We start from the raw sequence: 57,671 nt of genomic DNA, 5'->3' as shown, positions 1-57,671 counted from the left end.
TTCCGACCGAATTTGTTATCCATGATTATGAGAGGCAGGAAAATCACTGGCTCTTTTTGGCAAGAGTCGTAAACAGTTCAAAATATGGATTTAATGAGGATTATCTAGACCGGCACTACAATATGCCATGGCTTATTGGCGTAGACATATTTCTAAAAGACTATCTGTATAAAGATCCTGAAGATGAGAAAAAGCGCTGCGATGAAATACTTCACATTTTAGCCGCCGCTGAAAAGGACATAGACGCAGGCAACGTGTCTTCAGCCAGAGCACTTTATAAAAAGGCAGAAGAGGCAATGTCTCGTGTCCCTGAAAATGAGTCCGATAAAATTTGCCAAATCTTCCCCTGGGGCTTAAAAGGAAATGCCGGTGAGCCAAAAGAATACTACGACGAACCTATCCGTCTTCCATTTGAAGATACAACAATTCCTGTTCCGGCACACTATAATCAGCTTCTTTCCATGCGCTATGGCAACTACCTGGAAATCCATAAAGTCTGGGATGCTCATTCATACCCTGCTTTCGACCACCAGAGACAGACCTTTGAAGAAGAGACTTCTGAAAAGCTCCCTGCCTTTACATATTCAGATGATCTGCTAAAAAGAGCTCAATGTCATACAAAAAATCAAAGTGGTAAAAGAACAGCTCTTTTCCTTCCTATCGGCCCTAGAGAATGGGAAGGCTTCCAAAAGACATATAAAAAAGAATCTGCATCTCCCAATACAGATGTATTTGTTGTGCCTATTCCTCTTTTATTCAAAGACTACTTTGGAAGAGTGAAAATGTCTGATGAAGAAATAATCGCAGCAACAAGACTTTCTGCGTATCCTTCTGACCTTCCACTTTACAACTGGCTGGACATAGATTTAGATAAACTGTGCCCTGATGTCATATACATTCAAAATCCTTACGATGATCAGAACCCATGCCTTACAGTGCCTGATTATTTCTATTCACAGAATTTGCAGCAATATACTCCAAAAATCGTATATATCCCGATTTCAAAAACCTGTGAATTTACTGAGACTGACCGAAATGACCAGATCAATATGAAATTCTATGTGAATATGCCAGCCCTTTTCTATGCTGATGAAATCTGGCTTCAGTCTGAAAACATAAAAAATCAGTACCTCACTAACTTGACTAATTTTTCTGGCGGACAAAACAGCGATTATTTGAATAAAAAACTAATCGCAAAGACCGATCTTTACGGGTATGACACCGCAGACAAGTCTTCATCTCGCAAGAATATCTTATTCTGCATCTGCCCATTTGAAATAAAAGAGCACCAGGATATTATCGCTGATGCTCTAAGAAATCGTATCAATATTTTCAAGGATAGTTCTGACAAAATCGCTATCACAATATGCTCATATCCTTCAGGTGACAACTGCGCACAACTGCTGCTGGATATCGCAGCTAATGAAGGTCTTGCCTGCGACTACATAACCTATGATCTCACAGATCTTGATGAAATTGCCATGAGCTTTGATGCTTACTATGGAAGCGCATCGCCCTTAGTTCCGGTATTTGCGGAGCATAAAAAGCCTGTGATGATCTCGAACTATGAGATATGAAGCTTTTATTCCTTAACGAACTGCTCAATCATACAACTATGTTTCTTACTAGTCTCATCATAGTTGATGCCAACAAATAAGAGCTTTCCTTTATAAAGTTCCAAGCTTTCAAAATATCTCTTATCTTTTATCTGGTCAAGCGCACTTTCTGCTGTTTTATTCCTCTTTAGCTCTATTATCAAAGCCGGATCCTCATCATCTCTTGGAATAAATACCACATCCGCAAAGCCTTTTCCTGCTGTCATTTCCCTTATAACGGTGTATTTATTAAGTGCATAAATGTAGGCAAGATATATCGCACTTTGTAAAGCATCTTCGTTATTATAGCTTCTATTAGAGGTCACGTGAATATGGCTTACATCAAGAGCAGCCTCAACTGCTTTTGCATCTTCTTCAAGTGTTTTTTGCAAAAGCTGCTTCGAATTATTGATTATCTGATTGGTAATGGTATAATCATCAAGACTTGCAAGTGCATTCAGCCATTCCTGCCTGACTTCTCTATTAGGTATACGGCACATTTTTTCATCGACGTCATATGCCAGATATCCTAAATGTATCAGGTATGTGAACACATCATCTTTAGTAACAAATGCATCCAGAGTATTCAGGAATCCGGTTACATTAACATCAACCTTTTCCCCGGCTAACATTTTTATGACATCATCCTTAGTACCTTGGAAGTTTTGGCTTAACCTGTCTGAAATAACCTGATAAGAAGATGTCTTGCTCCAATAACCTTCAAACTGCTTATCTTCAAGGCATTTTACAACTGATTCCGGATTATATATTTCTATTTCACGCTGCTTATAACCATCATACCAAGCCTTGCATTCTTCATAATCAACCTGGTATATTTCGCATAACTTTTTTACTTCATTAGATGTAAAGCCTATAAACTCCGTCAAATTCGATGAATTTATAAATGTATATTCTCTGAAATTATTGAGCTTAGACTGAATTTTATCCCTTACAACAGGAAGAATTCCGGTAATGTAAGCAAGAGATATAGCCGGGCGCAATGTATTACTTTTAAAGAGTCCGTTTAGAAAACTTAAATAATCATCGAACAGTTTTTTAGATACGTTTTCACGCACCAAAACGTCATATTCATCTATAAGCAGGATAAAAGTATCCTGTGTAGCCGCATATATGGCAAGGATAGCCTCTCCAAGAGTATATTCATCTTTGATCTTTACACTCTTGTATTCCTGCTTTAGCTCATCAATAATCTTTTCAGAAAGAATTCTTACCAGATTATCCTTATCATTAGTATTCTGATATTCACTGTTAACATCTATTTGAATAACATTATACTTGTTAAGTTTATTATCAAAATCCTCTGTTCTGGCAATTTTATAATTTGAAAAAAGAGCTCTCGAATCACAGCCCTTTGAATAATATGCAGCAAGCATGTTACCGGTAATCGTCTTACCAAAACGTCTTGGTCTGGACACGCATACGTAATTATTAGCTTTATCTATAAAACGATTCATCTCAGCGATGAGCATAGTCTTATCAACGTATATATCGGCAACTGTTGCTCTTCTAAAATTTTCATTACCCGGATTTAGATATATTCCCATAGTTTTCCCCTAGTAGTCTATTAAAGATAATTTTATACTCTTTCCCATCTTTCTTTCAAGCGCAATCCCACTAAACATTTTATTTTGAAATATCATTTCCCAAATAGTCAAAATCCAGCTTCCTTATAGCCTCAATAGTTTCTTTGTAAGTTCTTTTTTGTTCAAAAAGAACTGTTGTCCCCAACACAAACCCATCCACTCCATGTGGAGCATATTTTTTTATCTTATCTGCTCCGCAGGCTCCATCCCAAAAGAGTTTGAAGCCCATTTTATCTCTGAGTTTGATCAGTTGTTCTATCTTTTCACCTACAAAGGGCAAAAACATCTGGCTGGCATTTCCCGGATTTACGGCCATGACAAGCACGCTGTCTACAATTCTCAAAAGTTCTTTTATAGTCTCAACACTTGTCCCCGGATTTATAGCAATCCCGGGATGCATTCCAGCATCTATTATCTTCTGGATTGTAGCAGATGGATGATACTCCGCTTCCGGATGAATATACACTGTATCCCCTGGTCTAAGTTCATTTAAAAAGATATCAATGCTGTTCCTGGGATGTTCTATCATAAGGTGCACATCCAGAGGTTTTTTGGTCAGCCTCGCAATACACTCCATATCATACAGAGACATGGCGAAATTGTTCACATAGCGACCATCCATTATATCAATATGAAAAGAATCAATTCCTGCTGCCTCAAGATCACGAACTTCCCTTTCAAGGTTTCCGAAATCCGCACACATCATTGAAGCAGTAAGCAAAAAAATATTCTTCATTATCACACCCTCATTCGTAATAGTTCGCGCAAATGATCACAAGTCGACATTCTGTATCATTATTGGCATCCTGGCATTCTGAGCCTCATAGATCAGATCACAGGAGTCACCATAATAAGCATCACATTTTAGCATTGCCTCTTTTGCATCAGACATACTTTCTGATCTGTCCAGTTCCCCCCAGCCTTCACTTATGTATTTATCTACAATTTCTTTGTAATCCTTTATCACATTTGATTTATTCAGTTCTAGGTACTCTTCTGTCTTCGACCAGGGATGCCACACCAATCCTATTTTGTCCCGGGAATCTTTGAATACTTCCAGATTCCGTTTTAGCTTTCCTACAGCATCCTCGCCTCTGGACAAAAAAGGCAGTACATCCGTATAATAAAACACCTTCTTCATGGTTTTTAACTCCATTTTTCATTATAAAGATGATGGGTCTAGTATCAGCTTCCCATCCTCGTCATATTCCAGAAATTCCTCCGGGATCTCCCAGTTTCTGTCCAGATACGCCTTGTACAAAGCCTCTCTCTGATACTTGTACGCGGGATATTCATGCTGACTTCCATACTTGACGGGAGTCAGATAGTCTCCAAAATTACTGCGAAGTATCTCATCATATTTTCTGGGGATGGGCACACTCATCACATTTTCATAGGGAACCCAGATTCTATCGTTAAAATACTCAACTTTAAACTTTCTCTCACCGTAATAAATTACCTGTTCTCTATTCTCCACTATCTCCGAATCACAGTCGTCACACAGACCACATGCCATATCAAGCATCCTCAGTATCTGACTGGACATTGGTTCTTCATCAGTAAAAGAAAAATCAAGTTCCTGCTCAAGTGTCATCCTGATTTTTTCATACTGCCTTAGATCATCTTCGCTTATCTTCTTATCATTCACATCCCATTGAAGCATGAGCATGCGATCAAGCAGCCTTATAAGCCTGTCCTGATATGCAAAGTCATCAGGATCTGTTGGAACTTTATCCAGCACAAAAACGTCAATTCCGGTTGCATAAGGGCATCCATGAAACCTTTCCAAAAACTCAGGACTTGTATCCAATCGGTTTCCATTACACACACCAAACGTCATCTCTTTTGGAGGAATAGCCCCGGGTAAAAGAGATTGCGTTGTAAGGTAAGGTGGAAGTTCAGAAGGCACAACTTCAACAAATCTGTTGAAATCGCTTCGTAGCATGGCAATATCTATATCGTCATCCCATGGGATAAAACCTTTATGCCTTACAGTTCCCAAAAGAGAACCATAGAACATTACATACTTTATATCGTATTTTTTGCACACACTATCAACCCAGGCAAGAGATTCCATCTCTGATGCCCAGAACCTTTTCATCATGGAAGAAATATGGAAGTTACAGCGAACTTCATTTTGAAAATAAGTATCAGCAAATTTGAGCATATATAAGCTTCTTTATAATTCTAGTTTTCCTCGCACAAACATTATCCCCTACAATAATTCTAACACATTTTATCTGCATACCATCAAATATAAATCGCAAATATGATAATATATAAATATACACATTTTTTCAGGAGGCCCCATATGTCCAAAGTTCTGATAGTAATAGTTTCATACAATGCCTGCAGATACATGCAGGATTGCATAAACAGCATCCGTAGTAAAGTTGCTCCGGGAAGCTATCAGATCCTTGTTGTGGACAATGCCTCCACAGATGGAATAGCTGAGTGGCTTGCAGTTCAAAGTGACATCATACTTATCAGAAACAAAGAAAATGTCGGCTTTGGTCCTGCCTGCAACCAGGCAGTTGCTTCCACCGTTGGAACTGAGTTTTCAAACTATGACATATTCCTTCTAAACAATGATACAGTCATGACATCTACAGCTCTCCCAAGAATGATAAGCGCTTTAAACAGCGCGCCCGATGTAGGCGCAGTTGGTGCCATGTCGAACTATGCCGGTAACAGGCAACAAATCGACGTTTCTTTTGATTCCACCGAAGATTACATCAGATTTGGCGAGAGCTTAAACATCCCTCCTGCTGATTCTGTTCTTGAAAAAGTCAGGCTTAATGGCTTTGCTCTGCTTGTAAAAAGAAATGTCTGGGACAAGATAGGTGGTTTTGATGAAGATTTCGCCCCTGGTTATTACGAGGATGATGCACTTTCTGTAGAAATCCAAAAGCTTGGATACAGACTCCTTCTGGTCCGTGACGCCTTTATTTATCATGCAGGAAGTGTAAGCTTTGTAAAGACAGGCACTAACAAACTTTCATATGAGCACCATGATCTCTTTATCAAGAAATATGGCTTCGATATTCTAAACTATGTTTACCCCTCTGGCGCTGTACTATCCCAGATACCTTTTGGAAGAAATGATAGTTTCAAAGCCCTATACATCGGTTGTGGCCTTGGTGCTGAGATCAAGGCAATCACCAGCCTGTTTAAAAATGCCTTGGTTTATGGAGTTGAGACAGAAGGCGTTCTTTTTGATATCTCATCCAAGACTGAAAAGGTCTTTTCAAGTGTTGAAAGTCTGGCAAAAGAAATCTCATATGCCTTCTTTGACCTTCTAATAACAGACAGCAATTACCTTGATAAGCTTACAGATAGTGAAAAAGAAACCATAAAGATGTTATGCAATGAAAATGCTGCAGAGATCACCTGTATGCACGAATATGATTCTTTTTCATTTGAAAATATCAGGCTGATTCTATGGGATTCAAAAATATATGATCCTAACACAGCAGATTTTCTGGCAAATTTTTGTGTAATGAGCAGCACATACTCCGGAAGTCTTGATAATAGCAGGATAAAATCCTATGGCATTAGTCCTGAAAACATTCTGGTAATAAGCCCTGAGTCCGTTTTTAGAGCTAATCTTTTATTTACTATGCCATCACTTCTTACTGCTGCACCGACTATTGTTCCATACATAACCGCATACTATGGCAGATTAAAAGCCACAGATATGGAGCATTCTTGCGCTAACAGGCTTGCTGTATTTGAGCAAAAACTCGAGCTTCAAAAAAAATACAATCGTAAGGAAGATTTTTTAACAGACAGCAATATCATAATAACCATTAATAAAAACTGCTATGAAAAAGCTGCGGATATTGTAGCCTTCCTTCAAAAATACAATTTTGATCCGTCAGGTAAAACCTATGACATTCCACGCATTTCAAAACTTGCCACAAACGACTGGAATAACTGCTGTTATATTACTGCACGGGATAAATACTATGACTATGGGATAGTTGGATTCTATTGTTTCAACGAAAGAGAGCAGCAAAAAATCTGCTCCTATTTTGCATGGGATGTTGCAGGCATGGAAATTGAAAAATACTTAGTTGATAAAAAGAGTATTCCATGGATTTCAGAAGATATTGAACATTCCATCACTTTCGATAAAGCTAAAAAGAGCAGGATAAATATCCTCCTTAAAGGCCCTGATAGCCTATCTCCTATAGCCGACTACCTTGTAGGCGGAAACATAACTACTGAATATGACAGTGCAAAAGAGCTTCCATCAAAACTCTTTTCATCTGAATATCATATAATCATCTACAGCCTCCTGCAGGAGGACTATGCTTCGTGGGCTACAGACGGAGACGCTATGCTTTCACGCATTTTCTCCACACTCGATGATATAGATGAAAAAGCTCCCGGTAGCCCTATGCTCATATTACTGCTTGGTAGCACTGTCCCTTATATGTCAGGAACTGATAACGACCAAAAACTTGCAGAGCTCTACGGTGAACTAAATCCGATACTTCAGTCATATGCTGAAGATCATGAAAAAATAAGAATCATTGATGTCTCTGGCTTTATCAAAGACCAGTCTGACTTCAATGATTCTCAAAATCGTTTTTCTGTAAGAGTTTATTCAGATATTGTTGAGGCTATTTGCATTTATATAAACGAGAAGGTTGATGAAATATTAAGTCAAAGATATTGATCCTAAATGCATTTAGCAATATCACCCTTTAGCATATCTGTAAATTTCATAGCTCCAAAAAAGTTAAAATGAGAGTCATCAAAATAGGACTCTCTGTGTTTTCCTATATCATTTCGTGTATAGTCAAACATCTCATATTTATATTTTGCTTTATAGCCATCAATGATCTCATAAAACTTTTCTTTCCACTTACTAAAAAGAATCTCTTCTTTTTGCCATACTCCCTCATACCTTGGAAGCAGTGTCAGATAAATCTGTATATCAGGATTTATTCTGTAAAGCAATTCCATAATCTTTACGAAGCACTCTTTATTCTCAGCTATAGTCTTCTCAAATAACTGCTGAGTATAACGACCCAAAGTAAACTTTTCAATCTGTTCATCAGAAACTATGCTCACTCTCTGAGAAATATTATTTACATTCATATATCTGTTCTCAAATAGTTTCGACATATCCGTATCAAAAAGCATGCTCCAGATTTCAAGTGCTTCATCATCATAGCCAAGCTTCCAATAATCCTCTACAGCACTTACAAGGCGCTCAAATTCCGTCCCTTTGTACTCCTTGTTTTCATCAAAGTTGTGCTTATCCTTATTGTACCCGCCGCATCCAATAAAGTTCATTATTTTAGCACTCTTTGAGGAGTCAAAATTAAAATAGCTGTAGTCGTACATATCAATTACTGCGCTCTTGATATTTTTAATTTTCTCATAATACTTTGTGTAGCAGTATTCCAGAGTCACATAATTGTAGTACAGATCCTGACTTGAGACAGCAAGATTAGCTACATTTCCAAGTCCCAGCCTATCCGGCAATATTCCCATCTCGGCATGGGATAATCCCATAATAATTCCTTCATAACAGTCATAATACGGATTGGTCATAGCAGTATCCGCAGCAATCATCGGTCTGCTGACCTGCCTAAGCTTAAAGAAATCAAGTATTACTGCAGATCCCGCGCGATACTGCTTTATAATATTTTCAATACTGATTCCAAGATTGATATTAGAAAAAGCCGTCACTATAATGTCCCATCCATCAAGGAAGTCACTGCCTACATTCCTTATCATTTCATCATTATAGATATATGACGCACCGATAAGTTGTGGATACTTCATAGCTCTGTTTGCTATGTCAATTCCCTCTCGGTCTCCTATAACCGCAACTCTTATATCAGCCATAACGTTCCTTTTCTTTTCTAATCTACATATTTATCATTATTAGCCCCCGGGATTTTGACCACAACATTTGTACTGTCTGTAACTGCCGTAAAGTCTGTAGATTCACCGGGTTCCATGACAATTATGTCTCCAGCCTTGTATCTTACGCCATTCATCTCAACTTCACCGTCAATGATAACGGTGTATTCTGTGGCAATTTTGTGATAGTGTTTATCCTCATGATCTCCTGCCTTGTAGCTCTTTACTGCCACTTCCACATCATTAGTCTTAAAAAGCGACGGTTCAAAATTACCTATAAACCATCCTTTTGTCATATTGGAAAGATTATCTACGATCATTTAGTGTCCTCCAAATGTTTTAGGTAGTTCTCAACTCCTACAGGATTGGCAAGTGAATAGTAGTTTTCTCTGTTTATCTTATAGATTCCAAGTTTTTTCTGCATAAGGATAAGTTCATTAAATGCAGGACAGATATAGAAAATGCCGTTAACAGACGCATCTTTCCTTATCATGTTCTTGACCGCCTCTACAAAATCATGGCCCTTTTTATAATAATAAATTCCAACTGTGGCATTCTTGCTTATTGGCCTCTTTTCTGCTGCCTCTATCATGTACCCATTCTCATCGCACTTAACAAATGACCATCTGGGATGGACACTTTCAATAGTAATTGCCCCGCCATCAAGATTTCTTTTTCTGAAATCATCAATAGCAGGCATAAGATCCTGTTCGATGATAATATCGCCGTTCATTACCACAAGTTCTTCTTCATTGTCTATATCAGCAGCTGCCAGGAGCACCGCACAAGCTGCCCCTTGAGCTATATTGGGGATACTTACGATTTTTACATCAGGATAAAGAAGCCTCGCTACCTGAGCTGTGTGGTACTTATCAATCTCAGTCTGACGCATGGTCAAAAGAAGCTGATCCGAGGCGTTTATAATATCACTAAATCCCTTTAATACATTTTCTATCATGGGAGTTCCATCAATTTCAGTCAGGTTTTTGGGATAGATATATCCCCCCTCTTTAAAAGCCTTGTCATCTCCGGAAAAAAGTATGATTGCTTTCATATGCCTTATCTCCCTTCGTAGTCCCTGATAGAGCGCATTATGTTGTCATAAGTAACATCATTAACAGTTTCAACCTGCATAACACAGGCGCCTGCTGCCTGACCTGCCTTTATTCCATTTATATTATCTTCCACAACAAGGCATTCATCAGGTTTCATGCCAAGTCCTTCGATTGCCTTAGTATATATCTCAGGATTTGGTTTTCCCTCTTTTACATCCTGATTGGAAACGATAATATCGATGTATTTGGATAAGTCGCTCATATCCATCATTGTTACAATGGAATTTCTCACAGAATTGGAGGCCACTCCTATCTTATAGCCATCCCCTTTTAGCATTGACATGGCATATTCCTTGTTAAAAACAGGCTTACATTTGGAATGGACAATTTCCATGGTATAGCGCTGTTTCATCTCATTTATAAAGCTATGAAGTTCAACTGGAAGATTCTGCTCCCTTGACAGCATCTCCAGCTTTTTTCTGGTAGGAAGGCCATCATAAGTCACAAGATGGTCGTACCTGGTTATGGTATATCCAAAGAGACCAAGTGCTCTGTTCAAAGCCTCATAATGCCACTCTTTGGCATCTATCAGAACTCCGTCCATATCAAAAATCACAGCTTTAATCTTACCCATAGAAATACTCCTTTGCTTTGTCAGGATAATCAGTGCATAATATTACGCCAGCATCTTCCAGTATCTCTTTGTCATTAAGTTCCCTCCACAAAATGGAGTGATCCCTGGAATGCAGATCAGAGGAAACTATACATACTTTCTTGCCTTTACTTCTGTGATCCAATATCAGGTCTTTTGTAATCCATTTATCATCAACAAAGCCGTCTACCCAAACTCCGTCTGCCTTTTCATACAAACTGTTTATGGTCTCATACTCACTCTGTCTGACAAAGAATTTTAATCCGCTGTTTATATAGCCAAGAGTATCAGGTATAGACATGTCAAAACAAAAGTAATTTTGGATATCATATTTCTTTACCATATCAATCAGCATCTGCTGTATCCCGTCAGCCTTCACATTAAGGGCAAGTGTACAGCCTGTCCCCTTATAAAGTGAAAAAAACTCCTCCGCTAATGGACTATTTGCATCAGCCACATTGTGAGATACCACCAGTTTTTCCATATAATCCCTAAAGTCAGTTTCAGTGCCGATTCCACTATCTGCAGCTCTCTTAAGTGCAGTCATGGTGTTTCTTTCGTTCATTTCTTTCCAGAAGCCTCTGTGAGCAATAATCTCCATATATAAAATATCCTTTCTATATAAGGCGTTATTGAGCTGTTCCATCCCAGGAACTGTATATATCAAGCCATGTATTAAAATTCAAAGCATTTTCAGATGTTAAGCTGTTAAAGTACAGATACCTGTCAGCATACTTATCCCAATAGATCATAAGTTGGTTATAATCTACGATAATTGCACTGCTCTTCAAAAAAGCCCAATAGTGTTGAAGTGTTCTGTCATCATCGCTAAGTTTTCTCCCCAATATATAATCCTCGTAATAAGTTCTTATGATATATGACTCAGGGACAAGACAGTTATTATCAATTACCTTGTATTCATCTTGAATAGCTTCATTAAAACAATTCATGGCATTTGCATTTTCATAGAGATATCTTTCCAGCTTCAATTCACAATTTCTTTTACTATCCGCCTCGCTATCTTCATAAAACAGGGAATGTTCACCTGAACAAGCATATAGTTTTTCAATTTCTTCAATTCTTCCAAAAGATAAAAAATCAGATATTACAAAAGGCGAAGTTATGCTTGAATTCCTTCCGCCAAGAAATATAAGTCTCTCATCGACACTGCTTTCTTTTGGCTTAAATACTTTCACCAGATTCTTTAGGTATTGCAAAAAGTCAGGAAGAAAAATCCTTTGATCAGTTCGCGTTTTGAGAACATACTTGATATTTGTATGGTCTTTTGCAAAACATATCCCATTTCTGGTATTAGTCAGTTGGAGCTTGATATTCATAACCCCCCTGTCAGTGGGCATCACACTTTGTAAAACCACGATACCAATACCCTCTGCTATCCACAAAAAGCGACCATCTGCCTCGCCTTCCCAAGTAGAGAGAATAATAAGGGTGTTGGGATAAATCTTCCTGTAATACATAAGTGACTCAATTGTAAAATCATCTTTTTTTTCGATGGGTCCCTGCATTACAATCGCAGTATCGCGGCAATCTATCTCAGGAAGATACTTCTTCATCGATATCTTCCACAAAGGATTCAGAGTATAATAATCACCCAGCTCTGCTCCTATTGAACGAACCTTGTGCATTAGCTGCTCAAGACTCTCTCCACACGCTTCATCCTGAAATGAATATTCCCACATCAGGTCAAATCTGAGAAGAAGAGCTATTTCTCCTTGTTTACAACATAATAACCTTAGTTTTTCCTCTGCCACCGCATTTTTAGATGGGGCATATGAACTGATATCACTCAGAAGTTCCATGGATTCAAGGAGCAACCTAATGATATTGTTCTTTAATTCATCAGTTTTCTGTCTAATAGCATCCGACGTTAGTACCGGGTCAATAGCCATCCCATTCTTTTCAGTCAGCTTATCCAAATACCCAGGTATTGTTGTTGCTATCATTTGAGCAAAAGCTCTAATCTCCTCCATTACATATGCATATGATTTTTCTGTTCCACAACTACTCACAGCCATGCGGAGGTCTTCATTTATAGCCATATGATATGCTATAAGCTCTTTTTTGATGTTTTTCTTCATAAGTTCAGATACTTCTCTTAATCAATTTCTGCCGGCAATAAATGCATTCAGATCCTCAGGTGTTCCAAGTCCATGCATTTTTTCGCCTACATTGTTGAATACAATCTTTTTATCGGCTGCTATCATCTCGTTATAAACAGGTGCCACATAGAACTCATTATTTACTCTGATATTTTTCTCTATCATCTGATTGGCAAACTTCACAAAGTCACTGCCGTGCTTGTAATTGTAGATACCTACAGTTGCCTCGTTGGAGATAACTTCCTTTTCTCTAACTTCTGTCACAAATTTATTTTCATCAAATCTGATATAGCTCCACTTGGGATGGTCAGCTGGCATTGTCATGATAAGCCCATCATTACCACCCAAATGCCGCAGATATTCATTAATATCTGTATCCACAAACTGGTCGCTGTTGGCGATCATCATCTCGTCATCGTTATCAATAAACTTACTCGCCAAAAGAACTGTACATGCCGCACCCTCAGTCACATGATCGATTGTTATGATCTCACACCCTGGTGCCATGCCCTTTAGCACCTTTTCAAGGTCGTATTTTCTTAAATGCTCTTCCTGACATATGTAGATAAACCTGTGATCACATTTGGGCCTGATATTCTCTGTAACCACCTGAATCATCGGTTTTCCGCAAACATCGATCAGGGGCTTGGGAAGCTCATATCCTGCATCTGCAAACCTGCTGCCTCTTCCCGCCATCGGTATAACAATATTAAGCATCGACACTTCCTCCTGTAAGAAACTAACTCATTATGGTCTTCACCATCGTCATTACTCTCATTAGCACTGCGTGCTTGTTCATTACCTCATCAAATCCGTTTTGCGCTATCCGTTCTCTTTCATCGTCATGGTCAAGATAGTATCTGATTTTTTCTTTTAACTCTTCCCTGCTCGAATACGTTTCAAGGTGGACTCCAGGAGTAAAATAATCACATATCTCATCCTGAGCATTTGTCAAAAGAAATCCTCTGCAAGCCAGAACATCCCAAATTCTCTGTGGCAATCCCGTTTGGATGGACCTAAGCGAAATATTTAAGTTTATTCTGCTGTTTCTAAACACAAAAGGCATTTCTTCAAGTGACCTGACGCCTCCGTGAAGCACCACATCCTTTGATATCTTCGAGGTGTCACTCCTGGTAAAAAGATGTACCTTTGCATCTTCAAAGCTTTTCCCCAGATCATTTAAGAGGTATACCCTCTCTAAATAGGCCATGTGCGGCGCCATATAGTCATTTAACACCACAAAGCGGTCCATGTTCATAACACTTCCTTCGGATGGATAAAAATCCTTTGCTGCCCTTTTTATCATCTTTTCATCATCCAAAGATAAGTTTTTCTCCAAATAGTCAAATCCGCTTGCAGAAGTTTTTATGGTTTCCTCCATCATATCTACAAAACGGTCCTTATCTTTTTTATCAAGTTTCAGATCGGCAAAAAGATCTTTCTCCAAATATAAAGATCCAATAAAAGAAACGTCATATTCTGGATCATACTCATCACCCAAAAGGGAGCTTGTTCTCTCACAGGCAGCTCCAAGCGGCAGATGAAAAATGCAGTTTGGATTCTCATCTCTCACCGACAAATACTGCTTTCTGTCAAAAAGGAAAACTCTGTTTACAGCATTTTTTATTGATGAGTGATATATCTCAAATACAGGACAGTCCACAGACACAGCAACATAGATGATTCCAAGACGCTGACAGAGAATAGATAAAAACGGGAAAAAATTAATAGAAAAAATAAAAAGCGGCCGTTTCTCTGCGATCATGTTGCCAAGCTTCGTGATCTTTACGCCGACATCAAGGCTAATATCAGTGCCATCCATATCCTCAATGACATCCACCCCAAGCCTCTTAAAAGCGTCTATGTAGTCCGGTTCACATATGCTGTTATATCGATAAAAAATTATATTCATATACGTTTATTTTATCACACCAAATATGATTCCAAAATTTGTCCAACCTCATTTAAAATGCCCTTTTCTTCGGCATTTTTTAGAAGTCTTTCCACAGCTGTTCTGAACAAGTCTCTTTCCATAAGAATTTTTTTATTCTTAGCTATCAGCCTGCATCTTGCGTCATAATAATTGCCTGCACTAGATGACACGCCTTCCCCTACAAGATCAACTTCCATTAAAACTTTTGGCACAAAAATTATCCTGTGCTCATAGGCAAATCTCAGTGCAAAGTCCCAGTCTTCAAGAGCTCTCATATCTTCGTCAAAACCGTCAATGCTCAGAAATGCATCTCTTTTGACAACTACAGTGGGCGCTCCTACAAGGTTTCTTTTGGCTAGTTCTTCAAAATAATCATCCATGGCTGGTGCATCCACCAGGACCCTCCTGTCTCCTGCAAGCTCAGCTTCATAGAAATGGCTATATAGATCAGCTCCGGGATTCTCAACCATAAATAAAGACATTTCTTTTAGCTTCTGTGGAAACCACAGGTCATCGCTATCCTGAAAGGCAATAAACTTACTCTTAGCCATCTCTGCCCCAACATTCCTTGCCTTTCCGGGGCCTGAATTTCTGTCAAGCCGATAATAGATAAGCTTTGTTCCTGACTTCTGCAACTGACCAGCTTCTTTCTCTCTGAAAGTCTCAATAACCTTTTCGGTATTGTCAGTTGAACAGTCATCTATGACGATGATCTCCTTTAGCTTAAAGTATTCGCCTGCACCATCCTGCTTAAGTACGCTTTCTATAGCCGCTTCTATTCTGTTTTCTCTGTTATAAGTTGGTATAACTACGCTAAACTCTGTCATTGGCTATTCTCTGAATACTCTCTGTACAAAAGAGCCGGTTTCTCCGAAAGGCGTTTTACAATAGTGTCTTTTTCTTCATCACTCATTGACTCTAGTTTTTCTTTTGAAATAATAAGAACATCTATTTTGGGATCGACATATTGATCTGCAAAGTCCTGTAAGTTATTATAAACAGTCTCCGTAGCAGATGCTATCGCGCGGATATTTTCATCCTCCTCTATTCCTGCTACGTTGCTATTTGGAAAAAGGCTCCGAATAGCCTTAAGATCAGCTCCCAGGCCGCACCCATAATGAAGCACCTTAAAACTGTCAGCCGGGCCATATGGAATATGTGCTATCACGTCCCCTTTGGCATCTGCGTACGGGATGATGTTGTACCCGTATTTTTTCATGAACAGCAGATAGTTTTTATAAACGTAACTATCTATATCAACATTTTTAAAGCTCTCAGTTCCTATGTGATATATAAAGCTGTTTCTCACAACCTTGAGCCTGTATCCTCGCCTTAATATCTCCATTGAAAGTGCATCATCTTCAAAATACCCCGGCACAAAGTCCTCATCAAATCCGCCTACTTCATCCCATACATTCCTTCGTATGAGCATAGCAAAGCCGGAGAGCCTCACTCTTTCAAGATATGGATCATCCATTGGCACATTGTTTTTTTCTCCAAAAGCCAAATAGTCATCCACATTTTCAAACTCAACATCTATCTGCTGCTTATTGCCTGCTCTGTTGGCAACACAACCTACTGCTCCGGTATCACTTGATGAATAAAGAGCTTTCTTAAGGTTTTCAATAGCCCCTTTCGCCAGCCTTGTGTCATTGTTAAGAATAAAGACATCACAATCTTCATATTCTGTACCGATAGTTGCGCTGGCTCCCTGATTGCAGGCAGGACCATATCCTGCATTGTGATGATTCCCAATAAAAAGAATATCTTCCTGCTCAGAAAGCCACTTATCTATCCCATCATTCGAGGCATTATCCACTACTACAATCTTATAACCGCCCTTTGGCGCATTATCCCGGATGCTTTTAATATTGTCACGCATAACCTGCGACGAATTATATGACACGACCACAATAACCACAGGCCTATCAAGCCTTGCTTTTTTGTACTCTTCGTTTTCGATATAGTTCTTTACAAAAATCTGTCTGGTTTCTTCATAGTCATCCCACCGTATCTTTCCAAAATCATGCATACACCAGGCATTCTTTTGATCTGGGATTATTACTTCATATCCCTTTTTAATAAACTCCATGGACTGAGAGGCGTCATAAAAATGCCATCCATCAAAAATATCTTCCCTCCATGGAATGTCTTTCTGTGTTATCATGATGAATCCATCTGTCAGAGAAGCGGCGTAGTCTTTTCCGCAGGAAACATGCTCATGGTAAGTACTGATATTTCCTTCATCGTCTTCTTCAACATGGACAACTGCTCCATACCTTTGAGCCTTCCACATTACTCCCAGGTCAGGAACGCACCCTGCTCCCATCATTCCAATAAGACCTGCCTTTGGATGGCGCCTGAATACATCAATAAAGTCAAAGATAAAATAGGGATTTAGTATTCTTACATCCTGATGAAGATATACCTTATATCTGGCATCAGAACTTCTCATAGCTTCGTTGTAAGCTTTAAAAATAGACTCTGCCTCTGTGATCTTTATAAACTCCAGCTCAATTCCTTCCGGAACCCATAGTCTGTCTATCCATGCTTTCATCTCATCGTATTCATTTTCATTATTGCAGCATGTTATAAAGCAGACTTTTTCCTGAGATGACAAATAATCTCTCTTATAGTTGTCCCAATCCTCACACATATCAGTGACAACATCCTGATTGCGGAAAAACTTATCTATCGGCTCGTCACCGCCAAAAATACGCCCATTTACATACTCCGGGTCCATGGCATACTGACCTGCAAACGTTCCTAACTCATCACTTGAAATACGCATGCTTTGGGCAAGTTTCATAACCTCATCAGGATCTTCTTCAGGCCACCACTCAAGCCTTTGAATTTTCTTTTTTAGCTTATCCGAAAACGCTTTTTCCACCATAACCCCTATCTGTTTTTCATTGTTGAATCTTTCAGAAACTGCCTTATATCCGTTCAAAGCAATCCTCTGCCTTGCATCTTCATGAGATAGGTAAAACCTAACTTTATCTTCCATTTCATCAAGATCTTTATATACAACTATTTCCTGATTGATCTTAAACTCTTCTTCTATCGCCGGCTGATAGTTAGATAGTACAAAGCCTCCAACTCCCATTATGTCGAAAACTCTAAGAGGTATCCCTTCTGTAATGCTGTGAAGAGTTATGTTCATATTGATCTTGCTAAGGGCATATACTTTGGGTAGTTCCTCCATATAGTTTATTGGGGGATAAGGAGTGACGCCCTTTATATCTACATTTTTTTCACCTGTATAAAATCTGATATTGTAAGGCGATAATCTCTGAAGCATCTCTGTGCGCTCTCTTTTAGCCAGCTCATAAGAAAAAAGTCTTGCTCCAAAATAGTCGTCCAGATCCATTCGAAAGTCATTTGCAAGCTCGTCTCTGCCTATATCAAGCAGGTTATCAATAGCTTCCCGGCTCAGTCTGTTATGAATCCTGTCAATCCCATCCCACTTACCATAAGTATCTTCAAAAACTTTCCCATATTCTCTCTTGGTAGCATCTGTTGCTACTGCTTCGCACAGATCATAAATACCATTCGAAAACAGATTTCCAACAAAAGATATATCGCAGGAATATTTTTCTTCATCTTCTTTAGTGATGACAATTCCCGAGTTTCTAAGGATATTTGTTCCTAGCGGCTGATAGTAAGCATGTTTTCCGCCATGCTTTTTTATTACCTCAACCTGTTTTTTATCAAAAGAAAAAATGTAGTTACAGTCATTTGCTACTGCCTCTTCGTACAGAGCTTTTTGCGGGCAATCGTAGATCCATGAAATATAAGGAATGCCAGCCAATTTACATCCATCAGAAAGTGCCGCACTAAAGTCATAGGTAAGAACAGCTTCGATATTGTTCTTTTTTATTTGATCCGCATATTTTTCTGCATCTGGCTTATCTACACTATAAATAGATATGGGCAGGTCAATTATCTGGGCATCATGACCTTGCTGCAAAAGAGCCCATACCAGATCTTCTTTTTTAAGTTCATTAAAATAGGCAACAGCTATCCTCATTTAATAAACCTCTTGTCGCACTCCTCCATGATCAATATGTCCAGTTCACTGATTCTTCTTATCACTTCAGGATTGTCTCTGTAGCTTCCTATTCCAATTTCATTTTTCATCTTACATAGATCAGATAGCATTTTTTTCTCATTGTATCCAACATTGTTGAAATACTTTTTTATGTTCTGTTTCGCTGCGCCGAATCTGATTATCTGATCATACAGACAGCGATTTATGCCATATGAATACAGATTAGCGATAGCATATTCAATTATTTCCCTGCACTCCGCATAAGTATCAATTTCATGGCAAACGTCGTAAATTGCTCCTATAGCACCATAGATGGAGTCATAATACGTTTTTAGATCCATGGTCTTGGTGGCAGACTGCGCAACATCGCAATATCTGTACATAACTTCTTTGACATTGCTTACCTTTTTTGCCTTAAGATACATATAGATAAGTATTTCTGTATCTTCAAGACACCTTACGTGCTCTCTCATTCTTATTGGCGGGTTATTCCATAACTCGTTTTTAAATATTTTGGTAACAAGATATCCTCCCGTTACTATCAGCCTTTTTCTCTTATCAGCATCAAGTTCTCCGGTCAGATCATCGCTTGTATAAACGATTGCCTTATCCATGGCTTCACTGTAAAAGCCCGTATCCACTATGTCCGCATCAGTTTCTTTGGCCTTTTTATATAAAAGATCGTACATTCCCGGTGCTATATAGTCATCGCTATCAACAAGGCCTATATACTCACCGGAGGCCATATCAAATCCCTGATTTCTGGCGCCACCGCTTCCTCTGTTAACTCCGCCATCAATAACGATCAGCTTCTCCGGATACCTGCTTTCATAGTCAAGCATTATGTCCCAGGTGTCATCTGAAGAAGCGTCATTGATCACAATGATCTCTATATCCTCAAGAGTCTGATTCACAAGACTGTCAAGACATCTTGGAAGCGTATTATGTGAATTAAAAGCCGGGACAATTACACTTACTTTTTTCATGAAACCTCACTTATTTTGTTCTGACAACCATTCCAGAAAGCCAACATAATTAGACACCAACAATCCTTTAAAAAGCGGTGTCTTTTTTCATCCAAATATCAACGTGGTCTCCATATCGGTTAGCATCTTCCTTTTTGCATATCTCATTAACTTTAGGAATAGTCTCATCAGAAAAATACTTCTTTCTTACTTCTTCAGTCTGGTCCCTATAGGTAATACCATGCTGATAGAGAAAGCTTCTCACCATACATCCGTTAGTTGTTTTATATTCTATTCTCAGTATTTCAAATCCATTATTATCAGCCAACAGTTTCAAAGTTTTGACTGATGGTATAAAAATATGCCTTGGTGCATCTAACTGATACCAGTATGTTCCAAACATATCAAATAAAAAATTCGGGAAAATAGGTATTTTGATCCACAATTGGCCCCCATCCTTAAGTAGTCTGTTAGCATTATGCATAACTTCTTGTGGATTTGTGACATGCTCAAGCGAATCTCCCATTCTTATCAGATCAAAGGTGCCATCGCCTTCCATCTCTGTAATATCGCATTTTCTTATATGCACGCGATTCGAATAGACAATATCTCTTTCGATAAAAGGATCGCATCCATACAGGTTTCCACATCCCTGTTTTGCCATTTCATAAAGCCAGCTTCCGCTTCCACACCCAACATCAAGTATCTTTTGGTTATCATCAATATTTATTTCAGATAATGATTCCTCATCAGCCTCAAACTGGTAGCTATAATATTCTCCACTATAGTAGTATCCAAGATTCTCTGGCACTTCAGATATTTGTATACAGCCACAGTTGTCACAGACAAAATATTCAAACTCATCCTCTGTTCCCATCATCATCTCTTTTGCCAGATATGACTGAAAGCTGCCTGTCATGCCGCACACTCTGCATTTATGCTCTTTTAAGCCAAGATTTCTACCCTTCTCCATCATGTCTCCTAAACAGCGCATAATCTCCCACTTATATTATAAGGCATTTTTGATTTTATTACGATTTATTTGATTGGAAATATCGATAATATATGTGATAATTATAGTCAGAGGGATTTGCGATGAATGTGCTAATTTACGACCTGTTTGGCTCTTTTCAGATAAAAGACATGGAGTATTGCTTAAAAAAGCTGGGACATAAATGTATCACACGCTTTTATCCTGTAAAAGACAGGTATCACGACGAAGATTTTTCTTTTGTGATAAATAAAGATTTAGCAGAGAATGAAATAGATCTGGTATTTACCACTAATTACTATCCTGTGGTATCTTTGCCGTGCAAAGAAAAGAATATCCCTTATTTCTCATGGGTATATGACAGTCCAGCAGATCTGCCATCCATAGAAACAATGGATTTCCCAACTAACCATATCTTTTTCTTTTCAAGATATGAGTATCAGCATTACAAAAATGATTTGGGGTTAGATACCGTTTATTATCTCCCTCTCGCAGCAAATGTCGAAAGGTTATCCACAATTGGCCCAAACCCCAAAAAGTTTTCCTCAGACGTTTCTCTTGTCGGTGGATTATACTTTTCAGATACATTCTATAGTCTTAAGGCCATAATGTCACCTGAGCAGCAAAAGTACATGGATGCAATCGTTGCTGTCCAGATGAAAAAAAGTGGCAGCTTTGTCATAGACTCAGCCCTGACTGATGACTTTATAGGGGATGTAAATTCATATTTTAAGTCGCAGTCAGAAACTGCTATACAGCCCTCAAAAGATCAGTTGTTTTTTTCTGTTTGTGCTCACCTTACGCACCTGGATCGCCTGGTGCTTCTTAATATGTGCGGAGAAAGAGGCTTTGACACAAGATTGTACATAGCGGAAATAAATGATCAGGATAGGCAAGTCCTAAGTTCTCATAATATCTCAATAAACGGACCTGTCTCTTATCACGAAGAAATGCCACAGGTTTTTAAGAGCTGTAAGATAAACCTTAATCCTACAACCAGGGCCAACCGCACAGGAATTCCTTTACGGGTAGTCGATGTTTTAGGATGTGGAGGGTTTCTTATTACAAATCATCAGCCTGAGATGGATGATTTTTTTGATCCTGATGAGATTGTCACATACGAATCTGTTGAGGATGCCATAGAAAAAATAGACTATTGCTTAAGACACGATAATGAAAGAATGAAGATTGCCCAAAAAGGCTTTGAACGCATATCAAAGGATTTTAACTTCATGACACGCGTTCAGGAAATGCTCTCTTACCTGTAAAAGATATAATAAAAATTTCATGTTATCATACCTTTTATTTTCCCCATCACAAGGTCTAATGTCTTTTTCTGGTCTTCATTCTTTGAAACCAAATCTCTGATCATAGTCTCAATAGAAGGATCAGTCATGGCAGAATCCACAAATTCTTCTAAAAGTACTCTATAATAAGGCGTCTCTTTTGCATAATCCCACCAGATTTTTTCTATATCAAAGTGATAGCTTCCATTTGCCCAAGGTTTATCTCCGGCAAAATGAATTATTGCAACATTATTTTTTACTTCTTCATAAGTCACATCCGCCGAATGTGCAACTCGTGCAAACAGATCATACTTACTGTAATCAAGGTACTCTACTTCTTTCCAATGAACCCAATTAAGAATATCCTGATCCGGTGCCTCCATCTCATAATTCCATGATTCTATCGCATCCAAATAAACCTGAAAACTATACTGTTTTCTCATCTGTTTGATATTAAGAAGCATTACACCTGCATTAAAATATCTATAGCCATTTTCATAAGCCTCTTTAAGCATTTGATTATTTTTAGGGCCATAACTATCAGGAGTATTATGTCCGCACTTATCATCACAAGCCAATATATTCTTCCCTTCAAAATCTAAAGAATATATTTCCTGTAAGGGTTTATTTATTACCATATCCCCATCCAGATAAAGGATTCTCTCTACACATTCAGGTAAAATATCCAGCATGGCAAGCCTATAGTAGGTTTCAATGCTCCACTGTTCATCATGAGGAAGTCTTTCACTGAACAATTCCCTCTCAACTTTTAATCCATGAAGCATGACTGCATAGTTTTTGAGGGCATTCTGCATGCAGGCAATATCTTCATCAGATAATTCACTGTTTAGCAAATATACATCTATTTTTTCAGGATTGTTCATTGCAAGAGAAGTCAGCATTACAGTTGTATAAGGAATATACCTTTTATTCAAAGCCGTGATAATATTCACCTTAGACTCCTTCATTCATTTATCATTTCTATTATTTTCAAAAATCTCTCAGCAAATTTAGTCCAGGAAAAATCAGCTTTCGCTTTTTCATGAGCAAGATCTGCAATTTGAGAATTCTGAATGTTTCTTCTGACCATATCAGGAATTGCCGCAATATCATTTAGGGAAAAGAGAAGAATTTCTTTTTCATTCTCAAAACTCTCGCTTAAAGCAGGTGTGTAATCTGAAATAACTATACTTCTTGCCATCATGGCATCAAGCACCCTCTCAGTGATACTATCTTTGTGCCAGGTCATGATATTAAGACTCATTTTGGAATTGGCATATATCGTGCTTACTTTATCAGCAGGTATCTCCTGGTGAATCCTCAAATATTTATTGCCAGCAAAAGGGGCATCTTTCCAACTGTCTCCAAACACATCCACAGTTATTCCACTATCAAGTATTGTTTGAAGAATTCCCTGACGATATAACTTTGCTGCACCTAGTTCAGCAAGTCTGTGAAGTTTTGACAGTTCCTGTACAAACTGATCATCTGTCAAGTTTACCCCTAATTTTTCAAGTACAGCACTAAAAGCATCTTCTGTTGTATAATCAGGGTTTGTAACCATAAATTCCAAATAGTTATCAACCAGTATTTTTGTAGTCTCATCCTTTAAATTAAAACTCTTAACACATCTCTCCCAATTAGAAAAAGAGCCCGCAAAAGACAGATCATATTTTCTTTCGTTAAAGGGTATGAGTTCATCAATCTTTTTTCCCCCCGGCGGAAGAAAAAAAGCTCTCACATTTTTATAGTACCTGTTTATGAATTTCACGTAGTTTCTATCCTGCGTCAAGATGTAATAGTCTTTAGGAACCTTCTGGACATATCTGTAATAAAAGGCGGGATAATCTGTCCAATAATTGAACTTTGGGCCATAAAATGAATCAAAGACAAAACTACCATCATCAAGGACGCTGTAAAAAATGTTTTCCATAAATGCGATGATAGCTTTATATCGCTTCCCAATAAGTTCTTCTACAGAAGTTTCAGCAGGGTCAACATATATGACCTCTTCGCCAATAGAAATGAGGGCATCTTTAAGCTGTTCACTAAAGGAAGTAAGTATTCCATAACAAAGAGAATTATCACCTTTAAAAACCAGGATTGGTAATGTATCAGCCATATTCATATCATCCTAACAATTTATTACATATAGTTATTCCAATATGTGCAGGATTATGATAGTCCTGTACCATATCAAATATTCTTTTTACATCCGGAGTTTTTCCTTTGCTGATATCAAAAATTGCCCTTATGCCATCGCATACATTTGCCATTTTTCCCGGATTCTCATCACTGCTTGATATAAGAGCATAGCAAACAGCCAGAACCTTATTTTCAATATTTGCAAATTCTTTTTCCGCACTCAGGATGTCACTAAGTTCAGCGGTATATCTGAATATATCCCAGAGCTTCTGCTCCAAGGATAGATTGCAGTTTTCAAACTGATAGGTATCAATCTCTGCGCTAAATTCCATTATCCTGATCTTCCTGCGCATCTTTAGTACATCAGGTGTTAGGCATCCATAGGTAGCAAATAATTCGATACTCTTATAGTAAAAGTCATTGTACATTTGGTGCTTATATGAATAATACTTGCCAACTGATGCATTCATCCCCTTGACACCCTGATATGCATTAAATCTGTACAGGCATTCAGGATAATATCCTATAGAATTCATCTTAGGAAGCATCTGAAGATTGAAATAGTAATCTGCCCCGAATATATCATTTCTAAATCTAAGGTCTTTGATAAGGTTCTTCCTATATACGTTGAGCTGATTATTAAGAAGCCCGATTCTCATGATTGTGCCCCAGTTAGCCTTGCACTCATCGAAATTGTTCAGTACAAACTCGTTTGGCATCAGGCTGATTATTTCTTTGGAATCATCGCTTAATATAACTTGATCTTCATCACATACTGTTGTTGAAACTGCAAACAAAAATAGATCCACTCCATACTTCTCTATAAACTCAGATGCTTTGGAAAGAGCACCGGGCATAAGAAGATCGTCTGAATTAAGGAAAGTAACATACTCACCTTTTGATCTTGAAATGCCTATATTCAGGCTCTCATATATCCATTCATCTTCATGAAGCGCAACTATTCTATTATCAGCTACTGCATATTCATCTGCAATTTTCCCTGTACTATCGCAGGAGTTCCCCTCGACAATTACCAGCTCCCAATTATCAAAAGTCTGATTCAGCACGCTTTGGACAGCTTTTGGAAAATACTTTTCATTGTTTTTTACAGGCATTATCACAGATATTAGTGGTTTATTGTCTGACATCTATATTTTCTCCTAAACCCTGATAAGTTCATCATAGAGATTATCAATTATCAGGTTGTAATCAAACTTCTCCTGATATGTTCTGTAAGAGTTCTCACACATTCTTTTTAACATTGCTTCATCGTTACACAAGGATCTGATATTATCTGCTATCTTTTGAATATTATTGATGGAGGCTTTTAAACCGCAGTTGCCGTAGTCGATCATCTCATCGCTATTATCCAAATCTGTTACAAGTATTGCACACCCTGCGCTCATTGCCTCGGGAATAACGTTAGGGAATCCTTCCTGCTCTGAAGTCAAAATGAATACCTTGCTATCCATAAATTCCTGATGAAGAATTTCTTTATCCTCAACCTCTCCAACAAAAGAAATTGAATCCTCCATATATGGATGTTCCTGCATGAACTCATCAATATATCCATAAAATTCACTCTCAACAGGACCTACAATTCTAAGTTTCCAATCAGATATCTCTGAATAGGCCTGTGCAAAAGACTGGAGTAAAATATCTGTTCTTTTATGCTGAGTTCCAACCCTTCCAACAGTAAGTATCACGTTTTTCTTTTTCTCATAAACAGGAGCCATCATCTCAGATAAGCCGAATGGATAGTAGCCACATCTGACAACTCTTATATCCATCTTCCATTTTTTTGCTATAAACTTTTGGAGTGGAACCGTCGAAGTTCCGATGATATCGCATTTTTTATAGAACTCATCAACGTTCGTTTCATAACGTGGTATATTGTTGATCCAGAATGCACTGGCATCAAGCGCGAGATATATAACGCCATCAGGTCTTAATTCTTTATATTTATCTGCTACAACCATATTGTTTCTGTAAGTTCCAAAAAGCATCAGACAGTCGATGTCTTTTCCATACTCATTGAGCCATTTTATTTTTGATTCAAGGCTGTAGTCATTCAGTCTTACCAGTTCCTCACCCTGAACATAACTCTCAAAAGAATAGGTGTAATCCTTATCAATCCCCACCATGTAAACTGTGCAGCCCTTGTTTTTATAAAACAAATATGGCACAGCCCCAATATCCTTTATAAGTTCATAGTTATTAAAAGGCCTGTCATGTGGGGTTATGGCAGCTACTGTCTTAATTGTTCTCTTCGGATTTCCAAGTGCCTTTACATACTTATCAATACTAAATTCAGCTGCTGTATTCTCATGTTTAGTAAAGACTATATATCTTCCAAAAATATATCTGGAACAACCATCATAAACTATTTCTATATCATCAGTTATAAAAATAGCTCTGCAGTTTTCAGTACTGTGCTCCTTTACAAATTCAAAAAAATCAGAGGCACTGAATTTTTTCTCATCAAATGAAATGATCAGATCAAACTTTTCATCTAATGATTCTCTAATATCTTCTGCGATCTGCAAACGTGAATCAGGATGCATTTTCTGTATATCTTCTGAAATATAGGTTCCTATCCACTCAAGCTCTTTTCCAAGGCACAGCACATTTACAGGCTCCGGCTCTTCCATATGTCTTGTTATTATGAGTAAATATGTCATAAAGTAAGTAACTAAGAGACTCGGATCAGTTCCTGCATACCTTTCCGTCAGTGCAGCATGTGCTCTCTTAAGTACTCCATCTATGGAATTGTCAAAGCTATGCATAGGAAGAAGGGTATAATCCTTTATGCTTTCTCTGTAATCAAAAAGCTTTTCGGAAATACCTTCTCCTTCATAGTAATAACTAAAATCCGAGTAGATTATTTCTCCCATAATTCACCCATTCTCAGATTGAATCATTGATAACCTGACATATCTCTCCTGCAATCTTAAAGTAAACATTGCGGCTAAAATGATTAATGCATCCTTCAAAATCGTTCTGGGAATGTATGAAATCAGTAATATTGATAACATGCATTCTCTCATGATCTTCTGCAAATTCCTGTATTATCGGATTATAAAGCCTGTTATTCTCAAGCACTCCCTCAAATCCTGAATTATCACCTTCATATGCAGTTTCACTTCCAAGGATTATGATAAATTCAGGTTTTCCCTTAACATGGTCATAAATATAATCAAGATTTCTAAGAAGCAGATCCACAGGCGTTGTTCCAACAAATTCCCAGTCTCTTGCAAATTTTTCAATGATATCCCTTGAAAAAAGAAATGCATGATTTTGTAAAACTCCGCTCATATAGTCAGCTGCGTTAGCCAGATCAGTCAGTGGTCTCTTCAATCCTGAAAAACTGATGTATGCACCTGTCTTTTTATTTCTGTATAAACCTGATCCCGTATCCTGAAGCATACTAAGGCATATTACGTGATATTCTTCAGAGAACAATTTGGTTTCAAAATCACCTTTTTGCATAAAAGGAACTTCGCTAAGGATCTCTTCAATCTCTTCATCACTCATATGGGCAGCCTGCCAGATATGCATTGTGTGATTTTGACCGGCGGTAGTGAATCCATGCTCATTTACATAATTAAACTCCGTTGTGATGTTCCCGCCTCTGATGTATGGAATCGTAGAATCAAGATCGCAAGGGCCTTTCATTAAGATGCGGATTCTTTTCTCTTTTTCCGGATCGCTTACTATCTCGTTCTCTACGTCTTCTTTTATCCAGTCTACATCTTTATTTTTTTCAAGCTGAACCGATACGTTCCCCTTTATCTCAAAATCAGGGCATCCAAGCATATTGTAGACATACTGCTCAATTCCCATGCCTATTACTCTGCATGAAAACAGGAAATGTCTCATGAGTTTTTCTCGGGTATCATAGCAGTAAAATCCTATGATTCCATAGGCGCCAAATCTATCCTGAGCTTTGATATAGGCACAGTTGTTCCAATCATTTGTTATGACCCTTGTCAGTATTTCCTTGTTTTCACGGTTTTTTGTATAGTTAAGCTGATTGCTTCTGCCTACCAGCTCAGTGATCCTGTCTATTTCCTTAAGGCAGTCTTTATTCACTGTTATCCTTATGTCACTGTCACGCAGAAATTTCTCATTATTATCGTATGAAGTCTGCGCATCCAGTTTTTTCTCAAGCAATTTATACTGATCAAGTCTTGAATGATTTTTATCCTTAGCTACTGTTCTTGCAAAAAAGTTTGCAAGATAAGGAATGATATCAGGGCTGGCAGTCATGATATCCCCGGCATAAAACTTAGCCTCCTCCAGGTTTCGATTGTTATCATCTATAAAAAGAACATTTTCTGGCCTAAGGCCCATATTCTTGATCTTTAGCTCAATCTGCTTTCCTTTGTCATCCCAGTTTATGTTATTAAATACAAACAGATCTTCTATCCCCGCCCCTTTAAGTTCATTAAGCACAGGTTCCTCATCATTTTTAGATGAGATGCTGTTGATAACCCCATGATCTGTCGCACTTTTAATAAGCTCTACGTTGGATAATGGAAGTTCTACCTCACCTTCACTTAAGATGCCACTCCAAAAAGTCTCATCCATATCCCAGATGATCAGCTTTATTTTTTCGTAAGGGAATTCCTCGTACTCAGGGTGTTTAACAATAACTGTAACTCCATCCCTGAGCATGTCCGCCAGATCCCTTTTCTGTCCCTCATCAAACTCCTTGTAGATATTATTGTCCACGATCACCACATCATAGATGTTTCCTTGCACAGCACTTCTTAAGCTTTCAACATTTTCATAAACATTCTCAGTGTTCTTTGCAATATCAAAAAGAGCTCTGTTCGTTTCAATTCCACTAAGCGAGCTGTTAGGGAACAAGCTCCTGATAGCTTTCAGATCGGATCCAAGGCCACACCCTATCTGAAGCAGGCTAAATCTCGAATCCTTATTATATGGGATCTGTGATATAACAGTTCCGCTGGCATAACAGTACTTCAAAATATCAAAACCATATTTTTTCTCAAATAATACGTGATGCTCAGTCAAAAGCCTCTCATAATCCGTCTTTAAAAAGCTCTGACTTCCTGCGTGATAAATAAAGCTGTTACGAACAAGCAAAAGCCTGTACCCCCTCTTAAGTATTTCCATGGAGAGGGCATCATCTTCGTAATATCCCGGAGCAAAGTCTTCATCAAAACCGCCTACCGCATCCCACACATCCCTGCGAATAAGCATAGCAAAAGCAGAAAGCCTTGATCTTTCAAGATACGGACTTTCCATAGGTACATTTATCTTTTCACCATATTTTATGTATTCATCTACGGTATCAAATTCGATGTCCAATTGCTGTTTATTACCGGCATAATTGGACAAGCTTCCGACAGCACCTACATTCTCTGCAGAATAAAGGGCTTTTTTCAGATAGTATACTGAATCAAATACCAGTCTTGTGTCATTGTTAAGAAGAAGAACATCACACTTTTCAAACTCAGTTCCCACCGTAGCTGCAACTGCCTGATTGCAGGCAGGTCCAAAACCTACGTTCTCAGTGTTTTTTATAAGCAATATATCTTCCTGTTTTTCAAGAAACTGCGTCACTCCATCAGTAGAAGCATTATCCACAACTACTATCTTATATGTTCCCTGATTCAGCGTACTTCTTATACTCTTAATGTTTTCTTCCATAAGAAAGCTGGCATTGTAGGAGACAATTACAATAATTATCCTGTCTTCCTTATCCTCATGTTTCCAAAAGCCGCCTGAAGTAACGTTGGTATTTGCAGACAATTCCACATCATCTTCCCAAACTTCCTTATATCCGTCTTTAAATTCCATTTGGGCAAGCTGAAGCATTTTCTTTGCAGACAATTTCTTTTGATATTCAGGGTTGTCAAAAAAGTTCCTGTTATCTTCCCTGACAGACTGTCCCTTTTCAAAAGAGATGGCGTCAAAGTCTTTTGATAGCCACTCAAAATCCCTGTCATTTATCTTGTGCATATCAAAAAATGATGCACCCAGCCTGAAAGAATGCCATTCCCTTAATTTGTATGTTGATGGTGACTTAAGTGCCACGTAAGTCCCATAGGTCTCAAATTCACTAAATGAAGAGTCATATATCTTTTCCGGTTCAATAGAATTTATTATCTTTTCCCAGAATTTCTCACCGCTTATCTGATCATTTTTTTCTATATCAGATATCATATTTTTCATGATATCTGTTTTAAAAAGCATATGCTCTGAAATAAATGATCTCTCAATGACTTTCCTAAATCCCGGAAGTATCTTACCCATGGTGTCAAAATACTCCTGATGAAACTCATGTTTAAGATCAAGGTAGGGCTGTCCGGTCTCCTTGCTGAACATATTTATCTTTCTGCATGGCACAGTATCCCCATCCCAGACCATGTAATATTCATCCTCGCAGACCATTGAATACTGCATCTTAAGGAACTGCTGATAATACCAGCCTGTTATTCCTCGAGGAAGTGGCTCTGAGCCAATGATTGGCGCTAAGTGCCTTGCCATACAGCTATGTACTTCATTAAAAGGAAGAAGTTCATTTTCATCCAGCCATTTTACATGGTCCTTTATAGGCTCATGATTCAGGACAATATTCCCAACCTGAGCGGAACCGATAAACACAAGCTTTCCATAATCAAAGTTTTCAATAAGCCGTGGATATAAATGTAGAACTCTCTCGCAATCTGAAGGAGTTACTACTATGAGAAGATCAAAATGCTTTTGATTGTCCATCTGCTCTATTCTCCATGCAAAAACACATTCAACTATAAAGCAACACTTATCATCTTTTTTAATCTATCTGTATATTTAAAATCATTTTGCACTTTCTTAAGTCCTGCTGCTGCAATCTGCTGACGTTCTTCATCATGTTGCAAATAATACCCTGCCAGGTCCACTGCCTCGTCAATGCTGTGAAATAGAACAACTTCTTTTCCATTTTCAAAACACTCTTCAAGCTCAGGCTGAGCATTAGATAAAAGAAATCCACCACATCCCAATATATCAAGCGCCCTTAAGGGAATTGCACTTTGAGCCGCTCGCAGGCTCCAATTAAGATTTATTTTGCTTGACTTAAAAAGTGCCGGCATCTCACTTGTATAATCTAAAGGCCCGTGTATATGAACATCTTTAAGTAATCTCTTTTCTGTTTCACCTGCCTCATAGGTATACAGGTGAACATCATATCTTCTGCCCATTACTTCCAAAAGGCTTATCCTATCAAGGTATGTAACATACTCAGTGATAGCATATGATAGCTGCTCTTTATTAACTGTCAGATCATATCCTATACTTCTATATTCGCTGTTTATGCTTTCGATAATAGGCTCAGTTATCAGCTCATCCACTATGTATTTATCAAGTATCTTGCTCTGTGTATCAACGAGCTTATCTATATATTGCAGCAGGTCTCCTGATAGTCCTGTTTTTATAAGTCCAATACTTGATTTATACAGTTTCCCCATAAAAGAAATATTGCTGGAAAACTTTTGTTGAGCTGATACTTTTTCATATTTAACTGTATTGACTCCTAGCGGCATATGCCAAAACCTGTCATAACCAAGCCTTTTATATTTCTGAACCTCAATCCTGTCGAATAAAAAAATAAAATTGGTGTCATACTGCATTTGCTCACAGGGAAGTACATTCATAGGCGTATCATATGTCCACGCAATATATGGAACCTGATGTTCATGACAAACAGTCGCAATTATCGGGTAAAAATTCGTAGAAAAAACCAGGTCATATTGCTGTTCTGCGAATCTCTGTTCAAATAATGAAGCAAATTCCTCATTGCTATAGACATCCTTACCTTTGAACAGATATGTAAGTTCTCGCACATTTCCTGCGCCATACATATCAGTCAGGGCTTCCATAATATCGCTATGAATATATGAATATGGATTAACGACCAGTATTTTCAAAAAAGTTCCCTTCTTAATTATTTTTTATATCATTATTATACCAAATAACGTTATAATATTATAAGAAATATATTACTGATACCTGGCTCTGAAAGGAGTTCAAAATGACCACTTTCTCATGTATGATCCCTTCTCTTTCCAAAGACTATCACCGGACAAAAACACAATATCACAGGCTCTTTGAATGTCTTGACATAAGCAAGATAGTATTTGTGGGGCCTCCTGAATTAGAAGAATGTATTAAATCAGATTATGACACCGGCATTTATGGGAATCATAAAATAGAATATTTAAATGAACGTGAAATATTGCCCTTTGAAGAAATAAAGCTTGCTCTCTCAAAACAGTTAACTGAAAAAAACAAGGTTGGTACTTCAAGCACAGGATGGTATTATCAGCAGTTTTTAAAAATGAAATTTTCAGACTACTGTGACGGGGAATACTACCTGTGTTGGGATGCTGACACCATCCCCCTCAGACATATTAGTATGTTCTCTGAAGATGGAAAACCATACTTTGACGTAAAGTCAGAATGCCAGAGCAGATACTTTTCTACAATTCAAAATCTATTTGGTTTTAGTAAAGTTATAGAAAAATCCTTTGTATCTGAACATATGATATTTAAAAAAGATTTCATGCACGACATGATTGCAGAAATTGAAAGTACCCCTTTTGAAGGGAAAACATTTTATGAAAAAATCTTTTCTGCTGCAGGAAGTGAAAATATAGACCTTGGATTTTCCGAATTTGAAACCTACGGAACATGGGTTGCCATGCGTCACACCTCCGCATACAAACTGAGGAACTGGAAGTCATTTAGAAACACCAATTTCTTTATAGATATAAGTGAGTTGTCTCAGGAAGACGTGGGCTGGCTCTCTAGGGACTATGATGCTGCAACCTTTGAAAAATATCAGGCAACAGTTCCTGAGTTAACTGAATTTTTCCGCGACCCACGATACAGAGAAAAACTCTCTCCTCAGCAGTTCTACCAGGCAGTTCTGGAAAGCAATATAATGGGAAATTACTCAAATGGTGCCATTGAATCAGATGGTTTTATTTTTCCTGCTTAATCCTATATATCCCAATAATAGAAAGACATCCAGGCAGCATGTGTAAGTCCGCCTTCAGACACATTGCTGCTTATGTCTATATATTTGCTTCCATATTTATCCCAGAAAAATAGCAGTTCATCCGGGTCTATAAAAATGGCACAGTTTTTTATAAACTTCCAATAAAGCATAAGTGCGTCATCATCAGAAGTAATGCTCTTCCCATACACTACGCGTTCACAGAAGGATTGAATCAAAAACGATTCCGGATCCTGTGTTTTTCCTATTTTATCAACAACTTGCCTTCTGGAAACTTCATCCATATTGCAGGAATCAAAAAACGAGTCGACTAATGCTCTTTTCAGCACATAATAGTAGTGAGCATTTTTAATTTCAGGATCTGATTGCGTAAACTCAAGTCTTCCAAATTTTTTAGGTGCTCCATATAGCTTTGTTACATCTTCAATCTCTCCAAAAGCCATAAAATCCGTAATTCTAAAAGGATAATTGCACATTGATCCATGGGTTCCCAAAAAGATCAATCTGGATTTCATATTCTCGTTATTAACAGGATAGGTACTTAGCATATTCCTGAAATAAAGTAAAAAGTCCGGTAAATAAAAAGCCTGATCTGTTCTGGTTTTTAGAACATACTTTATATCTTCATTTTGTTTAGCTTTCTCAATCCCAAAAAGTGAACTATCAAGCTGGCATGCTATATTTGATGGACCTCTGTTTATTGGAATATCATTTTCAACTATTTCTATATCTATAGCCCTGAGCAGATGTCTAAGATTCTCGTTCACTTCCCCGTACCAGGTAGAAAGAATGATCATAGCATCCGGATATAGCTTTCTATACCTCATAAGAGTTTCTAGCGTAAAATCCCTCTCATAATCAACAGGCCCCTGCATAACTATTGCCACATCTTTGGCGGAATAAATTGGGAGCCTTCTTCTGCCAGAATTCTGCCACAAGTTTTTAACTACAATATGATCATTATTATGTATATTTATCCTGTTCAGCTGAGCATATATATTTCCGATATCCGCTTTTCCCTCAATAACAGTTTCAGGAAGTGAAACTATATCAAAACGTATACTCAATGATAATTCTCCAAGAAGATGTCTGAGAAATAATATACTCTCTTCATCCAGCTCTGCTTCTATAGTTTTAGCTATTTTATCCATTAGCTCTATGAGTAACTGAATAATTCCTCTGAGCACACTCTGCATTTCCTGTGCAACTTCCTTATCGCAATACAAATAAGGCTCATAAAAGATGCCTTCCGCAAAACCTAAGGATATTTCCTCAGATAAATTTTTGGCAAAACCGTTTAAGAGCTGCATAGTCATTCCAAACTCACGATTAAGCTTTTCTTTATCATGGGTATTTTCATAATCATCAATTGCATTCAAAATGGCAAGTTCGATGTTTTCAAACGAAGAAACCAATTTATTTTTTGTTACTGTACTAAAAGAACTATTCATCTCCGCCTCACTTTGTAATTACCTGAAAATCTGAATAACAAAGCCTTCCTATTATCTTTTTGTCATCTTGCGAAAGTGCTGCAAAATCATCCTTGTTCACAATAAGCAAATTAAAAGCAGGTCCCTCGATATTTTTTTCAAGGTCTGAAAAACTCTTATAGACAAGCTCTGTCTGCGCAGCTATATCCGCAACTTCTGTGTTTTTCTCCACTCCTGCCGCCTGCGCATTTGGATATAAACTCTTTAAAGCTTTCATGTTAGCGCCTAAACCGCATCCTATTTCCAAAACATTAAACCGTTCCATCTTTCCAAAAGAAATCTGTGAAAAAATGTCAGGTTTTGCATAAATAAAGCTTAACAAGCCCTCTTGCCCTGGGGCTTTATTCTCTCGTTCATCCCAGTGCTGTCTATAAACAAAGCTGTTTCTCACGAGTCTCAGCCTGTAGCCACATGCCAGAAGCCTTAAAGAAAAATCTGCATCCCCTGCAATTCCATCATCTCCAAATTCCTCAGCAAAGCCCCCCACTTTTTCGAAGGCTTCTCTCTTTATCAAGATGGCATTACTAGAAAGAGTGACTCTTTCTAAGTATGGATCCTCCATAAGAACATTATTCTTTTCTCCAAATTCTATGTATTCCTGCTGAGTATCAAACTTTATATCAATCTGTTGCTTATTTCCCGCAAGATTAGATACACTTCCGGCTGCTCCAATATTCTCAGCAGAATAAAGAGCCTGCTTTAAAAAATGGACTGAATCAAACACAACTCTTGTACCACTTTTTAGAATGCAAATATCCCAGTCTTTATACTGTGTCTTATCCAGGTCCCTTACAGCCTTATTCACAGCTGCATAGAATGGAAGATGGGCATCAGTAATAACGTATTTATAATTCAGTTTGGATAATGTGCATTCTATTCCTTCAACACTAAATTTCACAGCCTGTTCTTCGCCGTTATCAACAATTATAAAAAGCGTTCTGTTATCTATTCCCTTTCCATTAACAAATCCACCTTTTGTGATATTGGCATTTTTCATTGTAACGGGATCATCTGCCCAAACCTCCTTATAGCCACCATTAAATTCCATTTGGATAGCCTGAAGCATCTGCTTGGCTGAAAGCTTTTCCTGATAGGCAGGATCATTAAAAAATGTGTTGCCATTTCCGAACATAGGCTGATTTTTCTCAAAGGATATGGCATCAAAATCTTTTGAAAGCCACGCAAAATCTCTATCAGTTATAGTATCAATACCAAAAAACTGAGAACCAAGTCTGAAAGAGTGCCAGTCACGCAGCTTATACACATCCGGAAATCGCATTGCAACATAGGTTCCATATGTCTCAAATTCACTAAAAGAAGAATCAGATATTTTTTCAGGAGGTATAGAATTGATTATTTTTTCCCAAAAATATTTCCCGGGAATACTGTCATTTCTTTCTATATCCTCTATTAAATGCCTCATTATCTCTTTCTTTATTAGCATGTGCTCAGAGATAAAAGATCGTTCTATAACCTTTCTGAAACCGGGAAGGAGCTTTGAAATCGTATCGAAATATTCAGGGTGAAATTCATGTTTAAGGTCAAGATAGGGCTTACCTGTTTCCGGCTGAAACATTTTTATTTCTCTACAAGGAATAGTGTCCCCATCCCAAACCATATAGTATTCGTCCTCGCAGACAGCGCTATATTGCATCTTAAGAAACTGCTGATAATACCACCCTGTAACAGCTCTTGGCATTTCTCTGCCTTTAAGGATATCTGAGAGTCTCTCTGCCATGCACTTGTGAACTTCATTAAAGGGAATGAGACTGTTTTCATCTATCGCAAAGGAATCATTATTTATCCTACTGTCTGAATCAATTATTGCCCTAACATCCGTCGGACCAATAAAACATAATTTTCCATAGGGATAGTTTTCTATAAGTCTTGGATATAGTGGTTGCAATCTCTTGCAATCATCTGCTGTTACAACGATCAGTGCATCAAAACGCTTCTCATTTCCCATAGCAAGCTCCTTATAATCAGACTGTTATATTTTTATTATAGTTTATTTGTTGACGTATAACAAATCGCTTTTTCATTTAAATGCCACGGAAAAAGGGCTTCGGAAACCCGAAGCCCTCTTGGTAGCGCAATGTCTGCAAAAGACTGCTTTTACTACATTTATGAATATTAGCCGAGAAGTGAAAGAACACCCTGATTGGTCTGGTTAGCCTGTGCCAGCATTGACTGACCTGCCTGTGCAAGGATGTTGTTGTTAGAATACTTAACCATCTCAGCTGCCATATCTGTATCACGAATCTGTGATTCAGCTGCTGTTGTATTCTCATTAACGTTATCAAGGTTCTTGATTGTGTGCTCAAGTCTGTTCTGTACAGCACCGAGATCTGCTCTCTGTGAAGAAATAGACTGAAGAGCTGTCTTGATAGTATCGATAGCTGATCTAGCTGTATTACCATCTGCTCCAGTAACTTGAAGTCCGTCTACACCGATACCTTCTGCACTAAGTGACTGAATGCAAACCATGATAGTATCTGTAGATACATTATCAGTACCAACCTGAAGGTTCTTTGATGTGAAAGTTCCATCGAGAAGATTCTGCTCGTTGAACTTTGTAGCGCTAGAAGTACGATCGATTTCAGAAACAAGCTTTGTTACTTCCTGCTGGATGTAAGCACGATCTGTTGACTGCAATGTATCTGATGCAGCCTTAGTTGCAAGCTCATCCATTCTCTGAAGCATATCGTGAACTTCGTTAAGAGCACCTTCAGCTGTCTGAACTGCTGAAATACCATCCTGAGCGTTAGCAGAAGCCTGTGTAAGACCTTTGATCTGACGTCTCATCTTTTCGGAAATTGCAAGACCTGCTGCATCATCTGCTGCTCTGTTGATCTTGTAACCGGATGATAATTTCTCACTAGATTTTGCCTGAATACCAGTTGTGATTCCAAGCTGTCTGTTTGCGTTCATCGCTGTGACGTTGTGTTGTACTACCATATTTTATTCCTCCTTGAATATGTACGGCAGCATCCTTGCTGCTCGTGTGATTGTTAGGAAATAGTATTCAGTGCTGGCCTAAATACTATCTCTGTTTTGTATTACACCTTTATTATCGACTATAATTCTAAAAACTTTAGGGTGTTTTTTAAAAAAAATATATAAATTTTGAAACTGCTTAAAAATAGGCTTCGGCAGATGCCGAAGCCTATTGGAAATCCTATTTTTACTGAAGGAGCGACAATACACCCTGATTAGTCTGATTGGCTTGTGCCAGCATGGACTGACCAGCCTGAGCCAGGATGTTATTATTGGAATATCTAACCATCTCGGCCGCCATATCTGTATCACGGATCTGTGATTCAGCTGCTGTTGTATTTTCAGTTACGTTATCAAGATTCTTGATTGTATGTTCAAGTCTGTTCTGTACTGCACCAAGGTCAGCTCTCTGTGATGATATTGACTGAAGGGCTGTCTTAATATTGTCGATTGCAGATCTTGCTGTATTTCCATCAGATCCGGTTACTGCGACCTTATCAATACCGATACCTTCTGCACTAAGTGACTGAATACAGATTGTGATACAATCTGTTGAAATATTATCAGTACCAACCTGAAGATTTTTATTGATGAACGTTCCATCAAGAAGATTCTGTTCATTAAACTTTGTAGCACTTGATGTACGATCAATTTCAGAAATAAGGGCTTTGACTTCCTGCTGAATATACTGTCTGTCCACAGATTCCAGAGTGTCATTTGCAGCCTTGGTTGCAAGTTCATCCATTCTCTGAAGCATATCATGAACTTCGTTAAGAGCACCTTCAGCGATCTGAACTGCAGAGATACCATCCTGAGCATTGTTTGAAGCCTGTGTAAGACCTCTTACCTGACGTCTCATCTTTTCGGAAATCGCAAGACCTGCTGCATCATCTGCTGCTCTGTTGATCTTGTAACCGGATGAAAGTTTCTCACTGGACTTAGCCTGAACATCAGTTGTGATACCAAGCTGTCTGTTTGCATTCATAGCCGTAATATTGTGTTGTACTACCATATTAAATCCTCCATGAACGGGGCCCGCTTCCCTGCTGCCTTTCCATCTTCTCTTCTTTTGCAGCTTACGCGGAGTCCCTTCCATGGCTGCTTGTTTTTCTTTTTACACTAATATTATCGGCAGCATGTTTCCGAAGTTAACCCTATTTTGAAATAATTTTTTATTTTTTTTAAGCAATTCGAAATTTTTTTGCATTTTTTATTATTAATGGTTAAGATTTTTAATTGATTAGCCGACAAACATTTTCACATTACCAGTTCATTTCATCTTCATAGTTCAAAAATTGAAGCCACGCACTGTTAGTCAGGCCACCATTAGATATAAGAGAGTTTTCGTTGTAATACTTGTTCTCATATTTGTGCCAATAGAGCATTAACTGGTCTGAATCTATGATAATTGCTCCTTTTTTCAAAAAATCCCAATATAAAGCAAGCACCTCATCATTTTCCGTTATCTTTCTTCCTAGAATATACGATTCATAAAATGTCAAAGAAAGATATGTCTCAGGATCTAAAACACTTATGAGTTCTTTAGCCAGTTTATTTTTTGCTGCTCTGTCCATAGAAAAAATTGCTTGAAAGCTGTCTTCGTGTGACCTTTCCAATATATTCTTTGACCTGTAAACCAAGTAATTAATATCAGAAGTATCCCCTTTAATAAATCTCTTACTATCTCCTGATGCTGAATAGAAATGCTCTATGTCTTCTATATTTCCAAAAGTCAAAAAATCTGTAAGCTGAAATGGACAGGTACAGAAAGAATGCAATCCTCCAAGAAAAAGGATTCTCTCCTTCATTCCCGGCTGATTGCACTTATAATTATGTATCGAACTTCTCATAAGCATCAAAAAATCAGGCAAAAACAGTCTTTGATCTGTTCTTGTTTTTAGAACGTATTTTGTTTTTCCTATTCCTTTTGCTTTTTGTATTCCAATCCTTGTGCTTGTCAGCTGCAGCTTAACATTAACAAAGCCTGTGTCTTTTGGCATTTTGTTTTCTAATAATACTATTTTAAAAATACCAAGCTTCCATGCAGTAAGCTCGTCAACTTCGCCTTTCCAAGTAGATAGTATTATAACTACTTCAGGGTAAATATATCTATATCGCATCAATGTTTCCAATGTAAAATCATTGTCTTTGACAAAAGGGCCCTGCATAACTATGGCAACATCATCTATATGAAATCTTGGTAAGAATCTCCAACATGAATTCTGATAAAGATGATTGATAACATAATAGTCTTTATTGCCGCCGCTAAGTTGAGCCAAATCTCCAAACACAGATTGAATACTTATATCGCCAACATTCTTCTGCGGCTGGGAAATAATTCCAAATCTCAACAATTCAGTTACTTTCTGTATTAACACACTCAGCTCTTCATCGTTTTTACCTAGGATTATTTTTTGTGTTTCCAATATTTGCATAAGCCCAAGAAGACTCGATACTAATTCCACTAACGTATTCTTCATCATGCTTTTTAACAATGAATCGTAATCTCCCGATTCCTCAATCAGGCCTGTAATATGTATATTTGCCAACTTCGCAAATTCATTAATCCTATTTATTACCACAGATAGAGAATGGGGATCTGTATCTGAAACTCTGACAACATCAAATATATCATTCTCAATTGCATTAAATTCATCGATCAGTTCATTCTTTGTCCACATAAATTGCCCCATAGCCTTGTCTTTGAAAAAGCTGTATAAAAATTACTGCGAAAAATGACAATTCATCTTTCGCAGTTCTAAATATCATTAGTTTTTATTATCAAAAAATTGTGGTGGTACATCTTTGTAGCTGTTCATGGTCTGGTAGTAATTAAATGCGGCTGCTGATGTCTGCCTTCCAAATTCCATCATATGTCTGGCGTTACTAAAGTAATCCTCCGCAAGCTTTTTGTTGCGACGTTCAGCAGCTTCAATTGAAGCGCTCATACCTGTGATTTCCTGAATATATCCCTGCATCCGTCTTATCTGATCAGCATAAAGCTCCTTGTTATCCTTTATTTCTGCCTTTACGCGGTCGAATAATGACTGGAATCCATCATCAAGTCTTTCGAGTTCATCTATCAGGTCCCCTTTGACATCTAATATCTTATCAAAAGCTTCCTCATCGACCTCATTAGGATTTTTCAGAATTTCTCTTTGTTTTTCATTTTCATCCTGAATCTGCTTCATAACCTCGATTTTTTTTACTAAACTCTCTTCAAGCATATCAAGGCTGGCTGATACCATTTTGAAAACTCCTTTCAAGAATCATCACGCGCCGGCTCATGCATCCTTAACAAATACGTGGTTGGCCTTCATTACTTCTACCCAGTTATCACGTATAGCATGCATATGACCATTGATCTCAACAACAATATCCTTATCTTTATTAAGATTAGCCTCTACAAGTCGTCTACTAATATAAGAATACATGTTTTCGAAATCCTGTGCAACAGGGTATTTCATATCCAGAGTATTGCGTAGATACTCTATAATCTTTTCTGTCTTAATAATATTATTGTGTGCTTTCTGGATATCACTTTTTTCAATTGCATATTCTGCAACGTTCAAAAACTTGATTGCACCATCATAGAGCATAAGTGTAAGCTCAGGACCTGATGCTGACATGATCTTATTATTTTTGTACTGTGCATAAGCATTTTGTTGTGGTGATAATACTGGCATAAGTGCTCCCTCACATTCTTAAGTATTTTTTATCAAAAGTTTTTATCAACCGCCTGTACCAAAGAATCCTGACAGTGAACTGCTGTTGCTGTTTATCTTGGATAGAGCTGTTTCCATCTTTGAATACTTCCTGTACAGCTTATCCTGTGCCGCTGTAAGATCTTCCTGTGCTTTATTTATCTTAGTATTGTATGAACTGTACTGAGATGCCATCAGCTTATCTTCATAAATAGTAAATGAAGTCCTGTACTTGGTACCTCTCATAAGATCAGAAATGTTTCCATACAGATCTTTAGATAACTGGGTAAAGAAGTCTGTAACAACCTGCGGATCAGTGTTGATCATCTTACTGAGAAGATCCGTATTGCCACTTGTCAGTGAGTCGTCTTTATCACCGTCTATATGGAACATATCTCGCTCGTTCTCTTCTGTTGAAAAAAAGCTTCCGGTTGCAATTCCAAAACTACCAAGGCTGAAAAGCTGAGATGTTCCATCCTTTGTAGTCAAGGTATAAGAAGAAGCCATAGCATTCTTCATGGCATTTCTTATGTTGCCCACTGTCTCATCGCCACTTAAAAGTCCGGTTTTTATCTTGGTCTCCCAATCCTTTACTTCTGTATCTGACATTTCCTCTTTTTGAGCATCTGTCAGCATTTTATACTTAGAAGCATTATCTGCGTTATAAAGAGTAGCAAACTCTTTCATCAGGTCATTGTACTCTTTGAGCATTTTCTTTATATTGTCATATATTCCGCTGGTGTCCTGCTTGGTAGAAAGGCTTATACCTTTAGCCTCCTCGTTAGCAGTTATGGTAAGACCGTTAATCTCGAAAGTATTAGATTCAGATGTATAAGTCTCTCCATTTAGAACTATCTCTGCACTTGAGCCAGCAACGTAATTGGATCCTGTTGTTGTCTTGGCAAGACCAAGCCTTGTCATGGCTGCACTTTCCACCATGTCAAATGAAGCTGCAGCTCCGGCTGTCTTAGATGATACAAAGAATCTTCCGTTGTTCTCATCATAGTTGAAATTGAGTTTTGTATGGCTATCTGATGATTCAGCCCCTTTGAGCTTGGTCAGAATGCTATCAATCGTATCTCCCTCTTCAAGAGTTACAGAAATCTTATCATCTGTATTACCGCCTATTGTGAATTCAAGCTTCTCTCCGGCACTTAAGTCAAGCTCATCTATTGTAGCTGTCTTTTTGGCTTTTTCATCTCCTATTTTTACTTCCTGGCCGGTAAGATATGCAGCCTTTGACAATTTATTGATATCTAAAGTCTGTATAGCATCCATAGCTCCATCGCCTGTAATTACCGATACTGCAGATGTATTGGATGCTGTAGTAGTCTTTTTTGAATATGCGTTTGAAAATCTCATTGTACTAAGGGTTCCATTGTAGAAAGCCTGAACCTTTTTATTGAGATCCTTCCATATATCCTGCTTCCAGGTCAATTTCTTTTGATCACTTTTTGCAGTATCCAGCTTGTCCTGCTTGGTCTGTGTCAACGCAGTTATGATACTTTCAGTATCAAGGCCTGAGTTCATTCCTGTTATTCTGATAGGCATAAGCATTCTCCTTTCTCAATCCTTGAGCGTGTTACATTGACTTCCATGTCAATTTTGTTTTATCTCTTTTCATCCACCATAATGCCGGCGATTTCCCAAACCTTGGCTATCATATCCAAAGTCTCATCCGGTGGAAATTCCTTGATTACTTTCTTGGTTTCCTTATCCACCATCTTGATGGTCACGCGGTTTGTCTTTTCATGGATTCCAAAGACAGCTTCGGCGTTGGATCTTACATTTTTAGCCATTTCAGAGATGGCCTTTTTTACCTTCTCATTATCAGCCTGAATCTGTTCTTCAGTAGCTTCAAGCCTGTTCTGTCCTTCAGTATAATTTTGAGCACCACCCTGAGAACCACCATTAGAGTTCGAAGCATTGTCGGCAGTTTCTACCTTTAGATCAATATTTTGAGTAGCTCCGGCAGCCTCTGCATTGGCAATTTCAGACTGCGACTGGCTCTGCTCATGCACCTGTGTTTTTACCTGCGGCTGCACCGACTGAATTAGCGGTGAAAAGCCATTAATTGCTTCCATTCCCATAATTCATATACCTCCATGTCCGAACAAGGAATTTACCTTATCATAAACGTCTGATCTCACGTTATTGCTTTATATAGCATTTCTTATCCTCTATATCGGAATACGCGCCAAAATCTTTATAGCTTAAAATAAAAAAAATCCCAAAATTTATAAAAATTTTAGGATTTTTCATCAAGTATCATTGGAAGCAATTTCGTATATGCAAAATTCTCCAGAACTTTCTTCTGCCCATTAATTGCAATCTGTTTTCTCTCCGCGTCATGTTCCAGATAATAAGCAGTTTTTTGAACCATTTCTTCAGGCGTTCCGGCTATGACAAGGTCCACACCATCTTCAAAATACTCCGCGATCTCAGACTGATAATTGGTAATCAGAAAGCCTCCTGCCGCCAGGATATCAAGGACACGAAGTGGCACTCCGGACAAGATCGATCGCAAAGAGATATTTAAGTTTACCTTACTTCTATGAAAGACTCTCGGCATCTTATCCGAATAGGATGCTATTCCAAGGTTACATACTCCCTCTATAGGCTTTGCACCTGGCATAGTATAGAGAACTGTATCAAACCTTTTCCCCATCTCAGCCAATATGTCATGTCTCTCGTTTACTGTTACCTTTTTTCTCAGAATATCACGGATAATTTCGTCATAATCAAGTTCATACTTACCTGAGTTCTCAAAATTGATATACTCTCTTAGCCTGTCTATATGGGTCTGGGTTATCGCCTTTTCATCAGTAAAAAGATCATGTCCAAAGACCTTTTCCTGCGCCTTTATCACAATATCTATATACTGTTTCAGATCTGAAGGTATATATTCCACCTGATCATAAAAATTAAACTCATTATCATACAGATTCCCCAGAAAGCTCACATCATGCTCATAAACTATCTCTCCGCCTGTCTCTTCATCCAGCCTTCGGCAAAGCTCAGATAATCTCTTATCATTAACCCCCAAAGGTGAATATCTGACTGTGGAAACTCCTTTCCCCACTAACCTCTTATAAAGCAAAGAGTCAAAAACAAATATCCTGTTCACGGAATTATTTGTAACATGAGAATCCAGCGTATAGTGAGGGCAGTCAAACACCCAGCTAATATATGGCATTCCGTATTTCTGACAGGCCTCTGAGATATTTGGAAAGAAGTCAAAGCTAAATAAGAGGTCGTAATAGCGTGCACCATCATCACCTTTTTTCCCGCAAAGCCCTCTTATTTTCTCATCCATCTCCGGTGTCAGGTCAAATCCATACATATCAAGCTTAAACACATCAACCTGGTGTCCAAGCCTTCTCATTGCATCCCTGCAATCCTCACCATTAAATTCGTCCCAGTCATAAAAAAGAATTCGCATCATTTAACCTTTAAAAAGGCTGCTGCCCAATGGGACAGCAGCCTCTATTATCATAAATGTACTTACAACAACTTCTTAAGAGCATCAATTCCGGCAACATCTGTTGCTTCTTTATTTTCATTCTGAATCTGGATATAGACTTCTTTTCTGTAGATTGGGATTTCCTTTGGTGCAGAGATTCCAAGTTTTATCTGGTCGCCTCTGATATCCAGTACTGTGATCTCAATATTATTATTGATGATGATCGCTTCATTCTTTTTTCTTGATAATGCTAACATTCGCTATCCCTCCATGGTTTTGTAGTTGTGCAGGTCTATATCTCCCCATCCCTGCTATATTTCTAGTAACTTTGATCACCCTTTTTCTTTATTCTTCTGAAGAATGTCATAAATCGGGAACTTCACCGGATATTCATCATTATCAATAATCGTCTGGGAAGCCTTCATTTCTTTTGTATTAATAATAAATGGTCCCTTGAGATTTACAGTCATCTTGGTAAGATCATGCGGAACAGTAACTGTAACAAGAACCAGCATATCATCCTCGGACAGTTCGCCAATGGCCTCTACCTCTGTCTTATCAACAAGTGGCTTATAATCAGGGCAAACAACAAGCGGATCCATAACCGGCATTGCAAAATTCGGCTCATCGATGGACTGGAGCCATTTGATAGTACCTGATCCCTGCTCTTCATCATGCATAAGGGTAAACTTCTGAAGGTCAGGAAAGCCTATGATACCGTTTGGAAAGCAGATTATCTTACTGTCATCAATTTCAACTTCTCCGAAAATCCTTGTCGTTAATTTCATTATGTAACCTCCATGCTATCATATGTACATATGTATATTGGTGTCACGATGATAAAGAGGTTCTCTCCTATCACCATTAATTATATACGTTATTTCGTCATTGTGCTACAAATAATTAATACCCGTCAGATATAATTTATAAGAGAACTCTGACTGATCTTGCCCGTGGCCATAAGACTTGCTTCATATGTTACCTGAGCGGAAGTAAGCTGTGTAACAGTTTCAGCAATATCGATGTCTTCGTTGTCAGACTGTAAAGTCTTAAATGTAGTTGTCTGACTCATTAGTCTTGTACTAACCAGATCAAGTCTCTTTGATCTGGTTCCGTTTTCAGTAACCGCAAGGTTAGCTGTATCAAGGGCCCTTTGCATGGAAGTGATCTTGTGCTCGAACTCCTTCTGAAGTGTTGTTCTCTGGCTGTCATAAGCTTTCTGTGCCGCCTCAATCTCAATCTTAAGCTTCTCTTTTACAGTTTCATCTGTAGTTACTTCCAGTTTCTCATTAAGAGCCTTCAGTGTTCCGCTCATCTGCTTAAGCTCATTTATCATATTGTCAAGGTCATCAACATCTCTTTTGACACTTGTTGTAAAAACTGCATCAGCAGTCGTATTAACTACAACAGACTGCGCAAATCCTACATCGTAGGCAATATCATGAGCTGCTGTTCCATGATTATAAAGAATAGTGCCATCTTCATCAGTATATGTACAGTTAAAAAGATTCTCCGGCTTGATATCACCGGTGCTCCATTCCTTCTTGTCATAAACAACATCAATAGAATTAGCATTGATGAGGTCAGGAAGCGTTGAGAGCTTATTTGTCAGCTCCTCATTTAAAAGTATTTCTCCGGTAGCAGCATTTAAATATGCCACAGAGCCTGTTGACTGCTCATTTATCTTATTGTAAAAATCATCAATTTCCGCATCATCACTTGTTGTGTAAATGATGTTCTCGGCTCCTATATTAAGTGTCGTCTCAACATAAGATGAATGAATACTTCCATTTCCTGTGACATTTACTATATTTCTTGATGTTGTGCCATCATTGTTTTCAGTAACGACATTATCTACAATAGTGTAAGTTCCGTCACTATTAACTGTGGCAACTGCAGTATTTCCATTATACTCAAGGTCCATGGTGTAGGTCTGACCGATAGCAGGCAAAAGAGGTATTGTATACTGAATCTGCTGACCTGCCGCATTTGTATAGGTAACAGTAGTTTTCTGCACAGACTCTATATTTGTTATACCTGACGCTACATTTGTACTCTGTCCTGTGGAATCATACACGCCGTTTTCATCCATTTTGAAAACATACTCTTCAGTGTCAGTCTTACCTGTAATTGTATAGGTATCATCAGGATTCTTGGTGATATTATAGGTAATGCCTTCATTTGTCACAGAAAAACTCTCATCTTCTGCAGTATCTTCATTCATAGGGATGGATGCGTAATGAGTGAATCCTTCTGAAGTTGTAAATGTAAGTTGAACAATCTTGGCCGTATCATCCACAGCACTTGTAGCAGGCTGTAAAAGAGATTCTCTCCACTTAAGCTGCGCTGTATTGCCATCGTTCTTCTTATAATTCAAAGTGTCATAAGAAAGTCTTAATCTTCCTACTGTCACCTCAACGATATCGCTCTGATAAACTGTCTCCGAGCTATCATTTAAGATATTCTCTGAGCTAAGCTTACTCATTCCGGTAACTCTGGTGGAAGTTCCGATATTCTCTGCATTATACTCATCGTTTATATCCGTATAATCAGCAGTTGTCGTTCTGTCAAAAGAAAGAGCATTATCCGTTCTGTACCCGGTAAAAATATACCTTCCTGCAAAATCCACGTTACCTGTTGAGTAATACTCTTTTGAAAGAGCCTCCATCTGAGTAACAATAGTAGAAAGGTCATCCATGGTAAGATCCATATTGGCTCCCTTGGTTGCCTGCTTTACACAATCAGTCAGAACAGCCGTAACTGTAGAAAGAGCATCCGCCGTAACATCAAGCCAGCTCTCGGCATCCTTGGCATTTTTCTCATAATATTGGGAAAGCTGTGTGACACTGCTTCTGAGCCTCAAAGCTCTGATAGCAATAACAGGATCATCCGAGGGACGGGTTATCTTTTTACCCGTAGACATCATTGTGTTGAGCTGATTCTCGGTGATCTTGTTGTTATTGATATTATAAAGAGAATTGTTCTGCATTATTTTGTTGGTGATGCGCATAAATATTCCTCCGGTTGACTTTCCATGTCAAAATAATGCATCCTTGCATATTATTCCTACACATATATAATCGGCAGATTATACTCCAGTCTGAAGTATCAATCTGTCATATATTTCCGAAAGAGTCTGTATCATCTTAGATGAAAGAGAATATGCATTCTGATATTTAACGAGGTTTGAAGCTTCTTCATCTTCATCGACACCGGCATCTGAAAGCCTCTGGTTCTTGATGGTTACTTCAAGAGCATTGTAAGTGTCCTCCAAAGTTCCGGCATTACTGGAATTAAGTGCAACGTCCGCCAAAACCTTTGTAAGGAATTCACCTGATGTTGATCCTCTGAATATTTTTTGCGTATCCAGCATAGTCTTGAACTTGGTAAGATTTCCAAATTCAGATTCTCCCTCTGTAACATCGGCCTTTGTTGCAAGTCTGTCTGCATTGTCCATCAGCACAGAATTAACCGCAAAGTTTCCGCCATTTAAGCTGTAGTATCCCTTATTTTCAGAAAGAGATGTCAGCTGCTCATAGCTGTACTGAGCTGCTGAATTGGTATCCATTGATCCAGTGAGCATCGCTACACCCTCAAGAGAATCTGAAGTATAGCCGCCTACCATTATCTCATTTACTTCTTTTGAGAACTGTCTAATCCACTCGTTCATCTGTGACATGTAATAAGGAAGTCCCTGATATTCATTGGCAAATCCAATGGAAGCAACCCTGTTTGAATCAGGAATACTTGTCAAAGACTCCTCATCGATCGTAAATACATAAGTATGCTCGCCATCATATTCCCACGAATCGTACTTATAATTCTTGTCTCCTATATGGATCTTTCCCGCCTCAGGAATCGTACACATGGTCATATCCATAAGATGAGTATCTGAAACCTCAACCGTAACCCTTACAGGGCTTACCTTGTCATTAACTACTGTACATTTTCCATTAAAATAGTGGTTATTATTTCCATCGCGCATTGCGAGAAGCCCCTGAAGTTCGCCGCCGATTATCTTTGACTCAATGGCAAAATCAGAGAGTTCTTTTACGCTATCTCCGTCCTTATAGTTACCACTGCCCCACTTAAGTTCATAAAGACCTGACACATCATTCTGGTTAACAGCGCCGTCTTCATCTCTTGAAACAGCAATAAGCTTCCTGTATTCATAGGTATCAACAAGCTCATATGCACCGGCCACCCAGATCTGATATCTTGTAGCACCGGTAACTCTGTCCGGATTGTTCTCATCAACCACAGGAGTTTCCTTGGTCTCTATCGATATCATCTTGGAGAGCTCATCTACCAGCATATCTCTTTTGTCCCTTAGCTCGTTAGCCTTAGCTCCTGTCATCTCAATGATATTGATCTGCTTATTTATTGAAGCCACTTCCTGGGAAATTGAGCTTATTCTGTCTGCGCACAGTTTGATCTCTGAATTGACATCGCTCTGAAGTCCCTGAAGTGATGTATATACGTTATTAAAATACTCTGTCAGCGCCTGCATGCTTGATACATAGGCGGTCTTGGTCTCAGTTGTTCCTGCAGCTGTCCTTACAGATTCAAGCGCTACTTCCATCTTAGAGAAAAGAGATGAGAATCCGCTGCTTCCATCGTCTTCAAGGTACTGCTCTGCAAGCTTTGTGTAGTAGTTTTTCTGTGATACCTGTCCAAGGAGCTGTTCATTATTTCTAAACTTCACATCATAAAAACTATCGCGCACTCTCTCTATTGCGATAGTCTCAACACCTGCACCGGCACATCCATATCTTGCAAATACCCTGAGGGCATCAGATGCTTCCTGTTTTACCTTCTGCCTGCTGTAGCCATCAGTGTTGGCATTTGCTATGTTATTTGCAGTTGTATTTAATGATGCATTGGCAGCTCTAAGTCCTGAAGCTGCAATATTAAGTCCAAAAAACTGAGAAGCCATAGGTTTTCCTCCTAAAAGGAGCTAATAAGCCATGTAATCCACAAAGATCACAGGTTATGCTCCCAAAGTACTGACAAGATGCTCAAGCATCTGACTTACTACATTTATATATCTGCTGGATGCGTTATAAGCATTCTGGAACTGTATCATATATTCAAGTTCTTCATCACTTGATACTCCGACAATCTGCTCTCTTGCAGATGAAACTGCTGAAACAGTCTGCTCCTGAGCTTCTTTTACGCTGTTGTGTACATCGCCGGAATTGGCAACCTGTGATACCAGGCTGTTATAGTAAGTGATAAAACTGTTTCTGCTTGCAACATTGGGGTTCAGCACATATTTTTCACTGGTAAATGCTGCCCTGAGTGCCTCTGTTGTGTCATTGTCTTCATTTCCATCTTTTGTTCTGAAGGTAAAAGTCGTAGGATCTTTTAACAAAACAGGATTTATCTGAGTGTTCTTAATAGTAAAACCTGTAGTCACAGTGCCTGCTGGGTGCTCCTTATCAATGTCATAAGTAAGGGCATCAGTCTCATTGGCAACCACAAACATTGCAAAATCAGACGTTGTTCCAAGGCTGTTATCAAGGGTTGCCGGATTACTTTCAGCATCTTCCATGATCTGATTTATCACAGTCATAATATTGTGGATCATCTGGTCGAACTCCGCCTGGACATTCATGATGACTGAATTGGCAATATTGGAATTGTAGTAGTCTTCACTTTCAGTTATGTCGTGGTATGTAGCGTTATGGTCACCTCTTGCCAAAAGAACTGACTTAAGCTTTCCTATGTCGGTATTGGTGGAAGTTGATATAGTCTGTGTCAGATCATATATGTGTCCACCTGAAATAGATGTAATTATCTCTTCACCGTACATGTCATATTCTTTTTTGGCTGCGTATTCCCAATAAGGCGTTGCATATCCAACAGGGCTGTCTAAAGTTGTATCTATTCCGATATGATTGACATGATCCGTTGTAACAAATGATGATCCTTCAAAAAGAACTGACACATTTCCGAAGATATCCTCTGAGTACTCTATTCTTCCCAGTTCCCCGAGCTTATCCAAAAGATTGTTTCTCTCATCTCTAAGATCATTGGCTTTTTCATGCCTTCCTGATTCTATGTTAACGATTTCTTCGTTGAGTGTTCTTATCCTGTCGCCATAGCTGTTGATGTTGTTGACTATGTCATATACAGACAGATCGAGGTTTTCCTGATAAGATACCAGTCCGTCGTAAACACTTTTTGCTCTTGTTAAGAACTCGTTACATCTTGTTACAAGGGAGCTCTGTGTAACTGCAGAACAAGGGTCTTTTGCCAGCTCCTGAACTGCAACCCAGAGGTTGTTGAGTGACTCAGCAAATTCTGTACCGTTCATTTCCTGAAGCTGATCCTCGATCTCTTCAAGAGCCTTCTGTGAAACATCATAAAAAGCGTATCTTCCAGACTCCAGCCTGTAGGAAATATCCAGAAAATCGCTTCTTACCTGCTTACAGTTATTATATTCAACACCTGTACCAATCTGTTTCCAGGCGATGGCCTCATTTCTTTTTTCAAGAGTCTGATAAGCTCTTGTTCCCTGTGAGACCTGCTGCCTTGTGTAGCCCAATGTATCAACATTAGCCAGGTTATGTGCAGTTGTATTTAATGCGTTTTGTGATGTTGCCAGGCCTGACTGACCAACATACAGATTAGCCATAAGTGACATATGCTGCCTCCTAAAAAAGGGTACAAAAAAGACACTACCGCGTTTAAACGGTTTCCACATGAGTTATCTTCTTTGCGCTCCCCCTAAAAGGGGGAGATTTTATTGCTTTGCATCGAATCCGCCCTGTGTGTAACCTAAACATTCGCCTGTAGTGTCTAAAGCTCTTGAATAATTCGCCGTCTGCGGAGCGCTTTTTGACGCCTGGATGATGTTCATTTCAAATTTCACCATTTCCAAGGAACTAATAAGAAGTTCCTGGTTCTGGCTATTCACACGTCTGACACTATTAGCGACAGTAACGAGTTTATCCCGTCTTGATGCCAGATTTTTCTGATCTTCTGGTCTTTTCTCTAAAACTACGATCAGATCGGTCAGTTTCAATGAATTAACATCCTTGTTAAGCACGTTCGCAATATCCTGCATTGCAGTCTGTCTTTTCTTCTCAAGGGACTGGATATTACCGATTATGTGCTGCTCCTCATCCGTGATCTTCGCAAGTGCAGTCAGATTGCCCTTTACAATAATAGGGGTCTTTCTGCTTGATAACTCCAGTAATTGTTCGTACATAGTACATTCCTGATCAAGCACGCTGACCAGATTCTCCATAAGACTAGCCACTGGAATCATCCTCCTGTTATTTATTTAATTAATTACGCAAGCCCGTTAGCTTCGTCGAATTTAGCCAGTAATTTATCTGCAAAAGCCTCTCCACTCACGTCATAAGTTCCATTTTTAATAGCTGCTTTAAGCGCCTGCACTTTGTCTTCCCTGACATCCGGAGCAGCGTTCACAGCCTGTTTAGCAACCTGAATTTCTTTTCCGATAGAAGAAAAGGATACAGTATCCCTTGCGCCCTCAGTCTTCTTAGTTGCTGTGGTCTTATTAACTTTGCTTGTCGAGTAAATCTGCTGAACCTGACTGTATGCATCTATTCGCATAATCTTTTCCTCCTTCCTTGGAGTTTTTTTGCTTCTACTTCATTTATCGGTAGAAGTTGCCATTACTTTAGCTGTTTCTGAAAAATATTTCCCCAAATATTATTCACAAAGAAATGGCCAAAACACCCAAGGTTGCCATACATTTTACGGTTTCCAATATCTTTATCGACCGAAAATTAAAAAACTTTAGAGTATTTTTATAATTTTTTTTATTTTTTTCAGTTAGTTTCTGAAAGGTCTCTTTCTCTGGCTCCATCAACCTCACCACTGAGGAAATGTCTGCGGCAGAGGGAAACATAGGATTCATTTCCGCCCATCATGATCTGTTCACCGCTTCTGACGATCTTGCCGTTACTTACACGTGCATTGAAGTGAGCCCTTCTTCCGCACCAGCAGACTGTTGGAACTTCTTCTATATAATTGGCAATTTCCATAAGTCTCTTGGATCCGCTGAATAAGTGGCTTGTAAAATCTGTTCTGAGTCCATAACAGATCACCGGAAGATCATACTTATCCACAACCTCTGCCAGCATATCCACCTGCTCCTCTGACAAAAACTGCGCTTCATCGACGATCACACAATCAAGCTTTTTCCAGTTGTCACTTTTTCCTGTAAGCCATTCATTTTTTACTTCTTCTAAAAAATCCTCAACAAATGTGCACTCAGCACTGAGGCCAATTCTTGACTTTACTGTTTTTTCGCCATCTCTGTCTTCAGCCTTTGGCTTCAATAAAATAGCTGTCTGCCCCTTCTCAAGATAGTTGTAACGCACCATAAGCGCATTGGCTGTTTTGGAACTCCCCATTGCTCCATACCTGAAATACAGTTTTCCCATTGTTTCTCCCCTTGATTATTGTTTATTTGATCCATGTAATTCTATATTTGTTCTGTCTTTATTCATTTCCTTTTATAAGTACCAGTTTGTTGTAAGGAATCTCGATGCCTTCCTCATTAAAACGCTTCATAAGTTCAATGCGGACATCAGAACAGGCTGTTGGATTATCCCTAAAATCTGCTGTCTCCATAAGTGCTCTTAAGGTCACACCGCTGTCATCGCAGCTTCTGCACAAAACATTTGGCCTTGCGCCGAAGTGCTTGGGATGAGATGCTATCACATCTGCCATAATTTCTTTTGCCTTCTCAATATCAGTGCCATAAGCGACCGAGATATCTATAGGATATGAAAAAGATTCTTCCTGAGTATAGTTAATTATTGAAGCTGCCCCAACTATGGAATTAGGAATGTAAATGATCTCATTCTGATAAGTCTTAATAACTGTGTGTCTCAACGTAATGTTCTCGACAAAGCCCGGTTCATAGGAGTTGATCATTACCCTGTCACCTATGTCAAAAGGCCTTGAGTGAGAAGCAGAAAGAGCTATTCCTGCAAACACATTTGCAAGAGTCGACTGAGCTGCAAGACCAAGTACTACAGCTGCTATTCCGGAAGAAGCAATCGCCGTCTCCCAGGTCTTTGAAAAAGCAGGAATACCGCTCATTGCAGTAAGTGCTGCTACCACCCACAATATCGCTATTATGATACCCTTTAGGAAAATGAGATGGAGCTTGCCGCGAAGCATCTCTTTGCTCAAGAATTTATTCATCAGAAAGCTAAGTAAATAAGCCATAATAAATGGTAATACATATTTTAGAAAAGCACTTATAAAATCTGTCATATTTGCTCCATATTGTATATTTTTTGTTATTTAACTTCTAAAGTATACCATATATGGGCCTAAGAAAGAATGCCGCTTACCAAGCATTTTATTAATCAAAAAAGATCCCACCCGCATATTGATTACGGATGGGATCATGATCATTTTTTTACAAAGCTGCCATATCAAGCTGGTGCACTGTTCCGACACCGCCGCTTTCTCTTAAGAATAGCCCCGACGCCTTCATCATACCGGCGATCACAAATTCACTGTTCTGATGCGTAAACTCAGTTGCTGCGCTTCCGAGATAGATTGCTCCCACATCTGCCTCTTTAAGCGACATCAAATGGTCCTTCCCCTCTTCATCACGGATCCATATCCTGAGTGCCTCATAAATCTCATCATTTTCATCGATCCACCCATTGCGATCTTTGTCATATACTCCCAAATCCTTGAAGCCATCCCCGCTCTTTGTTCCAAAAAGCTCTGAACCGTCATTGATCTTTCCATCACGGTTTCTGTCCAGGGCAAGATATCCGCTCCCTTGTGAAAGAGCAGAAATCTTTTCCTCTTTACCATCACAATCAAGATCAAAGTAGAAATGCTGGTCGGAAATTGATGAAACATCACTTCCAACGTTGATAACAAGCGGATCAATGAATTTAGCAGCGCTTGCCATAGTCATTCCTGCATACTGACAGAATCTCCTGGACATGGAGAAGTCCACATTAAAATCAATACTTCTGCCATCTTCGGTCAAAGCCATTCCCTGTCCTGAAAATGTTGTCGCCTCTTCCTCAACATGCACCATCTCGACAGTTGTCACCTTAAGGAAAGAATTACTCGTCAACATATTGGCTGTATTAGAGATTGTCTCCTTGTAGTAGCTGCTTTGGTCTTCCCCTCCAAGCATTTGCAATAAACTCATGATTCTTTGAAGAATAGAATTTCTGATCTCTGCTAGCTGCTGTTCAAGTGATGACTCGTAATTTCCTAAATACTCTGTCTTTGAGGGCTTTAACGAGGAATAGTTTTCGCTTCCTGTCGCCTTACTTTCGGATAAGTCTCCTGTTGTAATCTCAAGACTATCCATCTTCTTTTCCTGATCATTTAAACTATCAAGAAAAGAGCTTCTGGTCACTATGCCACTTTGTACATTAACAGTGTTCTCTTCGTAGTACTGGTGGCTTGAGACCATGTTTACCTGTGCCTGTGCAATTTTCATGGTACCTCCTTTGGGTCACGAAGGTTCATATTTTGCGCTAACAGAGGCAGACTCTATATTTGCGCAAAGAAAATGAACCTTCAAATGAAGATGTTGATCCTCCATGAAGATTCACGCTTTCCCTAGCTATAGTCGTAAGCCGCTGGCACTGCTTACTTTTTTGATGCAGCATTTAAGCTACTTATTGTATCGGTAAAAAAAACTTATACATTAGCCAATTAATAAAAGACTAAATATTCAGACTTCTTCATCATCCATTTCATCAAATGCAATGATAGAATCAATGATATCCTCAAAGTCCTCCTGAAGTTCCTCTAAAGTATCGCCTTCATAGGTGTAAATTTTACCATCTATCTCAACTTCTCCGGTATAAAAATCGCACTTTTCGTCATACTCTACAGTTCCCTTATATCCCTCATATTCAAGCTCTTTTTTTGACATAAAAAATCTCCCTCGGTTATTCGCCGCGGGAGATTTTCTAAACAACTGATCAAAATCAGTCTTTAACTTCGATCCTTGCTGCCTCTTCCTTCTCAGGAATTGCTTCCTTCTTAGGAAGTGTAACTGTCAGTACACCATTTCTGTACTGGGCAATTATATCTTCAGGCTTAAGGCCTTCTACACTAAAGGACCTCTGATAAGATGAACTTCTTCTCTCACGACGGATGTACTTACCATCATTATTTTTTTCATCCTTATTTTCGCTGTGAGAAGCACTAATTGTCAAGACATCATTCTTAAGGTCGATATTGATATCCTCTTTATTAAATCCAGGGAGCTCAGCTTCAAGCTGATAGCAATTATCTTTTTCGATCACATCGGTTCTCATGAGGCCTGACATGTTATCAAACTTTTTGCCTGCGCCTTTGTTGTAATCGCAAAGTTCGCCAAAGAATCTGTCATTAAATAAGTTGTCCATCTCATCAAAAATATCATTATTACTCCAAAGCATAGGCATTAACATAAAACATCACTCCTTTTCTATTTATATTTTTTATTTAGGTTGTAGTAGTTTTGTGCAGCCACTTAAGATTGTTTAAAATGCAATTAGCACTCTTTAATGTTGGCTGCTAATTTCTTGTTACAAGTATGTTATAGAACATGTAGCACATAATGTCAACACATTAATTTCTAAAAAAAATATAAACTCTCAACTTCAAACAAGTAACTAATTTACTATCTCTTTGTATATGCGTAAGTGATTGTATGTTTGGGGAAATGGGATGGTTCTAGTGACTTATTCCGCTATAAAGTCAATTGAGTCGTCTCTCTTAATCTTTTTTGGAGAGTTTAGATTGCGTCTCCGGCCGCCACCATTGACTGAGCCTGAGAAAAACGCATTGGTCTGGGAGCCGACGGTGAGGATGATGGGAACAGGAGATTTTCTCGCACCGTCGGAACCAGCATTGTAGCGTTTTCCTCAGAACCCGTCAATGGCAAGCACCTAACGGTGTGGCTGGTTTTATTGCCTCAGGCTCTGACTCCGAGAACAGTAGGGGCGGCTACTTTAAGGTGCCTCGGGCTCTGAATCCAGTAACATCAGAAGTGGCCACTTTCAAGAATGCGTAGTGCTATATGCACGCGGCTCCCCATGTAATGAGGACATAATAGGATAAACGTTACAGTTTTTTTGATCTTATCCCACATCTCAGTTAATCTCACATTTATCCAATTTGAATCGGCAACCAATAGAAATTGCTTTGGGCATATAGCGCTTTTTAGAGCTTCCGGCCACCTAAGATTTTTACTAATTTGTCCTTATAGCAACTTTTTACAAGGCCGGCCACCCCTCACGAAATTAAAATGGGCATATAGGCCGATTTTAAGACTCGAGCCACCCGTCAAAATGGTGGCTGTGGACAGATAAATGCTGTATATGCCCATTTGCCTTCTATAAAAACTATAAACTACTACCCATGTCAAGGACAGTATTTGAAATTTACACCCATTTTTTAGACCAGCATCTTCTTTGGATATTCTCCGGTTTTTATGTATCTGTAGTATTCATTTGGTGATAGTTTATTAAGACTAAGTTTATATCGGTCATTGTTGTAGTAGTCAATCCAATCATCTATGGCGTTTCTTATGTCATTTACAGAATTCCATTTACGTGATTTTATGCCAAGCTCCTGTTTCATATGTCCAAAAAAACTTTCCTGTGGTGCGTTATCCCAACAGTTACCCCGGCGAGACATTGATTGACGTAAACCATAATCATTGACTATTTTCCTAAATGGAACG

Annotated in this window: 49 protein-coding genes (1 of these 49 running past the window's edge); 4 read left to right on the top strand and 45 right to left on the bottom strand. The window is 38.6% G+C overall.

Translation table 11 applies throughout. From position 1 onward, the window contains the following. Positions 1 to 1,577, top strand: the 3' portion of a protein-coding gene (locus G585_RS0105955) for a LicD family protein (protein ID WP_022773678.1). 268 nt of this gene lie to the left of the window's left edge; only the last 1,577 of its 1,845 coding nucleotides appear in the window; its start codon lies beyond the left edge, outside the window; the stop codon is at positions 1,575 to 1,577. Positions 1,578 to 1,582: 5 nt separating this feature from the next. Here G585_RS0105955 and G585_RS0105950 read toward each other — a convergent pair whose 3' ends face one another. From G585_RS0105950 to G585_RS0105935, 4 genes are all read right to left on the bottom strand, one after another. After that, the gene (locus G585_RS0105950) at positions 1,583 to 3,160 is read right to left on the bottom strand and encodes an AAA family ATPase (protein WP_022773677.1); all 1,578 of its coding nucleotides are present in this window, start codon (positions 3,158 to 3,160) and stop codon (positions 1,583 to 1,585) included. Positions 3,161 to 3,239: 79 nt separating this feature from the next. Beyond that, complete coding sequence (locus tag G585_RS0105945; RefSeq protein ID WP_022773675.1) at positions 3,240 to 3,935, bottom strand: ribulose-phosphate 3-epimerase; 696 nt, start codon at positions 3,933 to 3,935, stop codon at positions 3,240 to 3,242. A gap of 36 nt (positions 3,936 to 3,971) precedes the next feature. Continuing rightward, positions 3,972 to 4,340 (bottom strand): hypothetical protein, encoded by a 369-nt coding sequence (locus G585_RS0105940; RefSeq protein WP_022773674.1) that lies wholly within the window; start codon positions 4,338 to 4,340, stop codon positions 3,972 to 3,974. A 21-nt stretch (positions 4,341 to 4,361) separates the two neighbouring features. Beyond that, positions 4,362 to 5,366: a LicD family protein gene (locus G585_RS0105935; RefSeq protein ID WP_022773673.1), complete on the bottom strand. Its 1,005-nt coding sequence runs from the start codon at positions 5,364 to 5,366 to the stop codon at positions 4,362 to 4,364. A gap of 144 nt (positions 5,367 to 5,510) precedes the next feature. Here G585_RS0105935 and G585_RS0105930 point away from each other — a divergent pair, with 144 nt between their 5' ends. Beyond that, positions 5,511 to 7,883, top strand: a complete 2,373-nt coding sequence (locus G585_RS0105930) for a glycosyltransferase family 2 protein (RefSeq protein ID WP_022773671.1) — start codon at positions 5,511 to 5,513, stop codon at positions 7,881 to 7,883. Positions 7,884 to 7,885: 2 nt separating this feature from the next. On the opposite strand, the gene G585_RS0105925 is transcribed toward G585_RS0105930, so the two are convergent. The 12 genes from G585_RS0105925 to G585_RS0105870 form a co-directional block, all read right to left on the bottom strand. Further along, on the bottom strand, positions 7,886 to 9,064 hold the full coding sequence (locus G585_RS0105925; RefSeq protein ID WP_022773670.1) for a hypothetical protein: 1,179 nt from the start codon (positions 9,062 to 9,064) through the stop codon (positions 7,886 to 7,888). Positions 9,065 to 9,081: 17 nt separating this feature from the next. Next, positions 9,082 to 9,402: a hypothetical protein gene (locus G585_RS0105920; RefSeq protein ID WP_022773668.1), complete on the bottom strand. Its 321-nt coding sequence runs from the start codon at positions 9,400 to 9,402 to the stop codon at positions 9,082 to 9,084. Further along, complete coding sequence (locus tag G585_RS0105915; RefSeq protein WP_022773667.1) at positions 9,399 to 10,136, bottom strand: glycosyltransferase family 2 protein; 738 nt, start codon at positions 10,134 to 10,136, stop codon at positions 9,399 to 9,401. Before G585_RS0105915 ends, G585_RS0105920 begins: the two co-directional genes overlap by 4 nt. 5 nt (positions 10,137 to 10,141) lie before the next feature. Continuing rightward, positions 10,142 to 10,771, bottom strand: a complete 630-nt coding sequence (locus tag G585_RS0105910) for an HAD family hydrolase (protein WP_022773665.1) — start codon at positions 10,769 to 10,771, stop codon at positions 10,142 to 10,144. Then, positions 10,764 to 11,390 carry a hypothetical protein gene (locus G585_RS0105905; RefSeq protein WP_022773663.1) on the bottom strand — a complete coding sequence of 209 codons (627 nt, stop codon included), beginning with the start codon at positions 11,388 to 11,390 and terminating at the stop codon, positions 10,764 to 10,766. The genes G585_RS0105910 and G585_RS0105905 overlap by 8 nt, the downstream gene beginning before the upstream one ends. A gap of 28 nt (positions 11,391 to 11,418) precedes the next feature. Further along, complete coding sequence (locus G585_RS18835; protein ID WP_022773662.1) at positions 11,419 to 12,888, bottom strand: WavE lipopolysaccharide synthesis family protein; 1,470 nt, start codon at positions 12,886 to 12,888, stop codon at positions 11,419 to 11,421. Positions 12,889 to 12,909: 21 nt separating this feature from the next. Then, positions 12,910 to 13,626: a glycosyltransferase family 2 protein gene (locus G585_RS0105895; protein ID WP_022773660.1), complete on the bottom strand. Its 717-nt coding sequence runs from the start codon at positions 13,624 to 13,626 to the stop codon at positions 12,910 to 12,912. 22 nt (positions 13,627 to 13,648) lie between these two features. Continuing rightward, a complete protein-coding gene (locus G585_RS0105890; RefSeq protein WP_022773659.1) occupies positions 13,649 to 14,821 on the bottom strand; it encodes a glycosyltransferase family protein in 1,173 nt (390 codons plus the stop codon). Between the two features lie 14 nt (positions 14,822 to 14,835). Beyond that, complete coding sequence (locus G585_RS18830) at positions 14,836 to 15,669, bottom strand: glycosyltransferase family 2 protein (RefSeq protein WP_022773658.1); 834 nt, start codon at positions 15,667 to 15,669, stop codon at positions 14,836 to 14,838. Beyond that, complete coding sequence (locus G585_RS18825; protein ID WP_022773656.1) at positions 15,666 to 18,872, bottom strand: glycosyltransferase; 3,207 nt, start codon at positions 18,870 to 18,872, stop codon at positions 15,666 to 15,668. Before G585_RS18825 ends, G585_RS18830 begins: the two co-directional genes overlap by 4 nt. Further along, complete coding sequence (locus G585_RS18820) at positions 18,869 to 19,879, bottom strand: glycosyltransferase family 2 protein (protein ID WP_022773655.1); 1,011 nt, start codon at positions 19,877 to 19,879, stop codon at positions 18,869 to 18,871. The genes G585_RS18825 and G585_RS18820 overlap by 4 nt, the downstream gene beginning before the upstream one ends. Positions 19,880 to 19,946: 67 nt before the next feature. Continuing rightward, the gene (locus G585_RS0105870) at positions 19,947 to 20,831 is read right to left on the bottom strand and encodes a methyltransferase domain-containing protein (protein ID WP_022773653.1); all 885 of its coding nucleotides are present in this window, start codon (positions 20,829 to 20,831) and stop codon (positions 19,947 to 19,949) included. 122 nt (positions 20,832 to 20,953) lie between these two features. Here G585_RS0105870 and G585_RS18815 point away from each other — a divergent pair, with 122 nt between their 5' ends. After that, positions 20,954 to 22,117, top strand: coding sequence for a CgeB family protein (locus tag G585_RS18815; protein WP_022773650.1), 1,164 nt, complete (start codon positions 20,954 to 20,956; stop codon positions 22,115 to 22,117). A gap of 17 nt (positions 22,118 to 22,134) precedes the next feature. On the opposite strand, the gene G585_RS0105860 is transcribed toward G585_RS18815, so the two are convergent. From G585_RS0105860 to G585_RS0105835, 6 genes are read right to left on the bottom strand one after another with little or no spacing between them, the layout of a single operon-like run. Next, positions 22,135 to 23,088, bottom strand: a complete 954-nt coding sequence (locus tag G585_RS0105860; protein ID WP_196802890.1) for a glycosyltransferase family 8 protein — start codon at positions 23,086 to 23,088, stop codon at positions 22,135 to 22,137. An 11-nt stretch (positions 23,089 to 23,099) separates the two neighbouring features. Next, the gene (locus G585_RS0105855) at positions 23,100 to 24,257 is read right to left on the bottom strand and encodes a glycosyltransferase family protein (RefSeq protein ID WP_022773647.1); all 1,158 of its coding nucleotides are present in this window, start codon (positions 24,255 to 24,257) and stop codon (positions 23,100 to 23,102) included. Between the two features lie 7 nt (positions 24,258 to 24,264). Further along, entirely contained in the window at positions 24,265 to 25,428 is a 1,164-nt protein-coding gene (locus G585_RS0105850; RefSeq protein ID WP_022773646.1) for a glycosyltransferase family 2 protein, read from the bottom strand. Positions 25,429 to 25,440: 12 nt separating this feature from the next. After that, complete coding sequence (locus tag G585_RS0105845; protein ID WP_022773644.1) at positions 25,441 to 27,174, bottom strand: glycosyltransferase family 4 protein; 1,734 nt, start codon at positions 27,172 to 27,174, stop codon at positions 25,441 to 25,443. Positions 27,175 to 27,187: 13 nt separating this feature from the next. Then, positions 27,188 to 31,027: a DUF6492 family protein gene (locus G585_RS0105840; protein WP_022773643.1), complete on the bottom strand. Its 3,840-nt coding sequence runs from the start codon at positions 31,025 to 31,027 to the stop codon at positions 27,188 to 27,190. A 32-nt stretch (positions 31,028 to 31,059) separates the two neighbouring features. Beyond that, the gene (locus G585_RS0105835; protein WP_022773642.1) at positions 31,060 to 32,217 is read right to left on the bottom strand and encodes a CgeB family protein; all 1,158 of its coding nucleotides are present in this window, start codon (positions 32,215 to 32,217) and stop codon (positions 31,060 to 31,062) included. Positions 32,218 to 32,321: 104 nt separating this feature from the next. Between G585_RS0105835 and G585_RS18810 the strand changes: the two genes are divergently transcribed. Then, entirely contained in the window at positions 32,322 to 33,290 is a 969-nt protein-coding gene (locus G585_RS18810) for a DUF6492 family protein (protein ID WP_022773640.1), read from the top strand. Positions 33,291 to 33,292: 2 nt separating this feature from the next. On the opposite strand, the gene G585_RS18805 is transcribed toward G585_RS18810, so the two are convergent. From G585_RS18805 to G585_RS17270, 23 genes are all read right to left on the bottom strand, one after another. Then, the gene (locus tag G585_RS18805) at positions 33,293 to 34,759 is read right to left on the bottom strand and encodes a WavE lipopolysaccharide synthesis family protein (protein ID WP_022773639.1); all 1,467 of its coding nucleotides are present in this window, start codon (positions 34,757 to 34,759) and stop codon (positions 33,293 to 33,295) included. A gap of 7 nt (positions 34,760 to 34,766) precedes the next feature. Beyond that, positions 34,767 to 36,764 (bottom strand): DUF6492 family protein, encoded by a 1,998-nt coding sequence (locus tag G585_RS0105820; protein WP_022773638.1) that lies wholly within the window; start codon positions 36,762 to 36,764, stop codon positions 34,767 to 34,769. Positions 36,765 to 36,931: 167 nt separating this feature from the next. Beyond that, positions 36,932 to 37,756, bottom strand: a complete 825-nt coding sequence (locus G585_RS0105815; protein WP_022773636.1) for a flagellin N-terminal helical domain-containing protein — start codon at positions 37,754 to 37,756, stop codon at positions 36,932 to 36,934. A 226-nt stretch (positions 37,757 to 37,982) separates the two neighbouring features. Next, on the bottom strand, positions 37,983 to 38,807 hold the full coding sequence (locus tag G585_RS0105810; protein ID WP_022773635.1) for a flagellin N-terminal helical domain-containing protein: 825 nt from the start codon (positions 38,805 to 38,807) through the stop codon (positions 37,983 to 37,985). A gap of 250 nt (positions 38,808 to 39,057) precedes the next feature. Then, positions 39,058 to 40,476, bottom strand: a complete 1,419-nt coding sequence (locus tag G585_RS0105805; RefSeq protein WP_022773634.1) for a WavE lipopolysaccharide synthesis family protein — start codon at positions 40,474 to 40,476, stop codon at positions 39,058 to 39,060. Positions 40,477 to 40,563: 87 nt separating this feature from the next. Then, positions 40,564 to 41,043 (bottom strand): hypothetical protein, encoded by a 480-nt coding sequence (locus G585_RS17300; RefSeq protein WP_022773632.1) that lies wholly within the window; start codon positions 41,041 to 41,043, stop codon positions 40,564 to 40,566. Positions 41,044 to 41,079: 36 nt separating this feature from the next. Further along, entirely contained in the window at positions 41,080 to 41,481 is a 402-nt protein-coding gene (gene fliS / locus G585_RS0105795) for a flagellar export chaperone FliS (RefSeq protein ID WP_022773631.1), read from the bottom strand. A 45-nt stretch (positions 41,482 to 41,526) separates the two neighbouring features. Next, complete coding sequence (fliD, locus tag G585_RS17295) at positions 41,527 to 43,050, bottom strand: flagellar filament capping protein FliD (protein ID WP_022773630.1); 1,524 nt, start codon at positions 43,048 to 43,050, stop codon at positions 41,527 to 41,529. A 59-nt stretch (positions 43,051 to 43,109) separates the two neighbouring features. Beyond that, positions 43,110 to 43,589: a flagellar protein FlaG gene (locus G585_RS0105785; protein WP_022773628.1), complete on the bottom strand. Its 480-nt coding sequence runs from the start codon at positions 43,587 to 43,589 to the stop codon at positions 43,110 to 43,112. A 158-nt stretch (positions 43,590 to 43,747) separates the two neighbouring features. Continuing rightward, a complete protein-coding gene (locus G585_RS0105780; RefSeq protein WP_081644768.1) occupies positions 43,748 to 44,944 on the bottom strand; it encodes a CgeB family protein in 1,197 nt (398 codons plus the stop codon). Positions 44,945 to 45,003: 59 nt separating this feature from the next. Beyond that, positions 45,004 to 45,219: a carbon storage regulator CsrA gene (gene csrA / locus G585_RS0105775; protein ID WP_022773626.1), complete on the bottom strand. Its 216-nt coding sequence runs from the start codon at positions 45,217 to 45,219 to the stop codon at positions 45,004 to 45,006. Between the two features lie 75 nt (positions 45,220 to 45,294). Continuing rightward, positions 45,295 to 45,750 carry a flagellar assembly protein FliW gene (gene fliW, locus G585_RS0105770; RefSeq protein ID WP_022773624.1) on the bottom strand — a complete coding sequence of 152 codons (456 nt, stop codon included), beginning with the start codon at positions 45,748 to 45,750 and terminating at the stop codon, positions 45,295 to 45,297. Positions 45,751 to 45,875: 125 nt separating this feature from the next. Beyond that, a complete protein-coding gene (locus G585_RS18800; RefSeq protein ID WP_022773623.1) occupies positions 45,876 to 47,972 on the bottom strand; it encodes a flagellin N-terminal helical domain-containing protein in 2,097 nt (698 codons plus the stop codon). 78 nt (positions 47,973 to 48,050) lie between these two features. After that, positions 48,051 to 49,898 (bottom strand): flagellar hook-associated protein FlgK, encoded by a 1,848-nt coding sequence (gene flgK, locus G585_RS0105760; protein WP_022773621.1) that lies wholly within the window; start codon positions 49,896 to 49,898, stop codon positions 48,051 to 48,053. A gap of 54 nt (positions 49,899 to 49,952) precedes the next feature. Further along, positions 49,953 to 51,611 (bottom strand): flagellar hook-associated protein FlgK, encoded by a 1,659-nt coding sequence (gene flgK / locus G585_RS0105755; RefSeq protein WP_022773620.1) that lies wholly within the window; start codon positions 51,609 to 51,611, stop codon positions 49,953 to 49,955. Positions 51,612 to 51,710: 99 nt separating this feature from the next. Further along, the gene (locus tag G585_RS0105750) at positions 51,711 to 52,238 is read right to left on the bottom strand and encodes a flagellar protein FlgN (protein WP_022773619.1); all 528 of its coding nucleotides are present in this window, start codon (positions 52,236 to 52,238) and stop codon (positions 51,711 to 51,713) included. A gap of 23 nt (positions 52,239 to 52,261) precedes the next feature. Next, positions 52,262 to 52,549: a flagellar biosynthesis anti-sigma factor FlgM gene (gene flgM, locus G585_RS0105745; RefSeq protein WP_022773617.1), complete on the bottom strand. Its 288-nt coding sequence runs from the start codon at positions 52,547 to 52,549 to the stop codon at positions 52,262 to 52,264. A gap of 218 nt (positions 52,550 to 52,767) precedes the next feature. Further along, on the bottom strand, positions 52,768 to 53,385 hold the full coding sequence (locus G585_RS17285) for a thymidine kinase (RefSeq protein ID WP_022773616.1): 618 nt from the start codon (positions 53,383 to 53,385) through the stop codon (positions 52,768 to 52,770). A 58-nt stretch (positions 53,386 to 53,443) separates the two neighbouring features. After that, entirely contained in the window at positions 53,444 to 54,226 is a 783-nt protein-coding gene (locus G585_RS0105735; RefSeq protein WP_022773614.1) for a mechanosensitive ion channel family protein, read from the bottom strand. Between the two features lie 148 nt (positions 54,227 to 54,374). Then, on the bottom strand, positions 54,375 to 55,430 hold the full coding sequence (locus tag G585_RS18795; RefSeq protein WP_022773613.1) for a hypothetical protein: 1,056 nt from the start codon (positions 55,428 to 55,430) through the stop codon (positions 54,375 to 54,377). A 237-nt stretch (positions 55,431 to 55,667) separates the two neighbouring features. Further along, the gene (locus tag G585_RS17275; RefSeq protein WP_022773611.1) at positions 55,668 to 55,871 is read right to left on the bottom strand and encodes a hypothetical protein; all 204 of its coding nucleotides are present in this window, start codon (positions 55,869 to 55,871) and stop codon (positions 55,668 to 55,670) included. Positions 55,872 to 55,926: 55 nt separating this feature from the next. Next, the gene (locus G585_RS0105720; protein ID WP_022773610.1) at positions 55,927 to 56,394 is read right to left on the bottom strand and encodes an Hsp20/alpha crystallin family protein; all 468 of its coding nucleotides are present in this window, start codon (positions 56,392 to 56,394) and stop codon (positions 55,927 to 55,929) included. A 988-nt stretch (positions 56,395 to 57,382) separates the two neighbouring features. Further along, a partial coding sequence (locus G585_RS17270; RefSeq protein ID WP_034481091.1) for an IS3 family transposase occupies positions 57,383 to 57,671 on the bottom strand: 289 nt, incomplete at its 5' end.

The organism is Butyrivibrio sp. AE2015 (genome assembly GCF_000420825.1).
Lineage (GTDB): Bacteria > Bacillota > Clostridia > Lachnospirales > Lachnospiraceae > Butyrivibrio.
The sequence above is the reverse complement of the archived record's forward strand: the minus strand, read 5'-3'. Positions and strand labels throughout refer to the sequence as shown.

Excerpts from the sequence above, each read along its gene's own strand:
- G585_RS18805 (WP_022773639.1), bottom strand. The coding sequence starts at position 34,759 with ATGAATAGTTCTTTTAGTACAGTAACAAAAAATAAATTGGTTTCTTCG.
- G585_RS0105890 (WP_022773659.1), bottom strand. The coding sequence starts at position 14,821 with ATGAATATAATTTTTTATCGATATAACAGCATATGTGAACCGGACTAC.
- G585_RS0105840 (WP_022773643.1), bottom strand. The coding sequence starts at position 31,027 with ATGGACAATCAAAAGCATTTTGATCTTCTCATAGTAGTAACTCCTTCA.
- flgK (WP_022773620.1), bottom strand. The coding sequence starts at position 51,611 with ATGTCACTTATGGCTAATCTGTATGTTGGTCAGTCAGGCCTGGCAACA.
- G585_RS18825 (WP_022773656.1), bottom strand. The coding sequence starts at position 18,872 with ATGAGGATAGCTGTTGCCTATTTTAATGAACTTAAAAAAGAAGATCTG.
- fliD (WP_022773630.1), bottom strand. The coding sequence starts at position 43,050 with ATGCCTATCAGAATAACAGGAATGAACTCAGGCCTTGATACTGAAAGT.
- fliS (WP_022773631.1), bottom strand. The coding sequence starts at position 41,481 with ATGCCAGTATTATCACCACAACAAAATGCTTATGCACAGTACAAAAAT.
- G585_RS0105820 (WP_022773638.1), bottom strand. The coding sequence starts at position 36,764 with ATGGGAAATGAGAAGCGTTTTGATGCACTGATCGTTGTAACAGCAGAT.
- G585_RS0105815 (WP_022773636.1), bottom strand. The coding sequence starts at position 37,756 with ATGGTAGTACAACACAACGTCACAGCGATGAACGCAAACAGACAGCTT.
- G585_RS18820 (WP_022773655.1), bottom strand. The coding sequence starts at position 19,879 with ATGAAAAAAGTAAGTGTAATTGTCCCGGCTTTTAATTCACATAATACG.
- G585_RS0105905 (WP_022773663.1), bottom strand. The coding sequence starts at position 11,390 with ATGGAGATTATTGCTCACAGAGGCTTCTGGAAAGAAATGAACGAAAGA.
- G585_RS0105950 (WP_022773677.1), bottom strand. The coding sequence starts at position 3,160 with ATGGGAATATATCTAAATCCGGGTAATGAAAATTTTAGAAGAGCAACA.
- G585_RS0105720 (WP_022773610.1), bottom strand. The coding sequence starts at position 56,394 with ATGTTAATGCCTATGCTTTGGAGTAATAATGATATTTTTGATGAGATG.
- G585_RS0105850 (WP_022773646.1), bottom strand. The coding sequence starts at position 25,428 with ATGTCAGACAATAAACCACTAATATCTGTGATAATGCCTGTAAAAAAC.
- G585_RS18800 (WP_022773623.1), bottom strand. The coding sequence starts at position 47,972 with ATGCGCATCACCAACAAAATAATGCAGAACAATTCTCTTTATAATATC.
- G585_RS0105910 (WP_022773665.1), bottom strand. The coding sequence starts at position 10,771 with ATGGGTAAGATTAAAGCTGTGATTTTTGATATGGACGGAGTTCTGATA.
- G585_RS17275 (WP_022773611.1), bottom strand. The coding sequence starts at position 55,871 with ATGTCAAAAAAAGAGCTTGAATATGAGGGATATAAGGGAACTGTAGAG.
- G585_RS0105810 (WP_022773635.1), bottom strand. The coding sequence starts at position 38,807 with ATGGTAGTACAACACAATATTACGGCTATGAATGCAAACAGACAGCTT.
- G585_RS0105940 (WP_022773674.1), bottom strand. The coding sequence starts at position 4,340 with ATGAAGAAGGTGTTTTATTATACGGATGTACTGCCTTTTTTGTCCAGA.
- G585_RS0105785 (WP_022773628.1), bottom strand. The coding sequence starts at position 43,589 with ATGGGAATGGAAGCAATTAATGGCTTTTCACCGCTAATTCAGTCGGTG.
- G585_RS0105780 (WP_081644768.1), bottom strand. The coding sequence starts at position 44,944 with ATGATGCGAATTCTTTTTTATGACTGGGACGAATTTAATGGTGAGGAT.
- G585_RS0105750 (WP_022773619.1), bottom strand. The coding sequence starts at position 52,238 with ATGATTCCAGTGGCTAGTCTTATGGAGAATCTGGTCAGCGTGCTTGAT.
- G585_RS0105895 (WP_022773660.1), bottom strand. The coding sequence starts at position 13,626 with ATGCTTAATATTGTTATACCGATGGCGGGAAGAGGCAGCAGGTTTGCA.
- G585_RS18815 (WP_022773650.1), top strand. The coding sequence starts at position 20,954 with ATGAATGTGCTAATTTACGACCTGTTTGGCTCTTTTCAGATAAAAGAC.
- G585_RS0105735 (WP_022773614.1), bottom strand. The coding sequence starts at position 54,226 with ATGACAGATTTTATAAGTGCTTTTCTAAAATATGTATTACCATTTATT.
- G585_RS0105915 (WP_022773667.1), bottom strand. The coding sequence starts at position 10,136 with ATGAAAGCAATCATACTTTTTTCCGGAGATGACAAGGCTTTTAAAGAG.
- csrA (WP_022773626.1), bottom strand. The coding sequence starts at position 45,219 with ATGTTAGCATTATCAAGAAAAAAGAATGAAGCGATCATCATCAATAAT.
- G585_RS18795 (WP_022773613.1), bottom strand. The coding sequence starts at position 55,430 with ATGAAAATTGCACAGGCACAGGTAAACATGGTCTCAAGCCACCAGTAC.
- G585_RS0105845 (WP_022773644.1), bottom strand. The coding sequence starts at position 27,174 with ATGGGAGAAATAATCTACTCGGATTTTAGTTATTACTATGAAGGAGAA.
- flgK (WP_022773621.1), bottom strand. The coding sequence starts at position 49,898 with ATGGCTTCTCAGTTTTTTGGACTTAATATTGCAGCTTCAGGACTTAGA.
- G585_RS18835 (WP_022773662.1), bottom strand. The coding sequence starts at position 12,888 with ATGAAGAAAAACATCAAAAAAGAGCTTATAGCATATCATATGGCTATA.
- G585_RS0105925 (WP_022773670.1), bottom strand. The coding sequence starts at position 9,064 with ATGGCTGATATAAGAGTTGCGGTTATAGGAGACCGAGAGGGAATTGAC.
- G585_RS0105870 (WP_022773653.1), bottom strand. The coding sequence starts at position 20,831 with ATGGAGAAGGGTAGAAATCTTGGCTTAAAAGAGCATAAATGCAGAGTG.
- G585_RS18810 (WP_022773640.1), top strand. The coding sequence starts at position 32,322 with ATGACCACTTTCTCATGTATGATCCCTTCTCTTTCCAAAGACTATCAC.
- G585_RS0105805 (WP_022773634.1), bottom strand. The coding sequence starts at position 40,476 with ATGTGGACAAAGAATGAACTGATCGATGAATTTAATGCAATTGAGAAT.
- G585_RS0105930 (WP_022773671.1), top strand. The coding sequence starts at position 5,511 with ATGTCCAAAGTTCTGATAGTAATAGTTTCATACAATGCCTGCAGATAC.
- G585_RS17300 (WP_022773632.1), bottom strand. The coding sequence starts at position 41,043 with ATGGTATCAGCCAGCCTTGATATGCTTGAAGAGAGTTTAGTAAAAAAA.
- fliW (WP_022773624.1), bottom strand. The coding sequence starts at position 45,750 with ATGAAATTAACGACAAGGATTTTCGGAGAAGTTGAAATTGATGACAGT.
- flgM (WP_022773617.1), bottom strand. The coding sequence starts at position 52,549 with ATGCGAATAGATGCATACAGTCAGGTTCAGCAGATTTACTCGACAAGC.
- G585_RS18830 (WP_022773658.1), bottom strand. The coding sequence starts at position 15,669 with ATGACAGAGTTTAGCGTAGTTATACCAACTTATAACAGAGAAAACAGA.
- G585_RS0105920 (WP_022773668.1), bottom strand. The coding sequence starts at position 9,402 with ATGATCGTAGATAATCTTTCCAATATGACAAAAGGATGGTTTATAGGT.
- G585_RS0105935 (WP_022773673.1), bottom strand. The coding sequence starts at position 5,366 with ATGCTCAAATTTGCTGATACTTATTTTCAAAATGAAGTTCGCTGTAAC.
- G585_RS17285 (WP_022773616.1), bottom strand. The coding sequence starts at position 53,385 with ATGGGAAAACTGTATTTCAGGTATGGAGCAATGGGGAGTTCCAAAACA.
- G585_RS0105855 (WP_022773647.1), bottom strand. The coding sequence starts at position 24,257 with ATGGCTGATACATTACCAATCCTGGTTTTTAAAGGTGATAATTCTCTT.
- G585_RS0105945 (WP_022773675.1), bottom strand. The coding sequence starts at position 3,935 with ATGAAGAATATTTTTTTGCTTACTGCTTCAATGATGTGTGCGGATTTC.